Genomic DNA, 51,685 nt, shown 5'->3' on the forward strand with positions numbered 1-51,685 from the left:
CGACGAGGCGCGCTACATCCAATCGCTCTGGGCACGCCGCTCACCCCTGGTGAAGCGGCTCGGCGTCCCGGCACCGGCCTGAACGAAGGGGGTCCGCCACATACGAAACCGTTGACGGACCACCTCAGATGTCTCTGTACCTTCCATCTGTTACGGTGCTTGACGATGGCAGGGAGCAAGCGGCAAGTTGCGCGCTCTCTTTCACCTGAAGCGATGAAGGGCAGGAAGACCACGCATGAGCGGAATCCCGCACACGGAGCTGGAGCGCTGGCGCACCGAGTTCCCCATCCTGCAAACGCGCACCTACCTCAATTCCTGCTCCCTGGGCGCGCTGTCGCGGCGCTCCATGGGCTACCTGGGCGAGTTTCAGGCGCTCTGGAACACCATGGGCGCCAGCGCCTGGTACGAGCTGTGGATGGGGCGCCTGGGCGAGCTCAAGCAGTCCGTCGCCACCATGTGGAACGCGCGGGAGTCGGAGATCGCGCTCTCCCCCAGCGTGAGCGGCGCGCTGTCGTCCATCGCCTCGTCCATCGACTACCGCACGCGCAACAGGGTGGTCGTCGCCGACCTGGACTTTCCCACCCTGGTCTACCAGTGGCTCGCCCGCCCCGACGTGGAGGTGGTGCGCGTGCCGTCGGATGACGGGATCGGGGTGCCGCCGGAGCGCTGGGCCCAGTACGTGGACGAGCGCACCGCCATCGTCGCCACCAGCCACGTGTTCTACGGCACCGGCTACGTGCAGGACCTGTCCGGCGCGGCCGCCGCGGCGCGCAAGGCGGGCGCCCTGTTTCTGGTGGATGGATACCAAGCCGCCGGCCAGATCCCCGTCGATCCCCGCTCGCTGGACGCGGACGTCTACGTGGCCGGCCCGCTCAAGTGGCTGTGCGGTGGCCCCGGCATCGCCTTTCTGTGGGTGAAGCAGGAAAAGATCGCCGAGCTGCGGCCCACGATTGCGTCTTGGTTTGGCGCGCGCGACCAGTTTCTGTTCCGCAACGACGAGTTCGAGTACCGGGAAGATGCGGGGCGCTTCGCCATGGGCACCCCCGCCGTCCCCACCGCCTACACCGCCCTTGGCGGCCTGGAGATTTTTGCCGAGGCGGGCCACCAGAAGATCTACGAGCGCATCGCCGCGTTGACGGCGGACCTCGTGGGGCTGGCGGAGGAGGCGGGGTTCGAGATGAAGATCGCCCGCGACCCCGCGCGCCGCTCCGGCATCATCCTGGTCCGCCACGACGACGCACCCCTCGCCGTGCACCGCCTGGCGCAGCAGAACATCATCGTGGACTACCGCGCCGGCTACGTGCGCGTTTCGCCGCACTTCTACAACACGCCCGACGAGAGCCGCCTCTTCGTCGAAGCGCTCAAGGGCTGCTGATCCGCATCCGCCAAAGGATTGCACGCGGAGGCGCGGAGAAACCGATGAGCCGCGGAGAAAGGACCGTCCTTCTCCGCGGCTCTTCTTTTCCTCCGCGGCTCCGCGTGAGATCTGTTCCGTTCCCGTTACGGAACACGCCGGCGTTCCCGATCGGGAACACGGTCCCGCTGGACGACAAGGAGAAACGACGGTAAATTGTTGTCACATAATTAGATAGTGCATCATCCGCACGTGGCATGTGCGTTGCCCCTCTCCGGCGCGGCAACGCGGGCCATCTGCCGGACCTTCCGGAGCGCCCCGCCGCAGTGCCCCCCAACCTCCCATCGTTCCGAGGACCGACAATGAAGAAGATCGCCCTTTCGCTGGCTGCCCTCTCGCTGTTCGTCGCGCCCGCGGCCGTCAGCGCCCAGACCGCCAGCGCCACCGTGAACGCGAGCGCCACCGTGCAGGCCAGCCTGACGGCCAGCACCACGCACCAGCTCAAGTTCGGCACCCTGTCGATGGGCAGCAGCAGCACGCTGGCCAGCAGCGGCGCCAGCCAGGCCGCGCTCTCGGGGCTGAGCACCGCCGGTCTGGGCCAGATCCAGGTGGGGCACAACAGCAACGTGAACGTCACGACCACCGTGCCCACCGTGCTGACCAACTCCACCAGCGGCCAGACCCTGGGCTTCTCGGCCAGCTGCGCCACGGCCAGCACCAGCGGCGGCACCGGCGCCGCGGCCGCCAGCTGCGCGTCGTTCTCGTTCAGCGCGGCCGCCCCGGGCACCGTGCAGAGCACCTACGTGCTGGTCGGCGGCACGGTGACCGGCAACGCGGCGTCCGGCGTCGGCATCTTCTCGGCCGACATCGACTTCACGTTCACCGCCGCCAACTGATCGCGGCCATGGCGGGGCGGACCGGGACCTCCGCGCCTTTCGGCGGACGGGGCGCGTGGCTTGCCGCCGCGCTCCTGGCCCTCCTCGCCACACCGTGCCCTGCCCTGGCGCAGGGCACGGTTTCGGTTCTTCCGGTGCAGGGGCTTCGCTTCGGCATGCTCAGCACTGGAATCCCCACGGTGATCAGCCCCCTGGACGCCAGCCGGCGCGCCACGGTAGAGCTGGTGGGATCCGGTCACGTGACCCTGCTGTTCGAGCTTCCTGCGGGGCTGCGCGCCGGGCCCGGCGGTCCGCTTCTTCCGCTGCGCTTTGGCGCCACGGACGGGCGGGTCACCTTTCCCGGCTCGGGCGCGGTGCTGGTGTTCGATCCGGCGGCGCCGGTCTCGTTCACCCTTCCCGCGGGCCAGGGCGGCGCCACCATCTGGCTCGGTGGCTCGGCGGAGCCCGCGGCGGCCCAGCCGCCCGGCGCCTACGACGCCGCCATCACCGTGCACGTAGTGGTCGCGAACCCCGCGACCTGAGGTTCTGGCACTTTTCGGCAGGATACCGATGGTCCGCAGCGCCGCTCGCACCCTCTTCTCCGCACGCACCCTGCTGGCCGCGCTTGCGCTGCTGGCGGGGGTGGCCGCGCCCGCGCACGCGGTGTCGGTAAGCCCCACGGCGCTCTACATCGACAGCCGCACCCGCACGGGCGTGCTGACGCTCTACAACCCCGGCACCCTCCCCGAAGAGATTACCGTCGACTTTGCCTACGGCTATCCGCAGTCGGATTCCACGGGCAACGTCAGCGTGGCCACCACCCGCGAGCCCGCCGCCGGCGAGCCCTCGGCGATGGCGTGGATGCGGGCCTTTCCGCGCCGGCTGCTGCTGCAGCCTGGGCAGCGGCAGGTGGTGCGCGTTCTGGTGGAGCCGCCGGGCGACCTGGCCGACGGGGAGTACTGGGCGCGCGTGCTCATCTCGTCGCGCGGCGGACAGCCGCCGATCGAGCAGACGCAGGGCGATGTGCGGCTGCAGCTGAACGTGCAGACGACGCTCGTCATGGCCGCCAACTACCGCAAGGGCGACCTGCGGACGGGGGTGGACGTGACCGAGGCGTCCGCGCGGCGCACGGCGGACGGAGTGCAGCTGCAGGTGGACCTGTCGCGCAGCGGGAACGCCGCGTTCCTGGGCCGCATGCGCGCCGAGCTGCTGGACGCCGGGGGCAGCGTCGTCTCCACTCTTTACGACGACGTGGCCGTCTACCGCACCATGCGGCGGCGGCTGACCTTCGCCGTTCCCCCCACCGCGACCGGCGCGCTGGCGGTGCGCATCCACATCGACACCGAGCGCGAGGACCTGCCCCCCGGCGGCGCCCTGCCCGCGGCGCCGATCGACCAGCGGATCCCCGTTCAGTGACGCTTCGCGGCGCGCTCCCGGCCCTTTTCGCCCTGGTGCTGCTGATGGCGGCGCCGGGCGTGGCCGTGCGCGCCGCCGCGCAGACGACGCCTCCGCCGGAGTGGAAGTCGTCCGTCACCGCCAGCGTGCAGGTGGCGCCGCCGCCGATCCTGCTCACCACCACCCGCGACCTGTACTTTGGCAACGTGAGCCCCGGCCAGGTGGTCTCAGTCCCCGCACGGCCGGTGTACCCGGTGGGCACCTGGGCGGCGGGCGCGCGCTTCAGCAACCTGCGCAAGACGGTGACGTACGGCATCCGCTTTACCCTGCCGTCGCAGCTCACCAGCGGCACGTCCACCATCCCGGTAAGCTGGGCGGGGACGCAGTATGGCTGGCTGTGCGTGTGGAACACGACCAGCGGCACGGCGGGAGTGTGCGCGGTGCAGGACGCCTCGTTCAGCCCGGCCTCGTACACGGGCACCAACCTGGTGGTGGACCTGCCCAACAACACGCCGCAGAACAACGTCTTCGCGGCCGACGTGTACATCGGCGGCCAGCTGACCGTCCCCGCGGGCACGCTCAAGCCCGGCACCTACTCGGCTCCCATCACCATCACCGTCGCGGTGATCGGCTGACGGCCGTGCCCCACCCCTGGCGCGCCCGCGCCGCTCTGCTGCTGCTCCTGCTCATCGCCGTAGCCCTGCCCCGCCCCGCCGCCGCGCAGGAGGAGGGGCTGTTCGAGCTGCACCTTACCGCCATCCCCGACCTGCGCACCGTCACCGTCGTGCTGGACCCGCGCGGCCAGCCGCTGGTGCCGCTGCGCGCCACGCTGGAGTACCTGCAGATCCCCTTCGAGGACCGCGGCGACACGCTGGCGCTGCAGTGGCCGCCCGGCGTGTGGAGCACGCGGGTAGACCTGGCCACGCGCACGGTCTCGTCCGGCGGCACCTCGTTCATCGTGGGCGAAGAAGAGTGGCTGCGCCGCGAGCGCGAGGCCTTTCTTTCCCCCGCGGCGCTGGGGCGGGTGCTGGGCGCGCAGGTGAACGTGGACTGGGAGAACGTCAGCATCCTCTTCGTGGGCCCGGTGGAGTTCCCGGCCGTGCGCCGCGCCGGCGACCTTGCGCGCCGGCAGGGGGGCGCGCGCGGCCCCGCGCGCGAGGCGGCGGAGCCGGACGTGCCCTATCCCGCGCGCACGGGCGGCGTGGCGGCGGGGTGGGGACTGGCGGGGACGGTGACCAGCACGGAGTTCCAGGGGCGGCTGCGGACGGACGTGGGCGTGGCCGTGGGCGGCGGCGCGCTGGAAGGGGGCGGCGCCGCGCTCTTCGACACCGCGGGGATCCGCATCGCCGATCCGCGGCTGCAGTACGCCCGCGCCTTTCCCCGCAGCCGCATCGTCCGCCAGTTGCGGCTGGGCGACGTGCTGAGCGAAGGGCTGGTTTCGCGGACGATGTTCGGCTTTACGGTGACCAACGAGCCCATCTACGCGCCGGCGTACTTTGGCGAGGCGCTCATCCGTCCCGTGGTGCCCGCGGGGTGGGAGTACGAGGTGTACCAGGGCGAGCAGCTGGTGGGCGTGGGCACCCGCAACGCGCCGGAGCCGGTGGCGGCGCAGCTGGGGTACGGGGCCACCCCCGTGCGCATTCGCCTGCTGGGCCCCGCCGGGCAGGAGCGCACGGAGGAGCTGACCTTTCTGGTCCCCGCGCTGCAGGTGCCCACGGGCGAATGGCGCTACCGGGCAGGCGCCGGCGCCTGCCGCTACACCACCTCGTGCGAGGCGTTCGGCTACGGCGACGTGCGGTACGGGGCCAGCCGCAGCCTTACGGTCGGCCTGGGCGGCGAGCACACGGTGCGCGACAGCGGATCCGCCGCGCGCCCGTACGGCATGCTGAGCTACGGACTGCGGCCGGACCTGCGGATGGAGGTGCGGGTGCGGGCCGGGGCGCTGTCGCACGGCACCCTGTACCGCTACGACCGCTTCGGAGGCTGGCGGGTCTCCGGCGGCTGGCAGCGGCAGGACGAGCTGGCCTCGGTGGCGGAGCCCGTCTGGTTCGGGGAGGGATCCGCGGCGCTGAAGGGCGTGTTCCCGGGGCGTGGCCGTGCGCTCATCGTGCAGGGGCGGGCGCGGGGGCGGCCGGACGGCGCACCGCCCGCCTGGCAGACGGGCGTCACCTCCGGCTACGGACGCGTGCAGGTGGCGCTGGGGTACGAGAGCGGCTTTCAGCCGGTGGACGTGGCCACGGTGATGGCGCACACCTTTCTGCCGCGCCACCTGCTGCGCCGGCTGCGCGACGTGAACGTGAACGCGCGGGTGGACTACGGCGGGTCCATCGTGCAGAACGCCTCCATGGGCCTCACCTTTCGCACCGGCGAGTGGGCCAGCATGAGCATCGCGGGCGGCTGGCAGGGCTCCACCGGCGCGCCGTCGCTGGCGCTCACCTTCATCACCCGCGCCCCCGCCGCGTACTTCCAGGCCAACGCGTTCAGCGAGGCGCGGCGCTCGGGCCTGTTCCTCACGGCGGGCGGCGGGGTGGCGTACGGGCCGGAGGGGACGGCGGCCACCCCGTTCGAGACGCTGGGGCGCGCGGGGGTAAGCGGGCGCGTGTTCGTGGACGAGGATGGCGACGGGGTGATGGATCCCGGCGAGGAGCCGGCGGCGCTTGTGCCGGTGGTGGTGGGCGGGGAGCGGGCGATGACGGACCGCCAGGGGCGCTACGCCGCGTGGGGACTGCTCCCCTACGCGGTGCTCCCCGTGGGGATCGACACGCTGAACATGGCCATCACGGAGCTGGCGCCCGGCCTGGCCGAGTCGCTGCTGCGCCCCACGCCCAACCTGTACACCCCCGTGGACCTGCCGCTGGTGCGCACCCGCGAGGCGTACGGCCGGGTGCAGTGGACGGGCCCGCCGCGCGGCCTGGCCGGCATCACCGTCGAGGCACGCCGCGCGGGCGAGGCGTCGCCGCGGCGCGTGGTTACCTTCAGCGACGGAGAGTTCTACTTTCCGCGCCTTCCCGCCGGCACCTGGACGCTCACCGTCGCCGCCAGCTCCCTGCAGGCGCTGCGTGCCGCGCCTGATCCGCAGCCCGTTACCTTTACCGTTCCGGCCACGCCTGGCTCCAACCCCGTTCAGGTTCCCGCGCTTCAGCTTCGTCCGGGCGACTGAAAAGAGTGGGTCTCACACGGAGTCAACGGAGTTAACGGAGTTTTCTCGTGCGGCTCCGCTGGCTTTGGCGCGAGCCGCTTTGGGGCCTCACGCAGAGTCACCAGAGTTAGCAGGGTTTCTCGTGGTTTACCTCAGGATTCGAAAGCATTGACCGATTTTTGAACATCGCATCCAGAATCATCAACAACCGCAAGGCTGAATCAGCAGAGGATTGGGCCTTGTGTCGTTTTTCCGTACAGCGCCGCCCGCACCATCATTCTTTGTAAATTGCTGCGGAATAGATACTTAGCTTCTGATTCCATCGGGTGCGGGGTGTGCCTTCTCACGGGGCAACCTGAACCCGTGGGATCTGATGAACGCCGTCGTCATCGCCGCCTTCCTGCTTGCTACCTTTGCCGCCCGCTCGTGTGATGCGCAGCAGACGCGCGTGCAGATGACCGCTTCCGTGACCGTCGTCGAGGCGTTGGCGGTGACGGCGGGCGCTACGGCGGTCTCGCGGGCGAGTGGCGGCGCGCTGGACGTGACCACGCCGCTGTCCATCCGCGGCAACGCGCCCCGCGTGGTGCAGGTGGTGAATGGCGAGCAGGCGCGCCCCGTTTCCGCGCAGGTTCGGACCGGCTGTGCCGCCGGCGCATCGGCCGACAAGCCCCCGTGCGACGTCCAGACGCGCCTCCCCGCCTCGGCGCCCGCGGGTCCGACCATCCTCACCTACATGGTCGCCACCGTGAACTGACGGAAACGGCACGAGCAAACTCTGTTGACTCTGTTAACTCTGTGTGAGGCCATTCTGTTGCTGAGCCGGCCGAACACAAAAAAGCCCCTCGCACGCAATCGCGGTCGAGGGGTCCAGCAACATCAAGCAACCACATCAAACCAGCCAATCCAGCGTCAGGTAGCCGAGTAGATGTTCTCCGAAAGCCATTCCGCCAGGCGCACGAACATCTGCCCGTCCTTGCGGATGAACTCCAACCGTCCTGAATCCGCCGCCGCGTCGACGATCGCGCGCGGTGAGGTGGAGCTCACAAAGACGGTGGGCACGCGCGCGTAGCTGCCCAGCGCACGCAGCTCGCGGCTGCTCTGGATGCCGTCGCGGCCCGGCATGTCGATGTCCAGAAGGAAGGCATCCACGTGGCGTTCGCCCGCGGAAGCCCAGGAAAGCAGCTCGTCGCCGGAGGGAAAGTGCATCACGCGGAAGCCATGATGCTCCAGCCAGGTGCACACCAGCTCCGCGTGCAGCTCGTCGTCGTCCGCGAGCGCCAGCATGGGAGGATCGGTCATGGGCAGATAGGCATCGTCAAACACGGTACCGGACATGGCAAGGATCGGCCCATCCGCCGGGTGATCCGCAACCCGCCATCCCGCAATGCTTTACCCTTTCCCGACGCGATGCGGGAAGGGGCATCCGCGTTCCGTCCCGGGAACGCGCGCTCCCGAACGGGAACGCACATCACCCCTCTTCCGTCTCCGCGCGCAGCAGGGCCACCAGCCGCGCCACCTCCGCCACGCCCTCCCCCGCCCGCACCGCCTCCTCCGCCGCGCCGGCCGCCTCCGCCAGTGCGTCGTAGCCGTATCCCCCCGCCGTTCCTCGCAATTTGTGCAGCTCGCGCCGCAGCGACTCGCGGTCCCCCTGCCCCTGCGCCGACTCGATGGACAGGCGCCGGGATCCCAGCCCGGCGCGAAAGCGGGCGCGCAGCGGAGCCAGAAAGTCATCCTCGTCCGCGTCGCGTTCCGCATCGGCAACACGCGCCGCCAGCGTTTCCACCGCCGCGTCCACCTGGGCCAGCAGCGCATCCGGCTCCACCGGCTTGCTCACGCGGCCGGCGAAGCCCTCCATCGGCAGGTCGGCCAGGGACGCGGCGGTGAACGCCAGCACCGGAACGGTGTCCAGCGCCCGGATGGCGCGCAGCTCCGCCAGCGCCTCGATCCCCGTGCGCCCGGCCAGGTTCATGTCCAGCAGGATGATGGCCGGCCGCGCCTCCGCCAGCCGCCCCGCCACCCCGGGCGCGCCATCGTCCGCCGCCGCGCGGTAGCCCGCGCGCTGCAGCACCGCGACGGCGTACGCGCGCAGGTCCGGATCGTCGTCCACGATCCCCACCGTCTCGGTGCGCCTGCGCGGCGCCGCGGAACGGGCGGGCGCGGCCGCGGCGCCCGCGGGGTCCGGCGCGGCCGGGAGCGCGACCCAGAAGGTGCTCCCCCGCCCCGGGACCGACTCCACGCCGATGCGACCGCCCATCGCCTCCGCCAGCATCCGCGAAAGCGCAAGCCCCAGCCCGGCGCCGATCACGCGCATCCCAGGCGGATTGACGCGGGAAAACTCCTTGAACAGCCGCGCCTGGTCGCGGCGCGAGATGCCGGGGCCGCGGTCCTCCACCTCCACGCGCACGCCGTCCTCCGCCCCGCGCGCGCGGACGATCACCTCCGCGCCGGGCGGCGAGTACTTGATGGCGTTCTCCATCAGATTGAACAGCACCTGCCGCAGCCGTCCGGAATCCGCCAGCGCGTACGGCGCGCCGGCGTCCTCGATGGTGAGGCGGATGTCGCGGTCCTCCGCCGCCGGGCCCAGCGCCGTCACCACCGCGCCGATCACGTCCGGCACCCGCACCGGCGCCAGCGTCACCTCCAGCTTTCCCGCCTCCACCTTGGAGATGTTCAGCAGGTCGTTCACCACGTGCAGCAGATGGCGCGCGTTGCGGAGCACGATCTCCAGGTACTCCGCGCGGACCGCGGGAGCCAGCACCTCACCTTCGCCCTCGCGCTGCAGCAGCGCGCCAAAGCCGATGATGGAGCTGAGCGGCGTGCGGAACTCGTGGCTCACGTGGCGGATGAAGCGCGTCTTTTCCTCGCTGGAGCGCTCCGCCTCCTCCAGCCGCGCCCGCAGCTCCTCCAACTCCGTCGCGGCTTTCGATGAACGCGGCACCTATTCCCTCCCCGTGAGCAGGCCGTGCCGCTTCCTCCGCTGCCACAGCACTTTGCGCGACACGCCCAGCTGCTCCGCCGCCGCCGTCACGTTGCCGCCCAGCCGGGTCAGCGTCTCGTCGATGTAGCGCGCCTCCACCTCGTCCAGCGTCAGCCCGCTCGGCAGCACCAGCCCGTCGGTCGCGGGCTCGGCGGCGGCCGGCGGGGCGAACGGCGCCAGCTCCACGATCCGCAGCCGCGGTCCGCGGGAAAAGATCATCGACCGCTCGATTACGTTGCGCAGCTCGCGCGCGTTGCCGGGCCAGTCGTAGCGCTGCAGCCGCTCTTCGCTCTCCGGCTCGATCTCCGGCAGCGGCTTGGCAAAGTACTCGGCCGCGCGCTTGGTAAAGTGGCGGGCGATCTCGGGGATGTCGCTGCGGATGGCGCGCAGCGGCGGCAGCGTCTGGCTGGCCACGTTCAGCCGGTAGTACAGGTCCTCACGGAAGCCGCCACGGGCCACCTCCCCCTGCAGGTCCGTGTTGGTTGCCGCCACCACCCGCAGCGTCACGCTCTGCTCGCGCGTGCTGCCGATGCGGCGAAAGGCGCGGCTTTCCAGGAACGTCAGCAGCTTGGCCTGCAGCTCCAGCGGCATGGAGCCGATCTCGTCCAGAAAGAGCGTGCCCCCGTCCGCCACCTCGACGAGCCCCTTCTTGGCCTGCCTGGCGTCGGTGAACGCGCCTTTCTCGTAGCCGAACAGCTCCGCTTCCAGCAGGTTGGCCGGCAGCGCCGCGCAGTTCACCTCCACGAAGCGGTGCCCCGCCGCCCTGCTGGCCGCGTGGATCGCCCGTGCGACCAGGTTCTTGCCCGTCCCCGACTCGCCCAGCAGCAGCGACGACACCTGCGGCACCGACCCCACGTTGGCGATGAACTCGCGCACCTCCTCGATCAGCGGGTGCCGGCCGATGATGGCGTGGGGGTCGAATTTGGCCTGCGTGAACGACTGCAGCAGCTCTTCGCGCGGCGCCTGCTCCAGCGCGCGGCGGATGCGCGTTTCCAGCGCGCGCGGCTCGATCGGCTTGGTGACGAAGTCGGTGGCGCCAGCCTCCAGCGCCCGCTCCGCGTCCCCCTCCGTCCCCCGCGCCGTGGCGATGATGATGGGGAGTGAGCGGTCGATCTCGCGCACCCGCCGCACAAAGGCGATGCCGTCCATCCCCGGCATCACCAGGTCGCAGACCACGGCGTCGGGGGGATCGGCCCGGATCTCTTCGATGGCGCTCTCGGGGCGCGTGAACCCCTTGGTGGCAAACTGGCGCCCGCGCTCGATCTGCGCGGTCACCAGCGCCACCTGGTCCGCGTCGTCGTCGATGATGAAGACGGTGGGATTCATCGAAAGAAGTGCGGGAGTGCGGGAGTGCGGGAGTGCGTGAGTGCGTGAGTGGGTGATCGACGGGCATCGAGCTGCGTCGGCGGGGTGCCCCTCCCCCGGCCCCTCCCCGTTCGTTCCTCACGGAGAGGGGAGAAAGTCGATAGCGGTTCGGAAGGTGCGTCGCACCTCCCTCCCCCGCGCAGTTTGCGGGGGAGGGTCGGGGAGGGGGGCGGCCGACCACCTCGCACCGCTCCATCCGAAGCGCACCGCCCCCTGCCCCACACCTCAACCTCCCCCGGCAGTTTCGGGGGAGGTGGGCCGGTGGTCCCGGCCCGGAGGGGGCCTGCGCCGAGCCATCCGAAGCGCCCTACATCCTGCTCAATCCTTAACCTCCCCCAGTCTTTTTTGGGGGAGGTGCGAGCCTACGCGAGCGGAGGGGGCGCCGCGGGTCGCGCTAGAACCAGCCATTCAGACCGTACCCTTCATCCACCTTCCGCCTACAGCTCCACCCCGCCCTCGCCCTTGCGCTCCCAGCGGTTGGCGTCGCGGATCTGGTACTTGGAAAGCGTGCGGCTCGCGGCGTCGGACAGGTCAATCCCCATCTGGTTGGCCAGCACCACCACCACGAACAGGATGTCGCCCAGTTCCAGCGCGATATCGCCCTCGGGCTCGTCGTGCTTTTTGGTCTTGGGGCCGTACGTGTGGTTGATCTCGCGCGCCAGCTCGCCCACTTCCTCGGTGAGGCGCGCCAGGTTCACCAGCGGAGGAAAGTAGCCTTCCTTGAACTGGCCGATGTACGCGTCCACCTGCTGCTGGATTTCGCGGAGATCCATTGACGTGCCGTCGCCTGGGTTGGAGCGGGGGTGTGGCGACAAGGTAGGCGTGTTCCCAAATGGAAACAAGGAGGCGGCCGGTTGAGGTACGAGGGTACGGAGGTACTTGCCCAAGGGAGGGGCGACGGACCCGCGGACGCAGCGCGATGTCAGCCGTCGCGCGATCGAAGTTCTCCCCTCTCCGTGAGGAACGAACGGGGAGGGGCCGGGGGAGGGGCACCCCGCGGACGCCAGTTCGACCCCGTTCGCCGATCCGCCGATCCACCGATCCACCGATCCACCGATCCGCCGATCCACCCATCCACCGAAATCCGCCCCCCAAATGCACACGGGGCCGGCGCCCTTCCAGACGCCGGCCCCGCGCGTTTGTCTCCCGTGCCTGCCGATCAGCGCTTGAAGACGCGCCCGCCGGCGGCCGAGGCGAACAGGTCGGCGCCGCTGCTCGTGCCCCACAGGGCCTGGATGTGGCTCTGCCCGTTGAGCGCCTTTTCGGGAATCCAGTTCGTACCGTCGAAGCGGTACAGCACACCCGCCCCGCCGCCCACGTACACGTTCGACGCGCCGGATCCCCACACCCCGTACAGCACGTCCCGGCGCGGCAGGCGAACGCGCGACCAGCTGGTGCCGTTGTAGCGGAAGACGATCCCGCCGTCGCCCACCGCGTACACGTTGCTCGCGGAACTCCCCCACACCGACCACAGCGCGCCGGGCGCCTGCACCCCGGCTACGAACGACCACGCGGTGCCGTTGTAGCGCAGCAGCCGCCCCGTCGACGTGACCGCGTACACGTTGGTGGCGGAGCTTCCCCAGACGCGGTTCAGCTGCGCCGTGGTCCCCGTCGTCATCCGCGTCCAAGTGGTGCCGTCATACCGCAACACCACGCCGCCGTCGCCCACCGCAAACACGTTGGTGGCCGAGCTTCCCCACACGCCGCGAAGCGCGTACGACTGCGCCGGCGTATCGAAGTTGCCCAGCGGCTGCTGCGTCACCGACGTGCCGTCGTAGCGGTGGAGCGTCCAGGCGGTGCCGTTCCAGCGCACCATCTCGCCCTTCTCCCCCACCGCCCACACGTCCGACGCGGAGCTTCCCCACACGTCGTGCAGCGTGCGCCACTGCAGCTCGGGGACGTACGCCCACGCGGTTCCGTTCCAGCGCAGCAGCCCCGTGTAGTTGGCCGCGTACACGTTCGACGCGCTGGTTCCCCAGATGCCGCGGTTCCCCTGGTCCGTCCCCGTGGTCATGGTGTTCCACGCGCGGCGCGTGTCCGTAACCGTGATGGGGATCTGCACTTCGATGTCGTAGTACCACGCCCACAGGATGGTCGTACCCGGTGTCTTCGCCACCACCCAGCCGCTGTCCAGCTGCGCCACATCCGGGTTGTCCATCCACCACAGCGCCGTGTCGGCCATCGGCTGGCCGCGAAGGTCGCGCAGCACCGACGACACTGAGACGGACGCACCCACGTTCAGGTTGATGCTGGCGGCCGAGACGGTGATGGAGCCGGGGACGCCGGTTTCGATGCGGAAGTACACGGGGAGCGTGCTTCCCGCGAACCACGGGATGTAGTCGTTCGTGTCCGTGGTAAAGAACTCGAACCAGCTGCCCACCATCTTCACGTCCATAAAGCCCAGCGTCCGCGTGCCCACCGAAACGGAGACGCGGTAGATCTGCCCCGTCTGGGCGTTCACCGAGGCGGTGGGCCAGTCCACCTGGTACCGCTCCTCGGACGTGTTCACCGTCACGTAGCGGTTGCCCCACCACGGGCTGGTGCGCGAGGCCGTACCCAGGTTGGATCCGCACACGCCGTTGGTGATGCGGCACACGCGCACCGTGGGTGACACGTTGGGATCGAACGTGCCCAGGGCGGAGTCGCCCGGAATGATCCCGTTGTAGAAGTAGAAGCCGGGATAGCCGGTGGTGGAGGCGTGCTGCACCTCGCGCGACGGCGGGGCTTCGGGCGTGGCCAGCGTGGGCGAATCGGCTACGCCGCACGCCGACAGCGCGCAGAGCGTGACCGCCATGAACAAGCGACGCATCGTCATCACGGGCGTGGGATTAGGGGGAGGAAGGTAACGCGCCATCCACCGGAGAGCTTCCCCGGACGCCGAATGGGGGTCTGGCCGAGCGTGCCACACGATAGTGTCGCAGCCCGGCGAGGGAAAGCATGTTCGCCGCCGCCGATCCCATTGGCCGATTCCATGACGCGGCGGCGATCAACCAACCTCCTTATCCCAACCTCCCCCGGCAGTTACGGGGGAGTTGGGCGAGGTTAGGAGCCCGGAGGGAGCGCCGGCGGACGCAGCCCGAGCCTTTCGTCGATCCCTCAATCCAGCGGCATCCCAACCTCTCCCGGCAGTTTCGGAGGAGGTGGGCCGGTGGTGCCGGCCCGGAGGGGGCCTGCGCGGAGCCATTCGGAGCGCACCTGAGCCTCCCCCACACCCAACCTCCCCCAGTCTTTTTTGGGGGAGATCGGCGAGGTTTACGAGCCCGGAGGGGGCGCCGCGGGTCGCGCCGGACCAGCAATGTGCAATCACCCGGCACACGTTGTACCGTAGCCTACGTTACAGTACATTGCCGCCCCGAACCCAATCCACCCCACCCCGCACGCCCGTACAGACAGTCAGGTGAGCGAAAACAAGCCGCGCGTCGGCATCATCATGGGCAGCCGCTCGGACCGCGAAACCATGCAGGAGGCCGCCCGCGTCCTCGACGAGCTGGGGATCGCGTACGAGATGGAGATCGTCTCGGCGCACCGCACCCCCGACCGCATGTTCCGCTACGCCGAAGCGGCGGAGGGGCGCGGCATCGAGGTCATCATCGCGGGCGCGGGGGGCGCGGCGCACCTGCCGGGGATGACCGCCGCCAAAACGGTCCTCCCCGTCATTGGCGTCCCCGTCCTTTCGTCGACGCTCAACGGGCTGGACTCGCTCCTTTCCATCGTGCAGATGCCGAAGGGGGTGCCCGTCGCCACGGTGGCGATCGGCAAGGCGGGGGCGGCCAACGCGGGGCTGCTGGCGGCGCGGATCATCGGCAGCCGCGACGCGGAGATGCGCGGGCGGCTGCGGGCGTACGCGGAACGGATGGCCGAAGACGCCCTGCGGCCGGAGCCGGCGACGTGACCGACCATCGCATCGCGGCGCCCCTGCTGCCGGGCGCCACCATCGGCATGGTGGGCGGCGGCCAGCTGGGGCGGATGTTCGCCCTGGAGGCGCGGCGGATGGGGTACCGGCTCATCGTGCTGGATCCCGGCACGGACACGCCGGCCGCGCAGTTCTGCGACCACCACATCCGCGCGCCGTTCGAGGACCTGAACGCGTGCCTGGAGCTGGCCCGCCGCAGCGACGTCGTCACGCTGGAGTGGGAGAACGCGGACGTGTCCACGCTGCGCGCGATGGGCGAGCACGTGCAAATCCACCCCTCCCCGGACGTTCTGGAGGTAGCACAGCACCGCGTGCGGGAAAAAGACGCCGCGCGCAGGCTCGGCGTGCTGACGGCGGAGTACCGCGCGGTGCGGTCGAAGGAGGAGCTCGAGGCGGCGCTGGCGGAGATCGGCGCGCCCGCCATCCTCAAGACCGCGCGGATGGGGTACGATGGCAAGGGCCAGGCGACCATCCGCGACGCCGCGGAAGCCGGCGCCGCCTGGGAAGAGCTGTCCCGCGAGGGCGACGACTTCATCCTGGAAGCCAGGGTGCCGTTCTGGATGGAGGTGAGCGTGATCTGCGCGCGCTCCGCGTCTGGGCAGACGGCCTGCTTTCCGGTGTCGGAGAACGAGCACCGCCGCGGCATCCTGCACCTGACGGTGGCGCCTGCGCGGGTGCCGGACGAGATCGCGGAGGAAGCGCGGCGGGTAGCTACGGCGCTGGCGGAGGGGCTGGGCGTCGTGGGCCTGCTGGCGGTGGAGATGTTCGTGGATGCGGACGGGCGGATCTTGATGAACGAGATCGCCCCGCGCCCCCACAACAGTGGCCACCACACCTGGGAAGCGTGCGGGGTAAGCCAGTTCGAGCAGCAGCTGCGCGCCGTCTGCGGGCTGCCGCTGGGGGATCCCGCCCTGCTGCGCCCCGCCGCGATGGTGAACCTGATGGGTGAGGACGCGGGGACGGGGCTGGGCCGGGCGGGGGTGGCGCGGGCGCTGGAGATTCCGGGGACGGCGCTGCACCTGTACGGAAAGCACGAGGCCCGCGCCGGCCGCAAGATGGGGCACCTGACGGTGCTGGCCGACTCGGCGGACGAGGCGGCGCGGCGGGCGCGGCGGGCGTGGGAACGGATCGCGGCGGGCGGATGAGCGACGAGACTCTTGCGCGCCCATATCTTGTGGTGCAATTGTAGGAACACCGCACCATGTTCCGGTGCTCACCCACACCTCCCGCTGGCGGACCTTTCCGCCGACCGGGGAGCCGACGCCCCGCGGAATGCCCACCCGTGTAACACCCTGCGGGGGGTCTTTGTTGAAACAAAAAGCGTTCGCCGGCGTAAGTATGGGTAGCGGAAGGGCTTGGCATACGGGCCGATTGTGGCCCGGCGATTGCTTTGCTTCCGCGCGAGAGCAAGAGCCCCGGGAGGGAGGTCCCGATGATTCTTCACTGCAACTTCGAAGAGCTGCGCGCGCTGGCATCAGCCGGCGAAACGGTGGTGTCCGCCGCCGAGGCCGCGTCCGCGGGTGCCGTATCGGCGCCGGCGGAGGGTGTGGCCAAGGTGGAGATGCTGCTGCCGCGCCTGACCGGTGACTTCAGCATCGATACGCTCGACGACCAGCGCCGCGTGCGCCACGCCGTCAGCGTGATCGTGAACGACCTGCATTCCAGGCTGGACCAGACCATCATCGCGTTCAACCCGGCCCACGAGGACGCGGTGACGCTCTACTTTGACTACGGCCACTCCCGCTCGGTGCTGCACCGGCTGGACGTGATCGGGGCCGAGATGGAGGCGATGGTGGACCTGATGACGGGCGGACGCCCGGAACTGGGTGGAAACATCACCTTCCCGGACTGACCCGCGTCGCCTGGATCGACCGCAAGCCCAAAGCCCCGCGCCCACCTCCCGGCGCGGGGCTTTTTCGCGTCCCCTGCTCCGCGACCCAGAGTCATACCTGATTTGCTGATTATTGTGCATTCGACCTCGATTATGGAAAGACTTGTTTCACACGGGGACAACGGGGTCAACGGTTTGATCTTTACCGTTGACCCCGTGTGAAATCTCCCGTTCTGGAGGTGCAGCTGGGTACTCACCCGCATTCGCCACGAGTGCGAACTGTGAGAAACGGTATCACAGCGTGATTCACCGGCGCACCGGCCGCTCAGGGCAAGCGACCCACAGTTGCAGGTGTGACGTGCGCCCCTATGGGGAAGTACGCAGGCCGATAACTGCTTAATCGTATTTATAATGGCTGAGCCGAAGAAGACGCACGTTTCCCTTGTGTTTTTCCCTGCTCCCGCAGCACCTTGCATTCCGTCTCGATCTGCCACAAGCCTGCTACTCAAGAGCCGTGCGTGCGTCCCACCGGTCCAACTGCCACTGCACTTCTTCCCTTGTCTGGATCGGGCGGGACGTACCGCTCCCGGGCGTCCACCCGCACGCGAAGGGCAGCGGCCTTGTTTGCGATTGCCTGGGTGTCGGCCAGCTGCCGCGAGGCATCCGGCTCTCCCCAGTTGTCGGCGGCTCTGGAAGGCGTGCATGGGATCGCGCCACGCCTCTCCCTCGCTTCCTCGTTCCGCGCCTGCTCCGAGCAGCAGCCGCAGGCCGGCACCATCACGCGCGCCAGCTGCCCCGCGCCTGAAAAACCCGACTCGCGCTACCTGACGGAAGTCGCGCGCGAGGCCCTGAAGGCGGGAGCCGACCCGCAGGCGCTGCACACCCTCGCCATTCTGGACCTCGTCGTCGCCGACGCGCGCGGAGTCGCGCTGGACCGGTCCATCACCTCATTGCGGCGCTTGGCGGCACGGGTGGACCACCCCGCGCCCGTGCTCGCCGACCTGGCCGCCGCACTGATCGTCCGTGCCGAGCGCACGCAGGCTCCACGCGACCTTCTGCAGGCATACGGAACAGCGGAGGACGCGCTCCGGCACGACCCACGCGACTCTGGTGCGTTGTACAACGCGGCCCTTGCGCTGGACCGCTTCGGCCTGGTGGATGAGTCGAGACGCGCCTGGCGCGCCTATCTGGCTGTGGATTCAGCCTCCGGGTGGGCTGACGAGGCCCGCCGGCGGCTGGCGCGGCTCCAGCAACTTGCGGCGCGGCCGTCACCACCCGCGGAGGATGCTCCCCGGGATACCTATGGCGCGTACGCCGCTGCAGACCCGCAGGGCGCGCGCGAACTCGGCATGGACCGGCTTCTGGGCGCATGGGGAGTCGCGGTCGCCGCCGCGGACTCCTCACTCGCGACCAAGGCCCTTGACCGCGCCACCGCGCTCAGCAAGGCGGTCGCGCGGCGCCCCGGCTGCGACGCCGGCCTGACCGACGCGGTGCTCGCCATCCGGGCCGCTGAGGCCAACCCGATCGCTCTCCGGACGCTGGCCCGCGCGCATCGCGAGTACGCGGCGGGCCGGGCGGCGTTCCTTGCGGCAGACCTCACCGGCGCACGGTCGCGGTTCGCCGCGGCTGCCGAAGCCGCGGGCGCGTCGCCGGTTTTGCGGCAATGGGCTCGGGTTCACCAGGCAGCCGTGCTGCACCAGTCCGGCCAGGTAGACGAGGCGAAACGCATCTGGGGAGAGGTCGCCAGGGCCGATTCGTCGCGGCATCCCGCGCTGGTGGGCCGGGCGCGGTCGCTGCTGGGCCAGACCATGGCGGGAGGCGACGGGTGGGAACGCGGACTGCAGCTCGCGCTCGCATCCGCACGCCTCTTCGCTTTGGCCGGCGAAGGGCAGAACGAGGGTGCGGCGCTGGCCACCATCGCCGACGCGCACTTCGTCTTCGGCGAGCCGGACTCAGCATACGTCGCCCTGCACCGCGCGTTGGATCGGCTGCGGCGCGACCGTGGGTCGGTGCGCCTGCACAACCTGCTGCTGGGAGCCGCGGAGAAGACAGCAGACGATGGCCTCCTGCGCGCCGCCATCCGCCTGCAGGACGAAGGGGTTGCCGTCGCCATGCGGAGCGGCAATCCGCTGTTCGCGTCCGAGGCACGGCTCGCGCGGGCGCGGCTGTTGGCAGCCGCCACGGCGCACGGGCGGGCACGGGAGGACATCCGGGCAGTGCACGGCGTGTTGAGTGCGATCGCCGATTCACAGGCCCGTGAGTGGATTCACACAGAGATGCTGCGCGCCGAAGCCGTCGTGTCGCTGCGCAGCGATCCGCAGGGCGCAAGCGGGGCGCTGGATTCGGCTGCGGCCTTCTTCGCGCACATCCCGCTCCTCACCCTGCCCGCGCTGGTGCAGGGTGCCGAGGCGCGGCTGCTGGCGGGCGACGCCGCGGGTGCGGTGCGGCGGCTGGAGGCGGCGGTCACGCTGCTAGACCGGCGGCGCGACTCGATCCGCGTAGAGCCCCGCCGCGCCGCGGTGTTCGAGGCGGCGCGCGGGGTGGTGGACCGGCTGGTCCTGCTCAAACTGGCTGAGGGGCGCGTGGTCGATGCGCTGGACTACATGGACCGTGCGCGTGCCTCGCTCACTCCCACCGGACGGGCCGTGGAGGCGCGGACGGAGGCGGTGCGGTCACCACCGGGCGAGGTGGTCGTGGAGTACGCGCGTATCGCGGACACGCTGCTCGCCTGGACGGTCGCTGGGCAGACGGTGCAGGTTTCCCGCACCGTGATTGACACCGTCCGGCTGACGCGGACGCTCGCCACACTGGAGGAGCGGCTGCAGGGCCGCACCGGCGAGGCGGAGGTCCGGCCGGCGCTCTCGGAACTGTACGAGTGGCTGGTGCGGCCGGTGGAGGGACGTCTTGGCGGCGTGGAGACGCCGGTGGTGATCATCGCCGACGGGGAGATCGCCGCGGTCCCGTTCCCCGCGCTCTTTGATGCGCGCCGGGGCCGCTACCTGCTGCAGGACCACGCGCTGCGCTTCGCGGTGAGCCTCAGCGAAGCGCGGCGCCGGCCAGCGCAGGCCCCGGCGGACGGGGTACTGCTGATCGCGGACCCCGGCTTCGACGCGCGCGAGCATCCGCTGCTAGAGCCCTTGCGCCACGCGCGGGCAGAGGTACAGGCCATCGCCCCGGGCTACCCGGGCGCGACGGTGCTGGAGGGACGGACGGCCACGCGCGCGGCGCTGGAGTCCGCGCTCGCCGGGTCAGGCGTGGCCCACTTTGCCGGCCACGCCGTATTCGACGATGAGCGGCCCGAGCGCTCACACTTGGTGCTGGCGCCGGCAGGGTCAGTTGCGGGGCGAATCACTGCCGCCGAACTGGTCGCGCTGGACCTGCGGCACGTGCGGCTGGTGGTGCTTTCCGCGTGCCGCACCGTGCGTGGAGGAAGGAGCCGTGCGGGCGGCTACACCGGCCTGGCGGGGGCGTTTCTCGCGGCCGGGGCCCAGGGTACCGTGGCGAGCACCTGGGACGTGGACGACCGGGCTACCGCCGCACTGATGGCCGAGTTCCACCGCGCATTTGCCCGCGATACCGGCGGTCCCGCTGCCCTGCGCCGAGCGCAACTCGCGCTGCTGCACTCCGCCGATCCGGCCCTGCGCTCCCCCGCCTCATGGGCGGCCTTCCGCTACGCGGGAAGGTAGGGCACCCGTCGCATAAAGAGATGCCCACGTCCATGTTTACATCACACCTCGTCACCACGCCCGAGTCCGAGTGCCGGTCGCGGGTGGAAAACACTGCAGTGATCCCTCCTAATGACCCGCAGATCCGCTCCGCGCAGAACCGCTCCTGAACCAAGGATGATGATGCCGTACGCCACACTTCGCCGCGCCGCAGTATCCGCCACGCTCCTTACATCCTTCCTGCTCGGCGCATGCAAGGGGGGTGGAGATGACCCAGAGGCACCCGTTGCCGATGATTCTTCGAATCAGAACCCGGCCGGTCGGGCGACTACGCCGGAGCAGACGTCCACAATCTCCATCGGTCTGACCGGGCTTATCCTCATGCTCCCGGTCAGCAACCCGGCGGGGACCGGGCTGTTCATGCCCAAAGACGCCAAGGACCACGTAGCGTACGTCGGATTCAAGTCCGACAACAAGAACTGCGACGGGTACAATCCGTATCTTGGAATCTGCTTCGTGAGTCTGGAAAACTCGACGCTACTGCCGATCGGTGTGCAGTCCAACACTCCGCATGGCGCCACTCCCCACGTGGTGAGTGTTACGCGCAACTCCGGTGGCAAGAAAGGGGAAGCCGGAAAGGTTGAGGCCAAAAGCCGAGCACGGGCCACGCTGCTTTCGGGATCAGCGACGGAACCTTGCGCGCTGGCCCGGTGGACCATCGATCCACATCCCCCCGGCGAGCCTGTGGACGTGATCGAGCCCGCCAACACGCTTACCTGGGTGATCCCCAATTTTCCCGGGACACAACTCGTTCTAGAGCGTCGTGGAGGCTCTCCCGTCAGGAGGGACACTCTCCGTGCGCAGCAGGGAAGGATCGAACTGTTGATTGTTCATGTCCCCACGAAGGAATTCGCGGCGCTTCTGGAGGCCAAAGCACCCGCTGGCGGGTTACCGGTGGACGTGGGATCGACGCAAGTCGACACGGCAGAGATCAACCGACATCTGGACAAACTCTACGGACTTATCGAGGTGCCTGACAGCCAGCGGCCGCGTCCTTCGAAGGTGGAGCCGAAAGGGAATGCAATCTGTCCCATCAATGTGCTGGGCCTGCAGAACGCAGTTTATCCAATGCTGGACCCAAAGAGCGAGCGCCTCGAACCGCAGGCCAGAACCGGCATCCGGACGTACAGCTGCATCATCGGGGGGGCAGATCCTCAAGCGCGGTAAATCAACCCTCGCGCACTTCCAAGCGTCGCTCGACAAACCGAATGAAAAAGCCCCGCGCCCACCTCCCGGCGCGGGGCTTTTTCGTGCCCGCGATCCAGAACACCGGGCGCTGGCCACGTTTATCTCCCCGGGCGTCAATCCCCGCTCCTCAGGACGGTTTCGATCCACATCGTGCTCGCCGTTTCCATCGGGCGCTGCCCCCGAACCGGAACCTGCAGGCCCGCGAAGCCGTACGACCCTGTACGGCCTCACGTCGTAACCCGATGAGGCGCATCCACATCCAGCGAATGGGGTGCTTCTGTCCGGCACGTCCTCGCGGCGCCGCCGCCCGCTTCTTCTGCGCTGTACGCTGGCGCTGCTGCTCGCCGCCCTGGCCGGGTGCGGGCCATCGCGGCGTACCCCGCCGCCACCTCCCGCGGCCGCGGCGGAGCTGGAGCAGGCATCGAATTGGGCCCAGGGGCTGCGGGCGCGGCAGGCGGAATCGCTGGCGCCGGACGAGCTGGTGGCGCTGGGATACCTGGAGCGGCTGCGGCTGGGGATGGGCAGCCCCTTCCGGCTGATGGACTACGCGCTGCAGGACCCGCGTCTCCCGCCGCGCACACGCACGCGCGTCGCCGGGGCGCTGCTGCACGCCACCGCGGAGGGACGGAGCTACGCCGTGGACCCGATGGCGTTGGCGCCCGCCGGCGTGGACGCGGCCGGCCGCACGCGCCAGGCGGCACTCCGCCACCTGGCCCTAGTCGAGGCCGCCGTCGCGTCCGCGGACGACGCGCGCGTGGGCGAGTTGGCCGTACGCGCGGCGTACGGGGTGGCGCTGGCGGAGAAGGCCGTGGGCCCCACCGCGCCCACGCTGGCCGCCGAGGCCGCCGCGCTGGTGCGGGACCGGGTGCTGGCGCGCGGCGACGCCCGGATGCTGCTGGAAGAGTCCGGCCGCACGGGGCGCCACCCGCTGGTGCTGGTGCGCGAGTGGCGCGCCGCCCGCCGGCTGCAGGTGGAGGCGCCTACGGGCGCGGAGCGGCCGCCGTATCTGGACGTGCTCGCTTCCGCGCGGGCGCTGCCGCTGGCCCGCGCCGTCCGCGCCGCCGCCGCGCCCCAGGAGGTTGCGTTCGCGCCCTCCCCTGCCTTCGAGGAGCCGTTCCTTTCCCCCGCGGCGGCGCGGCGGCTCTCCGCCCTGGTGCGCAGGCAGGCGCCGCCGCCCAGCGCGCCCATCCGCATCACCCTGGACCGCTACCGGCCGGCGCTGCTGGCTACAGGGGATGGGGACGGCGCGATGCCGCGGCTGCTGCGGTCGGGCGCGAGTGAAGAAGGCTTTGTCGCGGAGCTGGCGCGGCTGCCAAAGGGCGCGCGCACCCACCACCTGGCGGTAATGCAGGTGGAGGCGGCGGTCGCGCTGCGGGCGTACGCGCAGGAGGCGGTGTGGCACCCGGGCTTTCCGGCGCCGTCCACGGCGGACCTGAAGCGGGCGTATGGACTCAAGGCGGTGGAGTTCGACGGCGACGTGCCCCCGCACTGGCGCCCCTACTACCGCCGGCTGCTGGACCACGCGCTGGCGGACCTGGAGTCGGTGCTTCCAGGGCTGGACGTGCAGGGGCTCACCATCCGCTTTGGAAGCACGGGGCGCGAGGGGGCCGCGGTGGCCATCCACGACCCGTACAACCGCGCGATCCACCTGCCGCCCGGCACCGGCCCCGGCAGCATTGCGCACGAGGTGGCGCACGACGTGGACTGGGCGCTGGGGGTGCGGCGCTACCGCACGCGCGGCTCGTACGCCACGGACCTGGCGCTGCGGCGCGACGCCGCCGACCGGTTCGCGGCGGCCGTGCGCGCGCTTCCCCTGGCCCCGGTGCCCAACATGCTGGGCGGCGCCGAGCAGCGCCGGCGGTACGAGGCGCGCCCGGCGGAAACGTTCGCCCGGCTGTTCGACGGCTACGCCACGGCCATGCTGGCGGCGCGCGGGCGCAGCAACGGCTACCTGAGCTCGCTGCAGGACGACGTGCTCACGGGCCACGGCACCGCGCTGGCGCCGGACGCCCGAGGCGCGGCGGTAGACGCGTTTCTTCCGCTGCTGATGGAGGCGGCGCCGCTCGCGCCGGGGCAGGACGCGACGTTCCGGGCGCGATGGAGCCGTCGCACGCCCGGGCCGCTGGCGCTGGCGGCCGAGGTGGCCGGCGGCGCGGGCGACGCTGGCCCGGACGAGCCGCACGCCACCGGGCTGGGCCTGCTGGACCGCTCGCAGCTGGGGCCGCACGTGCGCGCGCGCATCGCCCAGGTGCAAGGGCGGCGCGAGCAGGCGCTGCGCACGCGCGCCGCCCTGGTGTGCGCCAACCCCTTCCTCTCCCCCGTGCACGACGGCGAGGCCGCGGTGCGCGCGCTGCTGAACGCCGCGGCCGACGCGCGCATCCGGGGCATTCTGCTGGGCTGGAGCCGCGCCCGCGGGATCACCGAGAACCCTGAGGTGCTCAAGCGGGCCTGGGTAGACACGGCGGCGCCGGGCGAAGAAGCGGATCCCGACGCGCCCTGGTTCGCCGCGCCCGGCGGGGGAGGCCTCGCCCGCTTCGCCGGCTGCGGCACGGACGGCGGGGCGGCCCCGTAGCCGCTCGCGCGAAATCGTCCGACATCGACGCTCCGTCCATGAACGAAGAGCCCTGCACCTGCGACCGGTGCGGGGCTCTTTCCTGTCCGGGGATGCGGATCCGTAATCGCCCCGGAATCCATTCCGCATCCCGATCATCGAAGAGAGCGATGGTTCTCCAGATCGCGCATCAGGTGGTGCGGACGGCGTGCTCCCGTGCGTTTGCGCAGACCATCCACCGATCCGCATCCCCTCCAAAAAAAATTCACATGGCCCCCTGCCGCATACCATCTGCTTCCCGTTTCCGACGCCTCTCCCCCGTTCGTGCCTCGTCGACTGGATCACGATGCGAAGCCCCTCATCCTCCATGCGGACGGCTGAGGACACAGCACGAGAAAACCGTTGACCCCGTTGACTCCGTGTGAACCTGTTCGTTTTTGCCCGCCCAACGTCGAGGGAGGCAGCGCTTTAGCGGCTGATGAGAAGAAGGATTCGCTCACAAATCTTAAGACAAACATTCAACGATAAACGTATGAATATGCGTGTTGCAACACGCTTCGGGTGATCCACCCAGCGCATGCGGGCAAGTCCGCAGAGGAGCGCTCACGGGATTACGTACGATGCGCTTGGGTTGGGGCTGACTGGCGCTGCATCCAACAAGCGTATCAGCCACGCTCGGGCCTCTCTTTTCGGCAGTGAGCGTGGGGACAATTCTGATCGACACTTCGCAATGGTGTCGTAATCTGAGCGGAAAATTGACAAGGGGCTGGACATCCGCCGCGCGAATGCACTATCCTGTTTCCATACTTTCTGATTCAGCCGCTTCCGGCTTTCCCGTGCAACGGCGCGGGAGCCGTACGCGCCGTGCGAAGCTCACGCGCGCGCGGACGATCGAGCAGCCCCACCCGTCACATCCGCTCGCGCATGACCCATCCTCCCCCCGTTTGCGGCTCCCGGCGCCCACCGCCTGGCCCCCGATCCGGCTACTCGCTGGTGGAGGTGATGCTGGTGCTGGTGCTGATGGGGATCCTGCTTGCCCTGGCTGGGCCGCGGATCAACCTGTCGCCCACGCGCACGGAGGCGGGGGTGCAGGCGCTGGCCAGCGAGCTGATGGCCGCCCAGCGCGCCGCCGTCAGCGGCCAGCACGACGTGGTGGTGGCGTTTGACCAGGCGCAGCGGCGGCTCCGGGTGCACTTTGACCTGGACAACGACGGCGTCATGGACAGCGGCGAGCCCGTGCAGATGAAGCCGCTGGAGCGCGGCGTGGTGTTTGGCCGCGGGAGCGCGGGAACGCTGGCCCAGCTGGGGTCGCAGCCCGTCTCGTTTACCCGCACGCAGGGCGGCCTGCGCGCGGTGACCTTCAACCGCGCGGGGAGCGCCAGCGAAGAGGGCGGCGCGTACCTGAGCGCCCTCCCGGCCGTCTCGCCCCCCGCCTCGTCCACGCGCGCGGTGCTGGTGGACCGGGCCACGGCGCGCGCGATGGTGTGGCGGTACACCGGCTCTGCCTGGCAGCGGAGATTCTGATGGAAGACGACGACATGAATCAGCGGCGCCGCGCGGACGACGGCTTTACCCTGCTGGAGGTGCTGGTGGCGATGGTGATCCTGGGATTTGTGGTCCTGGGGGCGCACGCGACCATGACCGACCGCATGGTGCGCGACCTGGGCCGGCAGGAGACCCGCCTGCGTGCCAACCAGCTGGCCCTGGACCGCATCCACGCCCTGCAGGCGGACCCGGTCTACGCCACGCTGGCCACGCGCTACGGCGGCGACGAGGCCACCATCGCCGACGCGCCCGGGTTCCAGCGCACCACCCGCTTCACCGCTACCCAGCTGTCGGTGGGGAACACCTACCAGACCGTCACCGTCACGGTGACGCACCCCCGGATGCCCAGGCCCGTCTCCCGAACCGTGGTGATCGCGAGCCCATGAGCCCTGTACGCCTGGCCGGCTCGCGCGCCGGCATGACGATCCCCGAGGTGCTGATCGCGCTGCTGGTGGGCGCCATCGTGGTACAGGTGGCCGTGGGCTTTCTGGCGCAGCAGGGGCGCAACTTCAGCCGGGGCACGGTGGCGATGGCGACGGCGCAGAACGCCCGCTACGCCGTGAACGCGCTGGAAAAGGACGTGCGCACCATGGGCACCGGCGTCCCCGGCCACCAGCCGCAGCTGGTGTACGCCGGCCCCGACGTGCTGGCCTTCAACGCAGACTACGCCACCAACGACCCGTCGGACGTGTTCGCCGTCTACCTGGAGCGCGACGCACCGCCCGCGCAGCTGCAGGCGGCCACCCGCGCCACGCGCTTCACCATCCCCATGACGGCGGTAAGCTACCCCGACACCACGTACCGGGAGAGCGGAAGCAACAGTCCGGCAGAAACGCTTTCGTTCTTCTTTCAGCCGGACCCCACCACCCCCCGCGGCGACGACTTTGCCCTCTACCGGCAGGTGAACGGCGGCGCCCCCGCGGTGGTGGCGCGCAGCCTTCTCAAGACGGCGGGGAAGGATTTCTTCGAGTACATGGTGCTGCAGGTGCCGCTGGACGCGCCCACCCGGCTGGTCTCCGCCGGCGGCGGGCCGCTGCGCCACACGGCCGCCGTGCACGCGTCGCCCCAGGACACGGGACGGCTGGCGAAGGTCGACAGCGTACGGGCCGTGCGGGTGCGCTTTACCGTCACCAGCGGCGAAACCGGGCCCGGCGAGCTGAAGCGCGCCATGGAGCGCACCATCCGCCTTCCCAACGCGGGGATGGCCGTGCGCAGCATCTGCGGCGACGACCCGCAGGGCGCGGGGATCGGCGCGCAGGTGGTGGTGATGCCCGACGGCACCCGCGTGGTGGCGATCACCTGGGGCCCGTCGGTGGACGAGACGGCCGGCGAAAACGACGTGCTGCGCTACATCGTCTGGCGAAGGACGGACGGCGCGACGGAGTGGGGCGACCCGCTGCTGAGCATTCCCGCGGGGCTCGCATCCTACAACTACGTGGACCAGTCGGTGCTTTCCGGCCACTCGTACCAGTACGCCCTGGCGGCGCAGGACTGCACCCCCTCGCGGTCGCCGCTGCAGGTGAGCGCCACCGTGTTTCCCTGAGGCTTACGATGACGACCATGGACTGCATTCCGGGCGCGGCGCGCGGGCGCGGCGGATACGCGCTGCTGATGGTGCTGCTGGTGGTGATGGCGGTGGGGATCCTGGCCAGCGCCGCCGTGGCGGTGGTGGGCAACGCGGGACTCATCACGGCGTACGAATCCAAACGCGCGGACCTGGAAACGCTGGCCGACGCGGGGGTGGAGATCGCCCGCGCCCGGCTGAACCACGACCCCGCGCTCTACCCGGTGGAGGGGTACGCCACGCTGGAGAACGGCGTCACGCCCAAGGACGCGGCGGGCGCCCCGATCACCGGCGTGCGGCGCTGGACCTACGCCGGCCCCGTGGGGCAGACGTCGGGGCAGTACGGCGTGTTCGGCAGCATCGTCTCCGTGGTGCAGGCGGGGAACGCAAAGGTGGTGCGCCGCGGCGACGTGGCGCAGGAAAGCTTCGCCAAGTACGCCTACTTTACCGACGTGGAGCCCAGCAACATCGCGTTCGGCGGCGGCGACATCATCTCGGGGCCGGTGCACAGCAACGACGGCATCCAGATCTACAGCTCCCGCGCCACCTTTCGCGGCCCCGGCGCGGTAACCACGGCGGGGACCATCACCGGCAAGCAGTACGGCACCTTCACGGAGGGATACACGGAGCGCGCGGCCACCATCCCCCTTCCCACGGTGGCGGACCTGGCGCGCCTGCGCGGCTACGCGCAGGAAGGCGGCACCGCGTTTACGGCGCCCAACGGCGGCACGGCGGTAGAGGCGCGGCTGCGCATCGAGTTCATGACCATCGAGCTGAACGACAACAACCGGGTGGACGAGGACGAGGGCTTCTTCCGCGTCTTCCGCAGCACGGGCCAGCCCGGCTACCTGATGGGCAAGGCCAACGGCCTGGGCTGGGAGGCGTCGGAAAACTGCGGATGGTACGACAACAACAACGTGTTCCGCACCATCGCCAACACGCCGGGCAACGCCACGGAGCGGCGCGACAAGCTGCGCACGGCGCGCGCGCGCTGCTACCTGGGGGGCAGCGACTCGCTGTTCAACGGGCAGTTCGCGCCCGCCATCAACGGACGCGGCGAGTGGGTGCGCCGCGGGACGGCGCTGACGTCCGTCCACCCCCGCCTGGCGGGGCGCGACGACCTGGACTTTCTGTTCCCGCTCAGCCGCAACCTGAATCCCAACTTCAAGGGCGTCATCCACGTTACCGGCAAGGTGGCGGTCAGCGGGACGCTGCGCGGCCGAGTGACGCTGGCGGCCACGGCAGACATCTTCATCGCCGACGACGTGGTGTACGCCGGCGAGGGCAGCGCGTGCGGCGACATCCTGGGGCTGTTTGGCGGTGCCGACATCGTCGTGTCGGACAACCTGCTCAACACGCCGCAAAAGCTGACCAACGCCAACAACGAAACCTGGCGCAGCTTCGACAGCACGCCCAGCGAGTTCATCAACGCGGTGGTGCTCACGCTCAGCACGTTCACGGTAGAGAACTTCGACGGGGCGCCGGTGAATGGGGAGCTGTGCCAGCAGTCCTTCTTTGGCCGCGGCTGCCTGTTCCTTACGGGCGGCATCATCCAGCGCACGCGGGGCGGGGTGGGCACGTCCGGCGGTACGGGCTACCTGAAGCGCTACACCTACGACACCTGCGCCTTTACCGATCCGCCCCCGTACTTTCCCACCACCAACCACTTTGCGCGCGCACGCTACTACGAGGTGAACCCGGTGGGCTTTACGCCGGGCGATTTCTTTGATCGGATGACGCCGGATTGAGGTGAACGGGTGAACGGGTGAACGGGTGGGATGGTGGCCCAAACCTCTCGTCGCATCGACTGAAATCCTGCCGGCCGCCGGGCGCCCCCTTACTCGCTTAGGCTCGCACCTCCCCCAAAAAACCCTGGGGGAGGTGGACTTCGATCCCGCTGCGACAAGCACCAGAGTACACCACGCCACGCCAACCTGGTCTTACATCAACCTTTCCCCAGGGGTTTTGGGGGAAGGTGGGCGGGTGGTGCCCGCCCGGATGGGGGCGCGCCACGGTTCGCCACGCCGCATCAAGCCTCGCCTTGCATCAACCTTCCCCCAGGGGTTTTTGGGGGAAGGTGGGCGGGTGGTGCCCGCCCGGATGGGGGCGCGCCACAGCTCGCCACGCCGCATCAAGCCCAGCCTTGCATCAACCTTCCCCGCTTCCATGGGGCTCACCGGCGCAGGCTCTCCGCTCGTCACAGGGGAATCACCGTTCATCCCAAAGCCGTACGAAACGTGGCGGCTGAGGCGTTCCAGCCGAAGAAGGGAGAGGCGGACCATTCGGCGCGGGAGGGACAGATGCGGCGCGTTGCGATCATTGGAGCGGGGATCAGCGGGCTGGTGACGGCCAAGACGCTCCTGGAAGAAGGATTTTCGGTCACGCTGTTCGAGACGGAGTACGAGGTAGGCGGCGTGTGGGCGCGCTCCCGGCGCTATCCGGGCGTGACCACGCAGAACCCCCGCGACACCTACGCCTTCTCCGACTTTCCCATGCCGCGCTCGTACCCGGAGTTCCCCTCCGGCGAGCAGGTACAGGCGTACCTGGCCGCCTACGCCGACCACTTTGGCGTGACGGAGCACGTGCGCTTTCGCACCGCGGTGGAGCACGCGGCCCCGCGCGGCCAGGGGTGGACGGTGCGCTTCCGCACGCTGGACGACGAGACCACGCGGACGGAGACGTTCGACTTTCTGGCGGTCTGCAACGGCACCTTCAGCACGCCGTCCGTCCCGGAGGTCCCGGGCGAGGCATCGTTCCGCGCCGCGGGCGGCACCGTGCTGCACTCCACCCGCTTCAACACGGTGGAGCAGGTGCGCGGGCGGCACGTGGTGGTGGTGGGCGGCGCCAAGTCAGCCTGCGACACGGCGATGGCGGCGCTGGGGACGGCGAAGCGCACGTCGCTGGTCTTTCGAAGCGCGAGCTGGAAGATGCCCAAGAAGTTCGCCGGGCTGGTGCCGCTGCGGTACGTGCTGACCACGCGCTTCAGCGAGATGCTGTTCCGCGACCGCGAGCTGCGCGGCATGGAGAAGGTGCTGCACACCGTCGGAAAGCCCGCGGTCTGGCTGTTCTGGCGTGGCGTAGAGGCGGTGCTGCGCGCCACCTACCGCCTGGGCGAGTGCGGGATGATGCCCGACGACCGCATCGAGCGGCTGGTGAACTGCATGCTGGGGCTGGCCACCGACGGCTTTTACGAGGCGGTCCGCGCCAAGCGGATCGAGACGCACCGCTCGGGCATCCGCGCCATGCACGCCGGCGCGGTGGAACTGGAAAACGGCAAGCGGGTGCGCGCGGACGTGGTCGTCTTCGCCACCGGCTTTCGGCAGGAGGTGCCGTTCCTGGACGAGTCCGTCCGCCGTACGGTGCAGGACGAGGCGTGCGTCTTTCACCTGTACCGCAACCTGATGCACCCGGACGTGCCGCGGCTGGCGTTCGTAGGCTACAACAGCAGCCTGTACAGCCAGCTCACGTCAGAGATCGGGGCGCGGTGGGCGGCGCGCTGGTTCATGGGCGAGCTGCGGCTCCCCCCGCGCAAGGCGGTGCTGCGGGAGATGGAGGCGCGGTGGACGTGGGTGCGCGAGAACCGGCCGAACGGCGTGGCCAGCGGCACCTGCATCGTCCCCTTTACCTTTCACTACGTAGACGACCTGATGCGCGACATGGGCGCCCGCACCGTACGCCGCCCCCTGAACCGCATCCGCGAGGTGATGCTCCCCTTTGACCCCTCCGTCTACGCCAACCTCAAGGCGGAGCTTGATCGCAACCGCGCCCGCCGCCTTGCCGCGGCCCCATCCAACCGCCGCAACCTGCAGTCGGCGTAGACGGCGCCGTTCAGGAGAAGGGTGATACGGACGCAGGGCTCGCCTCCTGTAGAGGAGCACCGTCATCCTGAGGGAGCGCACCACGTGGAACCGTAATCCACACAAGAAATTGCGCGCGACCGAAGGACCTTCCCTCCGCCGCCGCAGGGCACAATCATGAGCACTGATCCAACCCCACGCTTCTGCCGGCAAGGTCCTTCGGCCGCCGCCATGGATCCTGCAAAGGGAAGGATCTGCGCGGCGGCTCCCTCAGGATGACTGCGTTCGCGGCGCTTCGAAGATCAGCACGGATCGCGGGACCTGTGATCCACGGCTCTGGCGCGCGGGGCGGGGGCGCGTAGCTTGAGCATCCGCATCTCCATTCCGCGCGGACGCCTTTCGTCGGGCGACTCCTCGCGTCTTCCCTGCTCTCCCGGCCCGTCATCCACATGCACGCGACACCCGTGATCACAACGCACGCTTCTTCCGCGCATCCGTCGGCGGGAAACGGGGACGGGCTGCCGCGCAAGCTGGGGGTGTGGAGCGCCGCCGCGGCCGCCGTGGGGCTGACCATCGGCAGCGGGATCTTTCGCGTGCCGGCGACGGTGGCGGCGGAGTCGGGGAGCGTGGGGGCCATCGCGCTGGTGTGGATCCTGGGCGGCGTGATCACGCTGTGCGGCGCGCTGACCATCGCGGAGCTGGCGGCGGCGTTTCCGCGCGCGGGCGGCATCTACGTGTACCTGCGCGAGGCGTACGGGCCGCTGGCGGCGTTTCTGTTCGGCTGGTCGTGGTTCTTCATCCGCTCGGCGGCGTCGGCGGGGACGGCGCTGGTGTTCGTGGCGTACCTGGGAACCTTTGTGCCGATGGGCGGGCTGGGGCAGCGCCTGGCGGCGATCACGCTGATCGTGCTGGTGGGCGCGGCCAACTATCGCTCCGTAAGGTTGGGCGCGGCCATCCAGGATGCGTCGACGGTGGCCAAGGTGGCGGCGATCCTGCTGGCGGCGGCGGCCATCTTCGCGCTGGGCCAGGGCGGCGGCGCGCTGGCCCAGCCGGTCACCTTTGCGCCGGCGGGACTGGGGGGGATTGGCGTGGCGCTGGTCGCCGCGCTGTTCGCGTACGACGGCTGGATCGCCGCCACGCTGATCGCGGGGGAGGTGCGCGACCCGGGACGGGCGCTGCCGCGGGCGCTCACCTGGGGCGCGATCGTGATCGTCGCGACCTACCTGACCATCAACGTGGCGTACCTGTACGCGCTGCCGCTGGCGGAGTTGGCCGCGTCCAAGGCGGTGGCGGTGGATGCGGTGACGCGCGTGGCGGGCGCCGCCGGGGCCGCGCTGATCGCGGCGCTGGTGATGCTCTCCACCTTTGGCGGGCTTAACGCGGGGCTGATGACGGGGCCGCGCGTGTACTACGCGATGGCGGAGGACGGGCTGTTCTTCCGGCGCGTGGCGGCGGTGCATCCGCGCTTCGGGACGCCGCACGTGGCGGTGGTGCTGCTGGTGGTGCTCACCGCGCTGAACGCGTCGGTGCGCACCTTCGAGCAGCTGGCGGAGGCGTTTGTCCTGCTGCTCTATCCGTTCCTGGCGCTGACGGTGGCCGCGGTGTTCGTCCTGCGCCGCCGCCGTCCCGACCTGGCGCGCCCGTACCGCACCGTAGGATATCCGCTGGTCCCCGCCGTCTTTCTGGTCGGCACGCTGGCGATGATGGTGAACGCGCTCCTTGAGCGGCCGGCGGCGACGCTGCTCGCGGCCGGGATCGTGGCCATCGGCGTGCCCATCTACTTTGCCTGGCGCTCTGCGGCGCGCCGCCAAGCCGCGAGCTAGGGTCCGGGTCCGCAGAAGAATGCCTCACACGGAGTGAACGGAGTCAACGGAGTTTTTACGTGCCGTTTCTGACGCGCTCATCGCGTGCGGCAAACGAATGGGCCTCACGCAGAGTTACCAGAGTTAGCAGAGTTTTACGTGCCGCTTCCTCCGATCTCGCGGCCGGGGATTCCCAGGTGTCGGGTGCAGGTGGGGCGGTCGACGAGGCACCAATCTTTTGTGAGGATTTCGGGAACGGGAAGCAGGTGGAATGCGGCAGGGGGCCATCCGCGTTTTTTTGAAAAGGCATGCGGATCGGCGGATGATCTCTACGGTGCGCAGAATCAGGCTGATCGCACCACCTGAAGCGCGATCTGGAGAACCATCCACCCGCTCCGCAACCCGCTTGGCGCGTCGTGGCCTCCATTTCGGGTTCAACGCAACGCGAAGCCGGTCACCCGGCTCCGCTTTTTCGTATCTCGATTCTGCCGCGTCTGATTGGACGGGAAAGCCGCTGATTTCTGATTGGACGGGAATGCCGCTGATTTCCTGAGGGAGCGCCACACCGCAGCCTGAATCATCACAACCGCCTGCGCGCGACCGATCGATCTCGTCGGCCTGACCGAGAGCCTTGAACGGCTCCCGGGGGATGGGCCTCGCGCGACCCGACAAAGATCCTTCGGTCGCGCGCAAATGGTTGTGGTCATGAAAATTACGGGTGTGCGCTCCCTCAGGATGACAGCGCACCTCTTGTTCAGCAGCACCCGATGATCACTGAGCCTGAGGATCAACTGTGCAGGTCGAAATCCACGTACACTGTAGCTGTTAACCCTCGTCCGGCTTCGATAGCTTTCATCGGCGAGCCGCGGATGCGTGCTGCTTCGGTATCCCGAATCTCCCGAGAGAGCTTGATGATGCGTTTCTCAGTCGTCGTTGCGATTCTGTGGATGCTGAGCGGTTGCGCGGCGGCGGTGCCAGCCGCTGCCCCGGCGCCGATCCATCGCTCCGACATCGTGCCGCTGGCCGACTACCACGTGCACCTGCTGGGTCCCTACGCGCTTCCCCTCCCCGACCCGCCCGCGCCGGAGGTTGAAGTCCCGGCGGAGTTGTCGCGCCTGCTGCACGACCGGGCGCGCCTGTTCGGCAACGTCGAGCGCATCGAGGAGTTCGGCGGCGTCTTTACCGCCGACGCGCGAATGCTGAACGCGCACGTCAATCCCACAGGATGGATGGACGACAGGCAGTGGTTCATGCGGTACATCAACCTGTGGCCCAAGACGGCGCGCGTGCGGTACGTGCCCAGCGTGTATTCGGCGGGGGATACGCACGGCTACGTTGCCGGCACCGTGGTGGATTCGGCAAGCGGCTCACACTTCCAGAACTTTTCGCTCGGCATCCGCAGGGGCGACGACGGCCGCTGGCGCATCGCCACGGAGAGCACGACCAGCAAAACACCGCCCCGCTACACGCAGCCCATCACCGCGGAGCGCCTGATCGCCGACCTGGATGAAGCCGGCATCCGCCGCGCCGTGGTGATCTCCGCGGGCTTCTGGCTGGGCGAGGGTGGGACCCGGCGGATGACGCCGGTCGAGGACGGGGCGACCGCGGTGCGGATGGAGAACGACTGGACCGCCGAGCAGGTGGCGCGCTATCCGGACCGCCTGGTGATGGCGTGCGGCATCAACCCGTTGCGCGACTTCGCGGTCGCTGAACTGGTCCGGTGCTCGCGGATCCCGGGCGTCATCGGCATCAAGATCAACGTCGGCGACGCGGGCGTGCGCTTCGACGATCCGGCGCACGTGTCGAAGCTCCGCGCGCTCTTTGCCGCCGCGAACCAGAACGGGATGGCGATGATCGTCCACCTGGAGCCGGGGAGGTTCTACGGGCCCGCCGAGGTGGAGCTGTTTCTGAACGAGATCGCCTCCGCGGCGCCGGACGTCACCATCCAGATCGCCCACCTGGCCGGCAACGGGCCCGGCATTACCTCGCCCGAGGCGCTGGAGGCGTTCGCCAGGCTGCGGGCCGCCGGCGACCCGCGCACCCGCAACCTGTACTTCGACTTCGCGGGGCTGGTCTACGCGGGGATCAGCGCGGCGCAGGCGGAGCTGATGGCCACGCGGATGCGGCAGATCGGGCTGGATCGCATCCTGTTCGCGTCCGATGCCTCACCCGGCACCAACGCGAACCCCTCCGCCGACCGCCACTGGACCGAGGTCCGGCGCCGGCTGCCGCTCACCGACGAAGAGCTGCGGATCATCGCCAGCAACGTCCCGCCGTATCTGCGCTGAGCCGGAAACGTCCTGCCGCCGGGGCGGGACGGGCCGCGCGACCTCGCATCCCTGCCCGCGCATGCGTCACCGCGCCGACCCAGGCCTCGCTCCGCCGCCTCCCCCACCCCGCAGGCGCCGCACCGCCGCCAGCAGGCGCGGCACGTCGTCACGGGCGTGCGCGATGAAAAGGTGGTCGTCCTCCGTGGGGCCATCCAGCTCAAAGTAGCGGCCGTCCGCCTCCCTCAGGAATCAAGCTCATGGTCGATCCTTAAACACGCTCTTAAGGCCTGACGCGCCGGACCGGATTCAGTGAACGTGCCTCACTCCGGGAACAGCTTCTCCAGGGCGAGGCGAAACCAGGGGGTGTAGCGCTCCGGGGCGGCCGCGACGTCGGCGTGCAGGTCGGCGATGCTGGCCCAGCGCCATTCGGAAACCTCGTCCGGGTGCGGAACCGGCTCTCCCTGAAAGACGCCCACGAAGATGTGGTCGAGCTCGTGCTCCACCAGCCCGGCGCCCACGTCGGCACGGTAGAGCATCGTGGTGCGGTGCTCCAGCGGGCACAGAAAGCCCATCTCCTCGTCCAGGCGGCGCGCCGCGGCCTGGGCGGTGGGCTCGCCGGGGCGCGGATGGCCACAGGCGGTGTTCGACCACAGCCCGGCCGAGTGGTATTTGCCCTCCGCGCGCCGCTGGAGAAGCATCCGCCCCTCCGCGTCGAAGACGAAGACCGAGAATGCCCGGTGCAGGCGCGGATCCATGTGCGCCGCCAGCTTGGGCGCCACGCCCACCTCCACGTCCTGCTCATCCACCAGAACGACCTGCTCCTGCTCGTCAATCACCGTTCATCTCCGGCTATCTAAACCCTTGATTCGAAAAAGACATGCGGCTCTCACAAGGATGCCGCACATCGTAATCATCGAGTGGATGGATGGTTCTCAAGATCGCGCACCAGGTGCGATCGACTGCGTCCGCGGTCACCCTCTCTCAACGCGTACCGCGAGAAGAGAGGAAACGCCACGAGAAACTCCGTTGACTCCGTTGACTCCGTGTGAGCCCCTTCTTTTCCTTATCCGGAAGAATCAGACCGACGGCCCGGCTCTCGCGCAATCCGGCATGGATCCTTCGTCCGCGCGCAACCTGTTGTGCAGATGTGGAGAGTACCATTCGCGTGGTGGGCTCCCTCATTATCAGGATCAGAGGGTTTTGAGAAACCTCGAATCGTGCCAGTCATCCTGAGGGAGGCGCAGTTCCATAACCTGTTCATACACACTACTCTGGCGCCGACCGAAGGACCTTGCCGGCAGAAGCGTGAGGCTGGCTTCATGCCCCGCATCTGGCCTCGCGGTGGCGGAGAGAAGGTCCTTCGGTCGCGCGTAAGCTCTTGTGTTCCTGAAGGTTCCGCGTGGCGCTCCCTCAGGATGACTGTGCGCTTTGTACGAAGAACTGAGGTTTCTCAACACCCTCCCAGGATGACAGTGCGCCTCCAGGAGGCGGTGATGATTCACATCCAACAAGGCTGAATGATGCGTTCGGTTCTGCTGTTGATCTGCCTGCTCGCATCGGGCGGGTGCGCCGTCTCGTCGCAGCACGAGTTCGACTGGCGCGGAGGGGGCAATACGGAGGTCGCGGCGATCGAAGCGGCGAGCCGGGAATTCTCGGCGGCGTACGTGCGCGGGGACGTGGACTCGATGCTGGCGCTGTACACGCCCGACGCCGTGATCTTTCCCAACAACAGCGAGATGATCACGGGAGCCGACGCCATCCGCGGCTACTGGACGCTCGGCGCCGGCCAGACCGTCACCCATCACCGCGCCACCCCCACCGAGATCCGCATCGACGGAAACCACGCATACGACTACGGCGTGTACGAGATCTCCGGGACGGTGAACGGCACTCCGTACGGGCCCACGCACGGAAAGTACGTCATCGTGTGGCGCCGCACCCCGGCGGGGTGGCGCATGCACCTGGACATGTGGAACGCGCGGCCGCGCCCGTGAGCGGGCAGAGGGACGGAGCGGCGGTCCGGGCCAGGGCGGTCGCCATCATCCGCGAAGGAGACCGGGTGCTGGTGGAACGCGGACATGACCCCGCGGACGGCACCCGCTTCTACCGCGCCATCGGCGGCCACATCGAGTTCGGAGAGCGCGCGGCGCAGACGGTCGCGCGCGAGTGGAAGGAAGAGTTCGGACTTACGCTGCGCGACGTGCGGCCGCTGGGCGTGCTGGAGAACCTGTTCACCTACGCGGGCCGCCCCGGACACGAAATCGTCTTCGCCTTCGAAGCGCGCGTGGCGGAGCCGCACGTCTACGAAGCCGGGGAGTTCGAGGGGATCGATCCGGAAGGCGGGCGGCACCAGGCGCTGTGGATCTCGATCCATGACCTGTCGGCCGGCGGCATCCCGCTCACCCCCGCCGGGCTGCTGGATCTGCTATGAGCAACACGGAGCCAGCGGAACGCGCGGATGGTCATCCGCCCGTTCCACCGTCCCCGTGCCAGGCTCCTCCATCAGGCGATGGACGTCCGCGGGCCGGCCAACGCACCACCGTTGGCCGGCACACGATACCACCCCCGCGAGGCACAACCAGGCCGGCCGAAGCCGGCCGGGGTGTTACTCGCTGATGGTCTGGACGTTCTCCGCGCGCGGACCCTTGGGATCCTGCACCAGGTCGAACTCCACCCGCTGGCCCTGCGAAAGCGACTTGAAGCCGCTGCCGCCGATCGCGGAGTGATGGACGAAGACGTCCTTGCCACCGGAGTCAGGCTTGATGAACCCGAAGCCCTTGTCGTCCATGAACCGCTCTACAGTGCCCGTCTCGCGTGCCATCGTCTCCGTCCCATGTCCCTGTGATTGCCAACCTGCCTTCCAACGGCAGCGTACGTCTGCAAGGGCCATGCTCAGTCGTTCAGCAGCCCGTCCGCGCGGCGCCTTTTGTCGGCAAATCCCCCCACCCGCGGCGCGTTTCCGGGGCGTATCGCCGAAAGGCGTTCGGGGTTAGCTTTGGAGGTACGGGGCCGTGGCCCGCGCTTTTCTTTCTTGGGACGTGGTTGAACGATGAAGATTCAGACGGACTGGCTGACGCAGCGGGTAGAGAACGCGCCCACCTCGTACGACCAGACCCTGCCGGACCGGGCGGGGCTGCGCAACCGCATGGCGTGGCAAAAGCTGCAGCGCCAGGCCGCCGCCGGCGACGAGGTGTGGGCGTTCTCGGACCCCTCGTCCGGCAACAAGCAGGGCCGCGTGACCGGCTACGCGCTGGTGCGCGACGGCGAGATCGTGGAAAGCGTCACGCTGGCCTGACCCCTCGCGCGTCCGCCGGCCCGGCGGACGCGGCTCCCACGCCGCTGGAGCGAACGGTTCGCCGCTGCGCCCGCCAGAATCCGCCCACACGGACCCGGCGGCGGGGCGGCGTACGTCGTTCCGGCCACCCGCGCGCCCGCGGCCCGCGCAACGCGGCTTGGGTGTGACCGGCGCAACCGAGACGGCGCGTTCGGAGCCCCGCCTTGCCGCCGGGACCGCGCAGGCCTTAGCGTTCCACAACGCTTTTCTATCGCAGATCCGCAGCATCCACTCTCCCCGGCCCGAGCGGCTGAACGCGCCCCGCCGGGTCCGCGGCACCCTCACCTCCCCGGCATGCCACACGAGATCGCCCGCCGCGCCGGCGCATTTCCGGAGAAAGAGGTGCTTACCTACCGCCTGGTGGCCGCGCTGGCCGCCGTGGCGGTGCTGGCGTTTGGCCTGGTGTACCGCGCGGTGCTGCCGGAGGCGAACGATCCCTGGCTGTACCGCTTCGTGGTGGCCGCGGCGTGCCTGGTGGTCGTGGGGCTTTCCTTTGGCCCGCGGACGCCGCTGCTGCTGCGGGGGATGTACACGCTGTTCGGCGTCATCACCGGCTGGGTGCTGTGGCTGCTGCTGCTGAACGACTTCGCGCCCGAGTACGCGCTGGGCCTGGTCGTCATCAGCGCCATCATCTGCACGCTGTTCCGCAGCACGCATGCGCTGGCCGTGTACGGCGCGCTCACGCTGGCAGGGGTGGCCGCCGTGGCCTCGCGCGTGCCGGCGCCGCGCCTCAGTCCGCTGCTGTTCGGCAGCTACCTGGTCGTCATCCTGGTCCTGTTCTTTGTGGTCGTGCGCAACCGGCTGCGGGGGGAGCGCGAGCTGGCCGCCAGCGAGCAGCGCTACGCCCTGGCGGCGCTGGGCGCCCACGACGGGCTGTGGGACTGGGACGTGCGCGCCGGCACCGTCTACTTTTCCCCCCGCTGGAAGGAGATCGTGGGCGGCGAGATGGGCACGGACCCGGCGGCGTGGTTCGCCCGCATTCACCCTGAAGACCGCCAGCGCGTCCACGCGGAGCTCACGAAGCCCGCGGAGCCTTCCGGAAACCACTTCGAGTCCGAGCACCGCATCCGCCACACCGACGGAAGCTGGCGCTGGGTGCTGGTGCGCGGCGTGCGCGTAGCGGACCGCGACGGCGCCACCGTGCGCATGGCCGGCTCGCAGACGGACGTGTCGCAGCGCAAGCAGTACGAAGACCAGCTGCTGCACGATGCGCTGCACGACACGCTGACCGGCCTTCCCAATCGCGGGCTTTTCCTGGACCGGCTGGAGCGTGCCCTGGCCTACGCGCAGCGGCATCCGGAGCACCACTTTGCCGTCATCTTTCTGGACCTGGATCGCTTCAAGGTGGTTAACGACCGGATTGGCCACGTGGCCAGCGACCAGGTGCTGATCGCGCTGTCGCGCCGGCTGGAGGCGTGCCTGCGCCAGGGCGACAGCGTGGCGCGGCTGGGCGGCGACGAGTTTGCGCTGCTGCTGCACGACGTGGAGAACCCGTCGGCCGTGGCGCACCGCATTCAGCACGAGCTGGCGCGTCCGTTCGACGCGGCGGGGCAGCAGGTGCTGGTGACGGCCAGCCTGGGGATCGCGGTAAGCTCGATCGGCTTTTCGCGCCCCGAGGACGTGCTGCGCGACGCCGACGCGGCCATGTACCGCGCCAAGGCCCGCGGCCGCGCCCGCTTTGAGATCGCCGACGCGGAGCTGCACGCGCGCTCGCTGGAGCAGCTGGAGATGGAGAGCGAGTTGCGCGAGGCGGTGGAGCGCGGCCAGCTGCGGCTGTACTTTCAGCCCATCGTGGTGATGGACACCCGCGAGCTGGTGGGCTTCGAGGCGCTGATGCGGTGGCAGCACCCGGTGCACGGCCTGCGCTCGCCCGACGACTTTATCCCCCTGGCCGAGCAGACGGGGATGATCATGGCGCTGGGCGGATGGGCGCTGCGCGAGGGGTGCCGGCAGATGGAGGAATGGCGCCGCGCCTACGCCCTCACCGAGCCGCTGTGGCTGAGCGTGAACCTGTCCAGCCGCCAGTTCCTGCACCCCCAGCTGGTGCAGGAGATCCACGATATCCTGCGCGAGACGGGCTTTCCGGCCGACCGGCTGCGGCTGGAGATCACCGAAAGCGTGATCATGGACGATCCCGCCGCGGTGGGGCTGATCCTGCAGCGGCTGCGCGCCAGCGGAATCCGGGTGGCGGTGGACGACTTTGGCACCGGCTACTCGTCGCTGGCGTACCTGCACCGGCTGCCGGTGGACACCATCAAGATCGACCGCTCCTTTGTGCACGACATGCACGTGGATCCCGCGCTGGTGGCGGTGATCAAGACGGTGATCTCGCTGTCGGGAAGCCTGAAGCTGGAGACGGTGGCCGAGGGGGTGGAGACGGACGAGGCCGCCAGCGCGCTGCACGAGATGGGGTGCCACCTGGGCCAGGGCTTCCTGTTCTCGCAGCCCCTCCCCCCCGAAGCCGCAGCCCGCCTGCTCGCCGACCTCCCCAACGCCGCCGTCGAAGGCTGACGGCGGCGCCGGTATCGTCCGATCCGGCACATCCGCGCGCCAGCCCAACACCGTGCCGTCCGCCCGCGGAGCCAATGATCCCGTTGGAACTCTGAACGGGTACTCCAGAATCCGGGAAACAACATCGGAAGGTACAGAGGGACTGAGCACAGCCAGAGGAACAGAGGTGATCCGCATTCCGTCCTCTGTTCCTCTGGCTGTTGTCTGTTCCTCTGTACCCTGACCTCTGTTTCCCGTAGTCCAGCTTGAGGTGAGGTGTTTTTCCGGATCTGGTATAACGTTCCGCCCACCCGGCGCGTCCGCTACCGGAGAGTCATCGGAACATATCCGCGAGCAATGGAGTTACCGCCGAAATCCCGCTCATTCACGAGACTCCTGTCGCGATGGAACAGGGCTGCGCGTTGTTCCCTGCCCCGCTCCCGAACCCTTCCATCGCCCGCGCCACTCGCCTGATGATCAGCTCCATCCGCCCCGCCCTGCTCCGCCTGTTCCTCGGCATCCTGCTGACGAGCCCTGGCCGAGCCGTGGCCCAGGACGCGTCCGACGCGGAGCGCCAGCCGCCTGTGCGGGTGGATTTGGCGATGGGGCTCGCCGCTCTGGACGCCATCCACACCATCAACGCCTCCCCGCTCTTCCTGACGCCCGGTGTGCAGGTGCGCACGACGGGACGCGTGTTCGCGTTCGCCGACGCGCGGGCGCTGGTGTTCGCGATCCCCATCTCCGGGTCCGGCGCCGAAGGCGTGGAAGACGAGGAGGGTCGGTCCGGCTTCCGACGCACGGGCGGGCTGGGAGGCGGCGGATGGGTGCGCGCCGGAGTCGGCGTCGCGCTCACGGCCAGCCCACGCGCGCCCACCCTCACCGTCGCCGGGGGGACGGTGGGCGTAACGGCGGACGCGCATCCGTGGTTCGGCGCGGCGGCGAGCGTGCAGGTGCGCGGCCGCTGGCGGTTCGAGGCGGAGGCCGGCGCCGACCGCAACTGGGTGGAGGACACCTTCTATGACTTTGATCCATCGCCCCCCGGCCCTCCCGAGTTCGCCTACGTCCGCCGCACCGAGGGCTGGTACCCGACCATCCAGCTGGGCCTGCGCTACGTTCGCTGAGACGCACGGCCTGGAAGAAAAATGTTGATTTCCTGAGGGAGCGCAGCCCGAATCCCTGCCGCCCGCAACACGGTTGGCGCGCGACCGAAGGATCTTCTCTCGGCCACCGTGGGGCTGGCTCTCCGCCTCGAATCTGACTCCGCGGTGGGGCTACCGAGATCCTTCGGTCGCGCGTATGCGGTTGTGTGGAGTACGGTTCCGCGTGAGCGCTCCCTCAGGAAATCAACGCGTTTCTTTTCGGTTCCGGATCAACGAAAAATGCGCATCAGCCCAGATCGATGCGGCGGTCGATGCCGATCTCCCGCAGGAACGCGGCGTCGTGCGAGACGACGAGAAGGGCGCCGTCGTAGCCGCGCAGCACCTGCTCCAGCGCCTCCAGGCTGTCCAGGTCCAGGTGGTTGGTGGGCTCGTCCAGCAGCAGCAGGCGGGGCGGATGCCAGCCGTTGAGCGCGCACGCCAGCGCCGCCCGCAGCCGCTGGCCCCCGCTCAGCGAGCCGGCGGGCTGGTGCACGGCATCGCCTTCGAACAGAAAGCGGGCGAGCGCGTGGCGGGCCGCCGTCTCGTCCACGTCGGGATTCGCTGCGCGGTAGTTCTCCAGCACCGACGCATCGTCGCGCAGCCGCCGTGTGTGCTGGTCGAAGAATGCGACCTCCTCCGCCGGCGGCCCCAGCCGCACCGTGCCGGCGTCCGGCCGCAGCTCGCCCGTGATCAGCCGCAGCAGCGTGGTTTTTCCGCTGCCGTTGCGCCCGACAATGGCCACGCGCTCCGGCCCCGTGATCCGCAGCGACACGCCGTCCACCACGGCCGACGCAGCGCCGGGATGCGCGTACGTCACGCCCTCCAGCTCCACGACGGTCTTGCCGGCGGGCACGGCCGCGGAGGGAAGGTCCAGCGCCAGCCGCGCCTGCTCGTCCACGCGCTCGCGGGCGGCGTCCAGGCGCGCGCGGCCGTCCTCCACCAGCCGCGCGCCCGTCTCGCGCACGCGGGCGCCGGTGCCCTCCGCGCGCTCCTTCATCATCCCCAGCATGATCTTGGGGATGCCTCCCGCCGCGGCCAGGCGCTTTCCGCAGCCGTCGCGCCGGTCCTGCCGCTCGCGCATCTGCTGCGCCTCGCGTTTGGCGCGGCGCAGGGTAGACTCCGCGCTGGCCAGCTCGCGCGCGGCCGCCTCAGCCTCGGCCGCGCGCTGGGCGCGATACAGCTCGTAGCCGCCGCCGTAGACCCGCGCGCCGCCGGGCGTGAGATCGACGATACGCTCCATCCGCCGCAGCAGGCCGCGGTCGTGGCTCACGGCCAGCAGCCCGCCCGTCCAGCCCTCCACGAACGCGTACAGCGCCTCGCGCCCGGCGGCGTCCAGGTTGTTGGTGGGCTCATCCAGCAGCAGAAAGTCGGGCTCGGCCAGCAGCACGCCGGCCAGCGCCACGCGGGTGGCCTCGCCGCCGCTCACGTTGAGCACCGGGCGGTCGAGTGACAGGTGCGACAGGCCCAGCCGGGCCAGCACGGCCTCCGCCCGCTCGCGCAGGTCCCAGTCGCCGCCGATGGAATCCAGCTCGTCCGCGCTGGCGTGGCCCGCCAGCACACGCTCCACGCGCGCCAGACGATCGGCGATGCCCAGCACGGCCGCGAGCGGCTGGTCCGCGCGCACCTGAAAATCCTGCGGCAGGTAGCCGAGGGTGCCCGCGCGCACGACGCTGCCGGCCGACGGGCGCACCTCGCCCGCCAGCAGGCGCACCAGGGTGCTTTTGCCGGTGCCGTTGGCGCCCGTGAGCCCCGTGCGCTCGCGCCCGAAGCCGAGGGTTAGATCGGAAAAGAGGGTGCGGCCGTCAGCCAGCGAAAAGGCCAGCCGCTCCGCGACGACGCGAACGTCGGTTGGGTGAGTAGACATACGCATAGACTCCGTTCCTGACGGTGAAAGTGGGGTGAACACCGGTCAGGATCAGCGGGATGCGTATGTCTCGAATCTGGTGGATGGAAGGCCGGCCGGGTCCGGGTGTGCCGGATGCGGCGGGCAGGGGAAAGATGGATGGATGCCGCGCGTTTGTCCACCGGGTCAGTCTACCCCGTCTCTCCACACGCACGGATGGGGACGACTCCATGGGAGCGCATTGTGCGGATGGGATTGCGTCATGCGCGTTTTTTGCGCAATTTGTTTCCTTCCCCACCCCACATCTGCAAACCTCCTGATCCACCACTCCCGTGAAGCCCTGCCGAGACTGCGGAAACGCGACCGCACCCAGCGCCCGCTCGTGCCCGCGCTGCGGAATCCTGAACCCCGTGCTGCAGTGGGTCGCGCTCCCCGACGGCTCGCACCACACCGCTCGCGTGCCCGTTGGCGGCGCCGCGGCACTCGAGCCGTTCACGCCGGCGCCGGCCTATGCGGGTGCCGCGGGGAACGCCGCCGCCATGGCCGGTGCCACCTTCAAGCTGCAGGGCCGCGCGACGCAACGTGCGGGCGTCCGCCAGCACTTCGCCGGCATCGCGGACTCGGATGACGCAGTGCAGGCCATCCGCACTGCCTCCCTCCGCTTCTTTTTCCTGGCGGCGTTGAACCTGGTGTTCGGCTACACGAACCGGGAAAGCATCGGCTCGTTGTGGTATCTGGATTTCGTGGTCGTGGGCGGGCTGGCGCTGGCGCTGCGCGAGATGCACAGCCGCGTCGCCGCCGGCCTGCTGCTGGCGATGTCGGTGATCACCGTGCTGCTGCAGGTGCTGGCGATGATGGCCGGCGTGTTCCTGCTCGGGCGGATGATCGTCTGGGTGATCATGTCCGGCATGTCGTACCGCGCGTTGCTGGCCACGATGAGCCTGCACCGCGGCCGTGCCGCCGCCACCGCGCTCGCCTGATCCGCCTCGCCCCGTTCCAACAGCGCGGGCGCAGACGTGAAGACAAAGGACGCGGAGGGAATCCACCCTCCCGCGTCCTTTCTTACTCCTGCGCCGCGCCGTGAGCTGCTTTAGGAGCCTTGAACGGCTCCCGAGGGCTGGGTCTCGCGCGACCCGACAAAGATCCTTCGGTCGCGCGCAAGCTTTTGTGGCCATGAGGGTTCCGGCGTGCGCTCCCTCAGGATGACAGTGTGCTTCTCAAGGAACAACTGAGGTTTCCAGCACCCTCTCACAATGACGCCGTTTGCCAACTTGTATCCATACTCTCGATCCGGTTCCGACATCGCACCGCGAGAGGAGAGGAACCGGCACGAGAGAACTCTGTTGACTCTGCTAACTCTGTGTGAGGCCCAATCTTTGGGAATTCGCACCGCAAACAGAGGAACCGCAAGAGAAAACTCCGTTAACTCCGTTGACTCCGTGTGAGACCCATTCTTTTGCGGATCCTGCCCAAACGAAACCGCCCGTGCTCCGGAGAGCGCGGGCGGTCGTCATCCATCATCCACGGAAAGCTGGATCAGGCGGTCTTGGCGACCTCGCGCGACAGGCGGTACATCTCGGCCGCGCGGTCGTGGTTGCCCTTGCGGTCGTAGGCGATGCCCATGGCGTAGTAGGCCTTGCCGTTCTCCGGCGCCAGGCGGATCGCCGACTCCAGCGCGTCGATGGCCGCGTCGCTGTCCGCCATCTGGTTGAGCGCCTCGCCCAGCACCAGAAAGGCGGCGGAGTGGTCCGGGTCAAGCTCCACCGCGCGGCGCAGCTGCGTGGCCGCGGCCGCGTACACGCCCTTCTTGTACAGCGTGTAGCCCAGCTGGTAGTTCACCTCGGTGTCGTCGGGCGCCAGCTTGAGCGCGCGACGCAGCTCCTTCTCCGCCCCGTCGTACTTGCCCTGCGCGGCCAACGCTGAGCCCAGGCCCAGCGCCGCCCGCAGGTTGTCGGGCTGCGCCGTGGCCACGGCCTGAAACTGCTCGGCGGCGTCGACGTGGCTGCCCGCGGACTCCAGCTGCTCGGCACGCTCCAGCCTGGCCGCCCACGGGTCCGGCCCGTCGGCGGCGGGGCCGCCGGCGCGCACCGGTTTGCGGGAGCCACGCTTGCGCGGAGCCTCCTCCTCGACGGCGGCGGCTTCCTGGGGCTGCTTCTCGGCTTCGTCCTCCGACTTGATCATCCGAGCCATGTCCGCTGCAAAGTTCCACGGGCGCCGGCCCCTCCGGTCCTGCCCTGCCCCCTCATCATCCCTCCGTCTCGTCCCGCACCCAGCGGCGGTACGGGTCCAGTCCATCCACTACCGCCGTCACCACCAGCTCCGGCACCTCGTACGGATGCAGCCGCGGCAGACGCTCCTTGAGGCGCGGCACCAGCGCGTGCCGCGTCTTCATCACCATCAGCACCTCCGCCTCGGCCTGCACCGCGCCCTCCCACCGGTAGATGGAGGTTACACCCGGAACCAGGTTAGCGCAGGCGATGAGCCGCTCCTCAACCAGCGCACGGGCGATTCGCTCCGCCTGCTCCGCGTCCGGCGCCGTCGACAGGGCCAGCACCAGCTCCGACGCGCCCTCCGCCGTCACAGGTCCAGCTGCAACTCCGACGGCGCGCCCTCGCCCTCGCCGGTGAGCTCCGCCAGGGTGGCGCGGGCGTGGGCCACGTGCCGGTCGGCGTTGCTGGCGGGCGGGCGGGCCAGAAAGGCGCGCAGGTGCGCCACCGCCTGGTCGGTGCTTCCCCCCTGCAGCAGCAGAAAGGCCAGCCCGTAGTGGGCTCCGGCCGCGTGCGGCTTCAGCTCCAGCACGCGGCGGTACGTCTTCATGGCCTCGTCCGTCATGCCGATGCGGGTGTAGGTCACCGCGATCTGCTGCAGGACGTCGGTGTCGTTGGGGCTTTCGCGCAGTGCCAGCCGGAACGAGGTAAGCGCCTCGTGATACTTTTCCTGCATCAGGAGGGCGGCGCCCTCTTCGTAGTAGTCCGGCTCTCGCTCGCGCGAGTCGGAACGGCCTCCAATCAGGTTCGTGAGCCAGGACATGGTCACAAATGGGGAGATGCGGGATAGAACCTGGGGGTACCGCCCGGGCGGCGGCGATGGCCGGCGGGCGAGGGCCGCGGCTGCGCCTTCGGAAGCGATCCAAGGTACTCTGCCGGGGCGGTGCCGCGCAACCAAATGATCACGATTTCACCGCACCGCGTTGCGGCGAAGCTCCACCGGCCGGCCCGGCGCCCGCGCCACCACCACGCCGTCCTCCTCCAGCAGCACCTCCGCCCCCAGCGCCCGCAGCCGCTCCGCCGTGTCCGCCTCCGCCCCGTCCACCACCAGCCGCGCGCCGGCCTGCAGCACCCGCAGCCCCTCGCGCAGCCGCGCGTCCCCCGCCCCGCCCGTGAGCGCGGCCGCCCGCAGCGCGCCCCCGCGAAAGGGCAGCGCGTCCCCCGCCGCCAGCCGGCTGACCCCCGGCTCGCGCGCGGGATCCATGTCGGGGCGGTCCGTCACCGCGACCACCTCCAGCTCCGGCACCAGCGCGCTGACCGCCGCCGCGTGGCGCGCGCCGGGTCCCGCCACCATCGCCAGCCCGCTGGCCCCCGCCAGCCCCATCAGCGCCGCCAGCCGCATCGCCCCCTCCGCCCCGTCTTCAGTCGGCCCAGGCTCAGCGGATTCCGCGGCCCCGGCGGATTCGGTCGATGCGGCCGATTCCGTCGCCGCCGACGCGCCGGCGCGCAGGTCGGCGGCGGCGTTGCGGATGGGATACGAGGTGCGGCAGTTGGGGCAGCCCAGTGCGCCCTCGATTACCCGCCGATCTTCCATGCGGTCCGACAGCACCAGCAGGCCAAAGTCGGGGCCGCAGCGGGGGCAGGTCAGGGCGTCGGTGAGCAGGATGTACATCCGCCGGTCACCAGGTGGGCTTGAGCGAGTACTGCGCCCACTGGTTGGGCGTTTCCCACACGCGCACGTAGGCCAGGTGCTCGGCCACCTCGGCCCCCAGCCGCGCCTGCATCTGCTGAAAGATCCACCGCGCCTGGTTCTCCGCGCTGGGCTCCAGGGTGGTGAACGGCTCCAGGTCGTTGATGTTCTGGTGGTCCAGCTCGTTGGCGATGGCGCGCAGGTGGCGCTTGGCGTCGGTAAAGTCGAACGCCATGCCGCCCTCGCCCACGTCGTCAAAGGCGAGACCCGCCTCCACCACGTAGTGATGGCCGTGCAGGTTCTCGCAGCGGCCCTTGTAGTTGCGCAGAAAGTGCGCGGAATCGTAGCTGGCCTTTACGTTCAGCAGAAACATGGCCTCAGCCTGCCGCCTCTACGGCGATGCTGGAGATCTGCACGCCCGCGGGCTGCGTCGCGGCAAACAGCACCGCGCGCGCCACGTCTTCGGGGCGCAGCATGGACGCGCGCGACGGAAGGTCCGCCCGCGCGTCGGGGTCGATGGGGTCCCACAGCGGCGTGTCGGTGGCCGCGGGCTCGATGAGCGTGGCGCGCACGCCGGTGCCGCGCACCTCGGCCCGCAGCACCTCGTGCAGCCCGCGCACGCCGAACTTGCTGGCCGCGTATCCCCCGTTCTCCGGGAACGCCGCCTGCCCGGCCACGGAGCCCACGGTGACGAAGTGGCCGGTGCGGCGGCGCAGCATGGCGGGGAGAAAGGCGCGCACCAGCAGAAACGGGCCGCGCAGGTTGGCGGCGATCTGCCGGTCGAAGTCCTCGGGCGACGCCTGGTCCAGCCGCGCCAGCGAGAACGCGCCCGCCGCGCTGACGATCAGGTCCGGCGCGTCGCCCAGCAGCTCGCCCACGTACGTGGCCAGCGTGTGCACGCCCTCCGTCGTGGACACGTCGCCGGGGATGGCGTGGCCGCCGATGCCCTCGGCGGCGCGCGCCAGCGGCTCGGCCGTGCGCGAAACCATCGCCACCCACGCCCCCGCGCCGATCAGCTCGCGCGCGATGGCCAGCCCTATGCCTCGCGAGGCGCCGGTTACCAGCGCCGTCTTGCCCTGCAGCTCACCCGCCATGCCCGCCTCCCCTCACCTGGTCTTGTAGCGTCGGAATGATCGTGGACGTAGATCAAGACCGGAACGATGGAACCAGCCCATTACATTTTGCCGACAAATCGCGGCGATACGCCAGGCACCGCACTGCGCCCGACAGGGTGCCCCTCCCCCAACCCCTCCCCGTTCGTTCCTCACGGAGCGGGGAGAACTTCGGTCCCGCTTCGACGGACAGGTGCGTCGCACCTCCCTCCCCCACGCAGTTTGTGGGGGAGGGCCGGGGAGGGGGGCGGCCCACCATCCCGCACCACTCCATCCGAACCCCGCGCCTGCCGGCCCCAACCCAACCTCCCCCGGCAGTTTCGGGGGAGGTGGGCCGGTGGTGCCGGCCCGGAGGGGGCCTGCGCGGACTTTCCGAAGCACTCCAAATCCTGCCCCAACCCCAACCTCCCCCAGTCTTTTTTGGGGGAGGTGCGAGCCTAAGCGAGCGGAGGGGGCGCGCCCCTCGCGCGGGACCCTCCGAAGCACTCGCCCCCCTGCCCCACACCCAACCTCCCCCAGTCTTTTTTGGGGGAGGTGGGCGAGTGGTGCGAGCCCGGAGGGGGCGCCCCCTCGCAGGTACCGTCCGGAGCGCTCTGCGCCTTACCCGTTGCCCGGGTGCACCAGGCGCAGGAACTCCTCGCGGGTGCCCAGGTCGTCCAGGAACACGCCCTTCATGGCGCTGGTGACGGTCTTGGAGTTCTGCTTCTCCACGCCGCGCATCATCATGCACAGGTGCGCGGCCTCGATCACCACGCCCACGCCCTGCGGCTGCAGCACCTCCATCAGCGCCTGCGCCACCTGCTCCGTAAGCCGCTCCTGCACCTGCAGGCGGCGCGCAAAGATCTCCACCACGCGCGGCAGCTTGCTCAATCCCACGATGCGGCCGTTGGGGATGTACGCCACGTGCACCTTGCCAAAGAACGGCAGCATGTGGTGCTCGCACATGGAGTACATCTCGATGTCCTTGACCAGCACCATGTTGTGGTGGTCTTCCTCGAACACCGCATCGCCAATGGCGTCGCGCACCGACAGGCTGTACCCGCGGGTGAGCCAGCGCAGGCTCTTTTCCACGCGCTCGGGCGTCTTGATCAGGCCGTTGCGCTGGGGATCCTCACCCAGCTCGCTCAGCATGCGGCGCACGAGCGCCTGGAACTCCGTCTCCGGTTCGGCCGTCACGGTCGGCTCGCCGTGCGGCGCAAGAATGTCCGTCATCTACTCTCCAGAATATTCCGCGGAATTGCGCGGCGTTTCCCACAGCACCAGGCGAACCAGCGTTCCCCCGGCGGGGATGCGCGGCTTGAGGCGCTCCCAGATGGCCACCACCAGGTTTTCGGTGCTGGGGATGATGTCCGCCAGCCAGGGCACGTCCAGGTTCAGGTTGCGGTGGTCCAGGTCGCCGATCACCTCTTCGGCGGCCTCGCGCACCACGCCCAGGTCCACGACGTACCCCGTCACCGGGTCGGGGCTGCCCTCGACGGTGACGTCCAGCTCGTAGTTGTGCCCGTGCCAGTTGGGACTGTTGCACAGGCCAAAGATGCGCCGGTTCTCCTCGTCGGAGAGTGCCGGACTGTGCAGACGGTGCGCCGCGCTAAAGTGCACGCGGCGGGTAACGCGAACCGTGGGCACGAGGCCTCCTGCTCAGGGAGCGAGAAAAGGCCAGCCCCGCAATACGGGGCCGGCCTGGGCCGGGCGGCAACGGGAAGGATTTTTGAAGCCATGTCGTAACATGTTGGGTGGCTTCCTCGCGGCATTCCGCCTTCCCGCGGGGGGCGTGGCGTCGGCCGCAAAAGATGGCCCCGGCTTCAAAACTGTTGGCTCAAAAATGGAGCTTCCCGTTACCTCCGGCCTGGACAAGATAGCTACGGCCCCGCCCACGTCAAGCCTCCCGCCTCGCCCGTTCGCAGCCGAGGGTACGACGGCGATCCCTGGTTGCGCCAAACATGAAAATGGATTATCATTAATCATCTGCCGGGAGCGCCGCATGCGCTTCCGGCGCTTGTTTTCTCTGTGGAGGATGGGGTATGACGCGGACGGAGGGTGGAAGCGCGGCGATCGACTGGGCGGCGGCGGTCCCGTTGCTGTGCGCGGTGCACTGCCTGGCGTCGCCGGTGCTGGTGATGGCGGCGCCCGCGCTGGCCCTGGGGCACCGCGGCGAGGCGGTGGTGCAGGCCACGTCGGCCGTGCTGGCGGCGCTGATGGCGTGGAGCGGGATTCGCGCGCACGGCCGCCGCGCCGTGCTGGTGCCCATGCTGGCGGGCCTCGTCCTCTGGTCCGCGCCGGCGCTGGCGGGGTGGACGGGCGCGGCGGAAACGCTGGCGCACGCGGCGGGGGGCATGCTGCTGGCCGGGGGGATGATCTGGAGCGCCCGCCTGCGCCACAGCGCCGCCTGCCACCATTGCGGCTGCCCGGCCCACGCGGACTGATCCGGCGCGGCACTCCGCCGGCGCGACGCAGGTTTTACACGCGGGGGCGCCATCGCGCTGCGCCCGCGGCGGGCCCCCCCCCGCCCCCCCCCCCCCCGGGCCAGCCGCGGGGGGGGGAGATAGGGGGCGCGGCCGGGACCCGGGAGCCCCGGGGGG

The 51,685-nt window shown here is 69.8% G+C and carries 43 protein-coding genes; 27 read left to right on the forward strand and 16 right to left on the reverse strand.

Annotated features, from left to right (window positions below):
- The first annotated feature begins 235 nt into the window (after positions 1-235).
- The 7 genes from ACOJUJ_RS07460 (at position 236) to ACOJUJ_RS07490 (ending at position 7,517) form a co-directional block, all read left to right on the forward strand.
- Entirely contained in the window at positions 236-1,375 is a 1,140-nt protein-coding gene (locus ACOJUJ_RS07460) for an aminotransferase class V-fold PLP-dependent enzyme (RefSeq protein ID WP_420126230.1), read from the forward strand.
- Between the two features lie 341 nt (positions 1,376-1,716).
- Positions 1,717-2,250, forward strand: a complete 534-nt coding sequence (locus ACOJUJ_RS07465; RefSeq protein ID WP_420126231.1) for a hypothetical protein — start codon at positions 1,717-1,719, stop codon at positions 2,248-2,250.
- A gap of 179 nt (positions 2,251-2,429) precedes the next feature.
- Complete coding sequence (locus tag ACOJUJ_RS07470; RefSeq protein WP_420126232.1) at positions 2,430-2,771, forward strand: hypothetical protein; 342 nt, start codon at positions 2,430-2,432, stop codon at positions 2,769-2,771.
- Positions 2,772-2,799: 28 nt separating this feature from the next.
- Entirely contained in the window at positions 2,800-3,645 is an 846-nt protein-coding gene (locus tag ACOJUJ_RS07475; protein ID WP_420126233.1) for a hypothetical protein, read from the forward strand.
- Positions 3,642-4,259: a hypothetical protein gene (locus ACOJUJ_RS07480; protein ID WP_420126234.1), complete on the forward strand. Its 618-nt coding sequence runs from the start codon at positions 3,642-3,644 to the stop codon at positions 4,257-4,259. Before ACOJUJ_RS07475 ends, ACOJUJ_RS07480 begins: the two co-directional genes overlap by 4 nt.
- Positions 4,260-4,264: 5 nt before the next feature.
- Positions 4,265-6,784, forward strand: coding sequence for a hypothetical protein (locus ACOJUJ_RS07485; RefSeq protein ID WP_420126235.1), 2,520 nt, complete (start codon positions 4,265-4,267; stop codon positions 6,782-6,784).
- Between the two features lie 352 nt (positions 6,785-7,136).
- Positions 7,137-7,517 carry a hypothetical protein gene (locus tag ACOJUJ_RS07490; RefSeq protein ID WP_420126236.1) on the forward strand — a complete coding sequence of 127 codons (381 nt, stop codon included), beginning with the start codon at positions 7,137-7,139 and terminating at the stop codon, positions 7,515-7,517.
- A 155-nt stretch (positions 7,518-7,672) separates the two neighbouring features.
- Here ACOJUJ_RS07490 and ACOJUJ_RS07495 read toward each other — a convergent pair whose 3' ends face one another.
- The 5 genes from ACOJUJ_RS07495 to ACOJUJ_RS07515 all read right to left on the reverse strand — a co-directional run bounded on the left by ACOJUJ_RS07495 (position 7,673) and on the right by ACOJUJ_RS07515 (position 13,914).
- On the reverse strand, positions 7,673-8,098 hold the full coding sequence (locus tag ACOJUJ_RS07495; RefSeq protein WP_420126237.1) for a response regulator: 426 nt from the start codon (positions 8,096-8,098) through the stop codon (positions 7,673-7,675).
- A gap of 133 nt (positions 8,099-8,231) precedes the next feature.
- Entirely contained in the window at positions 8,232-9,701 is a 1,470-nt protein-coding gene (locus tag ACOJUJ_RS07500; RefSeq protein WP_420126238.1) for a hybrid sensor histidine kinase/response regulator, read from the reverse strand.
- Positions 9,702-11,066, reverse strand: coding sequence for a sigma-54-dependent transcriptional regulator (locus tag ACOJUJ_RS07505; RefSeq protein ID WP_420126239.1), 1,365 nt, complete (start codon positions 11,064-11,066; stop codon positions 9,702-9,704). It lies immediately after the preceding gene.
- A 476-nt stretch (positions 11,067-11,542) separates the two neighbouring features.
- Positions 11,543-11,878, reverse strand: coding sequence for a nucleotide pyrophosphohydrolase (locus ACOJUJ_RS07510; protein ID WP_420126240.1), 336 nt, complete (start codon positions 11,876-11,878; stop codon positions 11,543-11,545).
- Between the two features lie 386 nt (positions 11,879-12,264).
- Complete coding sequence (locus tag ACOJUJ_RS07515) at positions 12,265-13,914, reverse strand: WD40/YVTN/BNR-like repeat-containing protein (protein WP_420126241.1); 1,650 nt, start codon at positions 13,912-13,914, stop codon at positions 12,265-12,267.
- A gap of 621 nt (positions 13,915-14,535) precedes the next feature.
- On the opposite strand from ACOJUJ_RS07515, the gene purE reads away from it, so the two are divergent.
- The 13 genes from purE to ACOJUJ_RS07580 all read left to right on the forward strand — a co-directional run bounded on the left by purE (position 14,536) and on the right by ACOJUJ_RS07580 (position 35,309).
- On the forward strand, positions 14,536-14,997 hold the full coding sequence (purE, locus tag ACOJUJ_RS07520) for a 5-(carboxyamino)imidazole ribonucleotide mutase (RefSeq protein ID WP_420126272.1): 462 nt from the start codon (positions 14,536-14,538) through the stop codon (positions 14,995-14,997).
- On the forward strand, positions 14,994-16,163 hold the full coding sequence (locus ACOJUJ_RS07525; RefSeq protein WP_420126242.1) for a 5-(carboxyamino)imidazole ribonucleotide synthase: 1,170 nt from the start codon (positions 14,994-14,996) through the stop codon (positions 16,161-16,163). Before purE ends, ACOJUJ_RS07525 begins: the two co-directional genes overlap by 4 nt.
- A 287-nt stretch (positions 16,164-16,450) precedes the next feature.
- Positions 16,451-16,870, forward strand: a complete 420-nt coding sequence (locus ACOJUJ_RS07530) for a hypothetical protein (protein ID WP_420126243.1) — start codon at positions 16,451-16,453, stop codon at positions 16,868-16,870.
- A gap of 599 nt (positions 16,871-17,469) precedes the next feature.
- Positions 17,470-20,535 (forward strand): CHAT domain-containing protein, encoded by a 3,066-nt coding sequence (locus tag ACOJUJ_RS07535; protein ID WP_420126244.1) that lies wholly within the window; start codon positions 17,470-17,472, stop codon positions 20,533-20,535.
- Between the two features lie 162 nt (positions 20,536-20,697).
- Positions 20,698-21,741, forward strand: a complete 1,044-nt coding sequence (locus ACOJUJ_RS07540; RefSeq protein WP_420126245.1) for a hypothetical protein — start codon at positions 20,698-20,700, stop codon at positions 21,739-21,741.
- A gap of 292 nt (positions 21,742-22,033) precedes the next feature.
- Positions 22,034-24,334 (forward strand): hypothetical protein, encoded by a 2,301-nt coding sequence (locus ACOJUJ_RS07545; protein WP_420126246.1) that lies wholly within the window; start codon positions 22,034-22,036, stop codon positions 24,332-24,334.
- Positions 24,335-25,237: 903 nt separating this feature from the next.
- Positions 25,238-25,837 carry a prepilin-type N-terminal cleavage/methylation domain-containing protein gene (locus tag ACOJUJ_RS07550; RefSeq protein WP_420126247.1) on the forward strand — a complete coding sequence of 200 codons (600 nt, stop codon included), beginning with the start codon at positions 25,238-25,240 and terminating at the stop codon, positions 25,835-25,837.
- Positions 25,837-26,244 (forward strand): type IV pilus modification PilV family protein, encoded by a 408-nt coding sequence (locus ACOJUJ_RS07555; RefSeq protein ID WP_420126248.1) that lies wholly within the window; start codon positions 25,837-25,839, stop codon positions 26,242-26,244. Before ACOJUJ_RS07550 ends, ACOJUJ_RS07555 begins: the two co-directional genes overlap by 1 nt.
- The gene (locus ACOJUJ_RS07560; RefSeq protein ID WP_420126249.1) at positions 26,241-27,401 is read left to right on the forward strand and encodes a hypothetical protein; all 1,161 of its coding nucleotides are present in this window, start codon (positions 26,241-26,243) and stop codon (positions 27,399-27,401) included. The genes ACOJUJ_RS07555 and ACOJUJ_RS07560 overlap by 4 nt, the downstream gene beginning before the upstream one ends.
- A gap of 8 nt (positions 27,402-27,409) precedes the next feature.
- A complete protein-coding gene (locus ACOJUJ_RS07565) occupies positions 27,410-29,170 on the forward strand; it encodes a hypothetical protein (RefSeq protein WP_420126250.1) in 1,761 nt (586 codons plus the stop codon).
- Positions 29,171-29,722: 552 nt separating this feature from the next.
- Entirely contained in the window at positions 29,723-31,240 is a 1,518-nt protein-coding gene (locus tag ACOJUJ_RS07570) for a flavin-containing monooxygenase (RefSeq protein ID WP_420126251.1), read from the forward strand.
- A gap of 443 nt (positions 31,241-31,683) precedes the next feature.
- On the forward strand, positions 31,684-33,042 hold the full coding sequence (locus tag ACOJUJ_RS07575; RefSeq protein WP_420126252.1) for an APC family permease: 1,359 nt from the start codon (positions 31,684-31,686) through the stop codon (positions 33,040-33,042).
- 890 nt (positions 33,043-33,932) lie between these two features.
- The gene (locus tag ACOJUJ_RS07580; protein WP_420126253.1) at positions 33,933-35,309 is read left to right on the forward strand and encodes an amidohydrolase family protein; all 1,377 of its coding nucleotides are present in this window, start codon (positions 33,933-33,935) and stop codon (positions 35,307-35,309) included.
- Between the two features lie 302 nt (positions 35,310-35,611).
- Here the strand turns inward: ACOJUJ_RS07580 and idi are convergent, their stop codons facing one another.
- Complete coding sequence (gene idi / locus ACOJUJ_RS07585) at positions 35,612-36,127, reverse strand: isopentenyl-diphosphate Delta-isomerase (protein WP_420126254.1); 516 nt, start codon at positions 36,125-36,127, stop codon at positions 35,612-35,614.
- Between the two features lie 684 nt (positions 36,128-36,811).
- On the opposite strand from idi, the gene ACOJUJ_RS07590 reads away from it, so the two are divergent.
- The gene (locus ACOJUJ_RS07590) at positions 36,812-37,285 is read left to right on the forward strand and encodes a YybH family protein (protein WP_420126255.1); all 474 of its coding nucleotides are present in this window, start codon (positions 36,812-36,814) and stop codon (positions 37,283-37,285) included.
- Complete coding sequence (locus tag ACOJUJ_RS07595) at positions 37,282-37,722, forward strand: NUDIX hydrolase (protein WP_420126256.1); 441 nt, start codon at positions 37,282-37,284, stop codon at positions 37,720-37,722. Before ACOJUJ_RS07590 ends, ACOJUJ_RS07595 begins: the two co-directional genes overlap by 4 nt.
- 174 nt (positions 37,723-37,896) lie before the next feature.
- On the opposite strand, the gene ACOJUJ_RS07600 is transcribed toward ACOJUJ_RS07595, so the two are convergent.
- A complete protein-coding gene (locus tag ACOJUJ_RS07600) occupies positions 37,897-38,112 on the reverse strand; it encodes a cold-shock protein (RefSeq protein ID WP_420126257.1) in 216 nt (71 codons plus the stop codon).
- Positions 38,113-38,340: 228 nt separating this feature from the next.
- Between ACOJUJ_RS07600 and ACOJUJ_RS07605 the strand changes: the two genes are divergently transcribed.
- The 3 genes from ACOJUJ_RS07605 to ACOJUJ_RS07615 all read left to right on the forward strand — a co-directional run bounded on the left by ACOJUJ_RS07605 (position 38,341) and on the right by ACOJUJ_RS07615 (position 42,236).
- Positions 38,341-38,586, forward strand: a complete 246-nt coding sequence (locus tag ACOJUJ_RS07605; RefSeq protein WP_420126258.1) for a hypothetical protein — start codon at positions 38,341-38,343, stop codon at positions 38,584-38,586.
- Between the two features lie 333 nt (positions 38,587-38,919).
- The gene (locus ACOJUJ_RS07610) at positions 38,920-41,136 is read left to right on the forward strand and encodes a putative bifunctional diguanylate cyclase/phosphodiesterase (protein WP_420126259.1); all 2,217 of its coding nucleotides are present in this window, start codon (positions 38,920-38,922) and stop codon (positions 41,134-41,136) included.
- Positions 41,137-41,588: 452 nt separating this feature from the next.
- Entirely contained in the window at positions 41,589-42,236 is a 648-nt protein-coding gene (locus ACOJUJ_RS07615; RefSeq protein ID WP_420126260.1) for a hypothetical protein, read from the forward strand.
- A gap of 265 nt (positions 42,237-42,501) precedes the next feature.
- Here ACOJUJ_RS07615 and ACOJUJ_RS07620 read toward each other — a convergent pair whose 3' ends face one another.
- Positions 42,502-44,118, reverse strand: a complete 1,617-nt coding sequence (locus ACOJUJ_RS07620; protein WP_420126261.1) for an ABC-F family ATP-binding cassette domain-containing protein — start codon at positions 44,116-44,118, stop codon at positions 42,502-42,504.
- A gap of 389 nt (positions 44,119-44,507) precedes the next feature.
- Here ACOJUJ_RS07620 and ACOJUJ_RS07625 point away from each other — a divergent pair, with 389 nt between their 5' ends.
- Positions 44,508-45,077 carry a hypothetical protein gene (locus ACOJUJ_RS07625; protein ID WP_420126262.1) on the forward strand — a complete coding sequence of 190 codons (570 nt, stop codon included), beginning with the start codon at positions 44,508-44,510 and terminating at the stop codon, positions 45,075-45,077.
- 556 nt (positions 45,078-45,633) lie between these two features.
- On the opposite strand, the gene ACOJUJ_RS07630 is transcribed toward ACOJUJ_RS07625, so the two are convergent.
- The 8 genes from ACOJUJ_RS07630 to ACOJUJ_RS07665 form a co-directional block, all read right to left on the reverse strand.
- Positions 45,634-46,278, reverse strand: coding sequence for a tetratricopeptide repeat protein (locus ACOJUJ_RS07630; protein WP_420126263.1), 645 nt, complete (start codon positions 46,276-46,278; stop codon positions 45,634-45,636).
- Positions 46,279-46,342: 64 nt separating this feature from the next.
- A complete protein-coding gene (cutA, locus tag ACOJUJ_RS07635) occupies positions 46,343-46,678 on the reverse strand; it encodes a divalent-cation tolerance protein CutA (protein ID WP_420126264.1) in 336 nt (111 codons plus the stop codon).
- Positions 46,675-47,127, reverse strand: coding sequence for a tetratricopeptide repeat protein (locus tag ACOJUJ_RS07640; RefSeq protein WP_420126265.1), 453 nt, complete (start codon positions 47,125-47,127; stop codon positions 46,675-46,677). The genes cutA and ACOJUJ_RS07640 overlap by 4 nt, the downstream gene beginning before the upstream one ends.
- Positions 47,128-47,274: 147 nt before the next feature.
- Positions 47,275-47,976 carry a Trm112 family protein gene (locus ACOJUJ_RS07645; RefSeq protein ID WP_420126266.1) on the reverse strand — a complete coding sequence of 234 codons (702 nt, stop codon included), beginning with the start codon at positions 47,974-47,976 and terminating at the stop codon, positions 47,275-47,277.
- Positions 47,977-47,983: 7 nt separating this feature from the next.
- Positions 47,984-48,367: a 6-pyruvoyl trahydropterin synthase family protein gene (locus tag ACOJUJ_RS07650; RefSeq protein ID WP_420126267.1), complete on the reverse strand. Its 384-nt coding sequence runs from the start codon at positions 48,365-48,367 to the stop codon at positions 47,984-47,986.
- Positions 48,368-48,371: 4 nt separating this feature from the next.
- Positions 48,372-49,088, reverse strand: a complete 717-nt coding sequence (locus tag ACOJUJ_RS07655) for an SDR family oxidoreductase (RefSeq protein ID WP_420126268.1) — start codon at positions 49,086-49,088, stop codon at positions 48,372-48,374.
- Positions 49,089-49,706: 618 nt separating this feature from the next.
- Positions 49,707-50,318, reverse strand: a complete 612-nt coding sequence (folE, locus tag ACOJUJ_RS07660; protein WP_420126269.1) for a GTP cyclohydrolase I FolE — start codon at positions 50,316-50,318, stop codon at positions 49,707-49,709.
- Positions 50,319-50,732: a 6-pyruvoyl trahydropterin synthase family protein gene (locus ACOJUJ_RS07665; RefSeq protein WP_420126270.1), complete on the reverse strand. Its 414-nt coding sequence runs from the start codon at positions 50,730-50,732 to the stop codon at positions 50,319-50,321.
- A gap of 395 nt (positions 50,733-51,127) precedes the next feature.
- On the opposite strand from ACOJUJ_RS07665, the gene ACOJUJ_RS07670 reads away from it, so the two are divergent.
- Positions 51,128-51,529, forward strand: coding sequence for a MerC domain-containing protein (locus tag ACOJUJ_RS07670; RefSeq protein ID WP_420126271.1), 402 nt, complete (start codon positions 51,128-51,130; stop codon positions 51,527-51,529).
- Positions 51,530-51,685: the final 156 nt, after the last annotated feature.

This window comes from Longimicrobium sp. (assembly GCF_048594345.1).
GTDB lineage: Bacteria > Gemmatimonadota > Gemmatimonadetes > Longimicrobiales > Longimicrobiaceae > Longimicrobium.

Bases quoted from the DNA above. Each gene is read 5' to 3' on its own strand.
- ACOJUJ_RS07460 (WP_420126230.1), top strand. From the start codon at position 236: ATGAGCGGAATCCCGCACACGGAGCTGGAGCGCTGGCGCACCGAGTTC.
- ACOJUJ_RS07465 (WP_420126231.1), top strand. From the start codon at position 1,717: ATGAAGAAGATCGCCCTTTCGCTGGCTGCCCTCTCGCTGTTCGTCGCG.
- ACOJUJ_RS07475 (WP_420126233.1), top strand. From the start codon at position 2,800: ATGGTCCGCAGCGCCGCTCGCACCCTCTTCTCCGCACGCACCCTGCTG.
- ACOJUJ_RS07490 (WP_420126236.1), top strand. From the start codon at position 7,137: ATGAACGCCGTCGTCATCGCCGCCTTCCTGCTTGCTACCTTTGCCGCC.
- ACOJUJ_RS07495 (WP_420126237.1), bottom strand. From the start codon at position 8,098: ATGTCCGGTACCGTGTTTGACGATGCCTATCTGCCCATGACCGATCCT.
- ACOJUJ_RS07505 (WP_420126239.1), bottom strand. From the start codon at position 11,066: ATGAATCCCACCGTCTTCATCATCGACGACGACGCGGACCAGGTGGCG.
- ACOJUJ_RS07510 (WP_420126240.1), bottom strand. From the start codon at position 11,878: ATGGATCTCCGCGAAATCCAGCAGCAGGTGGACGCGTACATCGGCCAG.
- ACOJUJ_RS07515 (WP_420126241.1), bottom strand. From the start codon at position 13,914: ATGCGTCGCTTGTTCATGGCGGTCACGCTCTGCGCGCTGTCGGCGTGC.
- purE (WP_420126272.1), top strand. From the start codon at position 14,536: ATGGGCAGCCGCTCGGACCGCGAAACCATGCAGGAGGCCGCCCGCGTC.
- ACOJUJ_RS07530 (WP_420126243.1), top strand. From the start codon at position 16,451: ATGATTCTTCACTGCAACTTCGAAGAGCTGCGCGCGCTGGCATCAGCC.
- ACOJUJ_RS07540 (WP_420126245.1), top strand. From the start codon at position 20,698: ATGCCGTACGCCACACTTCGCCGCGCCGCAGTATCCGCCACGCTCCTT.
- ACOJUJ_RS07550 (WP_420126247.1), top strand. From the start codon at position 25,238: ATGACCCATCCTCCCCCCGTTTGCGGCTCCCGGCGCCCACCGCCTGGC.
- ACOJUJ_RS07555 (WP_420126248.1), top strand. From the start codon at position 25,837: ATGGAAGACGACGACATGAATCAGCGGCGCCGCGCGGACGACGGCTTT.
- ACOJUJ_RS07560 (WP_420126249.1), top strand. From the start codon at position 26,241: ATGAGCCCTGTACGCCTGGCCGGCTCGCGCGCCGGCATGACGATCCCC.
- ACOJUJ_RS07565 (WP_420126250.1), top strand. From the start codon at position 27,410: ATGACGACCATGGACTGCATTCCGGGCGCGGCGCGCGGGCGCGGCGGA.
- ACOJUJ_RS07570 (WP_420126251.1), top strand. From the start codon at position 29,723: ATGCGGCGCGTTGCGATCATTGGAGCGGGGATCAGCGGGCTGGTGACG.
- ACOJUJ_RS07580 (WP_420126253.1), top strand. From the start codon at position 33,933: ATGATGCGTTTCTCAGTCGTCGTTGCGATTCTGTGGATGCTGAGCGGT.
- ACOJUJ_RS07590 (WP_420126255.1), top strand. From the start codon at position 36,812: ATGCGTTCGGTTCTGCTGTTGATCTGCCTGCTCGCATCGGGCGGGTGC.
- ACOJUJ_RS07600 (WP_420126257.1), bottom strand. From the start codon at position 38,112: ATGGCACGCGAGACGGGCACTGTAGAGCGGTTCATGGACGACAAGGGC.
- ACOJUJ_RS07605 (WP_420126258.1), top strand. From the start codon at position 38,341: ATGAAGATTCAGACGGACTGGCTGACGCAGCGGGTAGAGAACGCGCCC.
- ACOJUJ_RS07610 (WP_420126259.1), top strand. From the start codon at position 38,920: ATGCCACACGAGATCGCCCGCCGCGCCGGCGCATTTCCGGAGAAAGAG.
- ACOJUJ_RS07615 (WP_420126260.1), top strand. From the start codon at position 41,589: ATGATCAGCTCCATCCGCCCCGCCCTGCTCCGCCTGTTCCTCGGCATC.
- ACOJUJ_RS07620 (WP_420126261.1), bottom strand. From the start codon at position 44,118: ATGTCTACTCACCCAACCGACGTTCGCGTCGTCGCGGAGCGGCTGGCC.
- ACOJUJ_RS07630 (WP_420126263.1), bottom strand. From the start codon at position 46,278: ATGATCAAGTCGGAGGACGAAGCCGAGAAGCAGCCCCAGGAAGCCGCC.
- ACOJUJ_RS07640 (WP_420126265.1), bottom strand. From the start codon at position 47,127: ATGTCCTGGCTCACGAACCTGATTGGAGGCCGTTCCGACTCGCGCGAG.
- ACOJUJ_RS07645 (WP_420126266.1), bottom strand. From the start codon at position 47,976: ATGTACATCCTGCTCACCGACGCCCTGACCTGCCCCCGCTGCGGCCCC.
- ACOJUJ_RS07650 (WP_420126267.1), bottom strand. From the start codon at position 48,367: ATGTTTCTGCTGAACGTAAAGGCCAGCTACGATTCCGCGCACTTTCTG.
- ACOJUJ_RS07655 (WP_420126268.1), bottom strand. From the start codon at position 49,088: ATGGCGGGTGAGCTGCAGGGCAAGACGGCGCTGGTAACCGGCGCCTCG.
- folE (WP_420126269.1), bottom strand. From the start codon at position 50,318: ATGACGGACATTCTTGCGCCGCACGGCGAGCCGACCGTGACGGCCGAA.
- ACOJUJ_RS07670 (WP_420126271.1), top strand. From the start codon at position 51,128: ATGACGCGGACGGAGGGTGGAAGCGCGGCGATCGACTGGGCGGCGGCG.